Origin of the sequence: Paludibacter sp. (genome assembly GCF_009712605.1) — a bacterium.
In the GTDB taxonomy this organism is placed as follows: Bacteria; Bacteroidota; Bacteroidia; order Bacteroidales; family Paludibacteraceae; genus Microbacter.
The window spans coordinates 1-57671 of sequence record NZ_WASO01000002.1 but is presented as its reverse complement, the minus strand read 5'-3'; the positions used below and the strand labels follow the sequence as shown (position 1 = coordinate 57671).

Annotated in this window: 48 protein-coding genes (1 of these 48 running past the window's edge); 28 read left to right on the top strand and 20 right to left on the bottom strand. The window is 42.8% G+C overall.

The genetic code is table 11. The features are described 5' to 3' along the window. Window positions 1-1506, bottom strand: partial view of a nucleoside kinase gene (locus F8N35_RS03210; protein WP_293049912.1) — the 5' portion only. The gene continues 159 nt to the left of window position 1, outside the view; only the first 1506 of its 1665 coding nucleotides appear in the window; the start codon lies at window positions 1504-1506; the stop codon falls past the left edge of the window. Window positions 1507-1619: 113 nt separating this feature from the next. Then, on the bottom strand, window positions 1620-2843 hold the full coding sequence (locus F8N35_RS03205; protein ID WP_293049911.1) for a glycosyltransferase N-terminal domain-containing protein: 1224 nt from the start codon (window positions 2841-2843) through the stop codon (window positions 1620-1622). 250 nt (window positions 2844-3093) lie between these two features. Between F8N35_RS03205 and F8N35_RS03200 the strand changes: the two genes are divergently transcribed. The 9 genes from F8N35_RS03200 to F8N35_RS03160 all read left to right on the top strand — a co-directional run bounded on the left by F8N35_RS03200 (window position 3094) and on the right by F8N35_RS03160 (window position 11430). After that, a complete protein-coding gene (locus F8N35_RS03200; RefSeq protein ID WP_293049910.1) occupies window positions 3094-3528 on the top strand; it encodes a MarR family transcriptional regulator in 435 nt (144 codons plus the stop codon). Between the two features lie 55 nt (window positions 3529-3583). Then, the gene (locus F8N35_RS03195; protein ID WP_293049909.1) at window positions 3584-5086 is read left to right on the top strand and encodes a TolC family protein; all 1503 of its coding nucleotides are present in this window, start codon (window positions 3584-3586) and stop codon (window positions 5084-5086) included. Window positions 5087-5118: 32 nt separating this feature from the next. Further along, window positions 5119-6120, top strand: coding sequence for an efflux RND transporter periplasmic adaptor subunit (locus tag F8N35_RS03190; protein WP_293049908.1), 1002 nt, complete (start codon window positions 5119-5121; stop codon window positions 6118-6120). 69 nt (window positions 6121-6189) lie between these two features. Continuing rightward, window positions 6190-7368: an ABC transporter permease gene (locus F8N35_RS03185; protein WP_293049907.1), complete on the top strand. Its 1179-nt coding sequence runs from the start codon at window positions 6190-6192 to the stop codon at window positions 7366-7368. A gap of 14 nt (window positions 7369-7382) precedes the next feature. After that, window positions 7383-8690: an ABC transporter permease gene (locus F8N35_RS03180; protein ID WP_293049906.1), complete on the top strand. Its 1308-nt coding sequence runs from the start codon at window positions 7383-7385 to the stop codon at window positions 8688-8690. A gap of 147 nt (window positions 8691-8837) precedes the next feature. Then, complete coding sequence (infC, locus tag F8N35_RS03175) at window positions 8838-9368, top strand: translation initiation factor IF-3 (RefSeq protein WP_293050103.1); 531 nt, start codon at window positions 8838-8840, stop codon at window positions 9366-9368. Between the two features lie 62 nt (window positions 9369-9430). Then, entirely contained in the window at window positions 9431-9628 is a 198-nt protein-coding gene (gene rpmI / locus F8N35_RS03170; RefSeq protein ID WP_068703868.1) for a 50S ribosomal protein L35, read from the top strand. Window positions 9629-9720: 92 nt separating this feature from the next. Continuing rightward, a complete protein-coding gene (rplT, locus tag F8N35_RS03165) occupies window positions 9721-10071 on the top strand; it encodes a 50S ribosomal protein L20 (protein WP_293049905.1) in 351 nt (116 codons plus the stop codon). Window positions 10072-10206: 135 nt separating this feature from the next. Further along, the gene (locus F8N35_RS03160; RefSeq protein WP_293049904.1) at window positions 10207-11430 is read left to right on the top strand and encodes a pitrilysin family protein; all 1224 of its coding nucleotides are present in this window, start codon (window positions 10207-10209) and stop codon (window positions 11428-11430) included. Window positions 11431-11502: 72 nt separating this feature from the next. On the opposite strand, the gene F8N35_RS03155 is transcribed toward F8N35_RS03160, so the two are convergent. Beyond that, the gene (locus F8N35_RS03155; RefSeq protein WP_293050102.1) at window positions 11503-14631 is read right to left on the bottom strand and encodes a carboxypeptidase regulatory-like domain-containing protein; all 3129 of its coding nucleotides are present in this window, start codon (window positions 14629-14631) and stop codon (window positions 11503-11505) included. A 484-nt stretch (window positions 14632-15115) separates the two neighbouring features. On the opposite strand from F8N35_RS03155, the gene lepA reads away from it, so the two are divergent. The 6 genes from lepA (at window position 15116) to alaS (ending at window position 25398) form a co-directional block, all read left to right on the top strand. Continuing rightward, complete coding sequence (lepA, locus tag F8N35_RS03150; RefSeq protein ID WP_293049903.1) at window positions 15116-16903, top strand: translation elongation factor 4; 1788 nt, start codon at window positions 15116-15118, stop codon at window positions 16901-16903. A 106-nt stretch (window positions 16904-17009) separates the two neighbouring features. Beyond that, window positions 17010-19316 carry a transglycosylase domain-containing protein gene (locus F8N35_RS03145; RefSeq protein WP_293050101.1) on the top strand — a complete coding sequence of 769 codons (2307 nt, stop codon included), beginning with the start codon at window positions 17010-17012 and terminating at the stop codon, window positions 19314-19316. 138 nt (window positions 19317-19454) lie between these two features. Beyond that, a complete protein-coding gene (locus tag F8N35_RS03140; RefSeq protein ID WP_293049902.1) occupies window positions 19455-21461 on the top strand; it encodes a tetratricopeptide repeat protein in 2007 nt (668 codons plus the stop codon). A gap of 109 nt (window positions 21462-21570) precedes the next feature. Next, window positions 21571-22119 (top strand): hypoxanthine phosphoribosyltransferase, encoded by a 549-nt coding sequence (gene hpt / locus F8N35_RS03135; RefSeq protein WP_293049901.1) that lies wholly within the window; start codon window positions 21571-21573, stop codon window positions 22117-22119. Window positions 22120-22179: 60 nt separating this feature from the next. Further along, window positions 22180-22758, top strand: a complete 579-nt coding sequence (locus F8N35_RS03130; protein ID WP_293049900.1) for an adenylate kinase — start codon at window positions 22180-22182, stop codon at window positions 22756-22758. A gap of 24 nt (window positions 22759-22782) precedes the next feature. Then, window positions 22783-25398 carry an alanine--tRNA ligase gene (gene alaS, locus F8N35_RS03125; protein ID WP_293049899.1) on the top strand — a complete coding sequence of 872 codons (2616 nt, stop codon included), beginning with the start codon at window positions 22783-22785 and terminating at the stop codon, window positions 25396-25398. 74 nt (window positions 25399-25472) lie between these two features. On the opposite strand, the gene F8N35_RS03120 is transcribed toward alaS, so the two are convergent. The 4 genes from F8N35_RS03120 to F8N35_RS03105 all read right to left on the bottom strand — a co-directional run bounded on the left by F8N35_RS03120 (window position 25473) and on the right by F8N35_RS03105 (window position 27808). Further along, window positions 25473-25973, bottom strand: a complete 501-nt coding sequence (locus F8N35_RS03120) for a hypothetical protein (protein WP_293049898.1) — start codon at window positions 25971-25973, stop codon at window positions 25473-25475. Between the two features lie 36 nt (window positions 25974-26009). Beyond that, window positions 26010-26543 (bottom strand): hypothetical protein, encoded by a 534-nt coding sequence (locus F8N35_RS03115; RefSeq protein ID WP_293049897.1) that lies wholly within the window; start codon window positions 26541-26543, stop codon window positions 26010-26012. Window positions 26544-26884: 341 nt separating this feature from the next. Beyond that, window positions 26885-27361, bottom strand: coding sequence for a Spy/CpxP family protein refolding chaperone (locus F8N35_RS03110; RefSeq protein WP_293049896.1), 477 nt, complete (start codon window positions 27359-27361; stop codon window positions 26885-26887). A gap of 210 nt (window positions 27362-27571) precedes the next feature. Continuing rightward, the gene (locus tag F8N35_RS03105; protein WP_293049895.1) at window positions 27572-27808 is read right to left on the bottom strand and encodes a CDGSH iron-sulfur domain-containing protein; all 237 of its coding nucleotides are present in this window, start codon (window positions 27806-27808) and stop codon (window positions 27572-27574) included. Between the two features lie 288 nt (window positions 27809-28096). Here F8N35_RS03105 and F8N35_RS03100 point away from each other — a divergent pair, with 288 nt between their 5' ends. The 6 genes from F8N35_RS03100 to cysK all read left to right on the top strand — a co-directional run bounded on the left by F8N35_RS03100 (window position 28097) and on the right by cysK (window position 35048). Next, window positions 28097-30007, top strand: a complete 1911-nt coding sequence (locus tag F8N35_RS03100; RefSeq protein ID WP_293049894.1) for a KUP/HAK/KT family potassium transporter — start codon at window positions 28097-28099, stop codon at window positions 30005-30007. 439 nt (window positions 30008-30446) lie between these two features. After that, complete coding sequence (locus F8N35_RS03095) at window positions 30447-31109, top strand: response regulator transcription factor (RefSeq protein ID WP_293049893.1); 663 nt, start codon at window positions 30447-30449, stop codon at window positions 31107-31109. 12 nt (window positions 31110-31121) lie between these two features. Beyond that, complete coding sequence (locus tag F8N35_RS03090; RefSeq protein ID WP_293049892.1) at window positions 31122-32012, top strand: hypothetical protein; 891 nt, start codon at window positions 31122-31124, stop codon at window positions 32010-32012. Beyond that, window positions 32012-32635, top strand: coding sequence for a thiamine diphosphokinase (locus F8N35_RS03085; RefSeq protein WP_293049891.1), 624 nt, complete (start codon window positions 32012-32014; stop codon window positions 32633-32635). Before F8N35_RS03090 ends, F8N35_RS03085 begins: the two co-directional genes overlap by 1 nt. 102 nt (window positions 32636-32737) lie before the next feature. Then, window positions 32738-34039, top strand: a complete 1302-nt coding sequence (locus F8N35_RS03080; RefSeq protein WP_293049890.1) for an O-acetylhomoserine aminocarboxypropyltransferase/cysteine synthase — start codon at window positions 32738-32740, stop codon at window positions 34037-34039. A gap of 58 nt (window positions 34040-34097) precedes the next feature. After that, a complete protein-coding gene (gene cysK / locus F8N35_RS03075) occupies window positions 34098-35048 on the top strand; it encodes a cysteine synthase A (protein ID WP_293049889.1) in 951 nt (316 codons plus the stop codon). A 176-nt stretch (window positions 35049-35224) separates the two neighbouring features. Here cysK and F8N35_RS03070 read toward each other — a convergent pair whose 3' ends face one another. Next, entirely contained in the window at window positions 35225-36031 is an 807-nt protein-coding gene (locus F8N35_RS03070) for a hypothetical protein (RefSeq protein WP_293049888.1), read from the bottom strand. Between the two features lie 270 nt (window positions 36032-36301). After that, the gene (locus tag F8N35_RS03065) at window positions 36302-37162 is read right to left on the bottom strand and encodes an AraC family transcriptional regulator (RefSeq protein WP_293049887.1); all 861 of its coding nucleotides are present in this window, start codon (window positions 37160-37162) and stop codon (window positions 36302-36304) included. A 143-nt stretch (window positions 37163-37305) separates the two neighbouring features. Between F8N35_RS03065 and F8N35_RS03060 the strand changes: the two genes are divergently transcribed. The 4 genes from F8N35_RS03060 to F8N35_RS03045 all read left to right on the top strand — a co-directional run bounded on the left by F8N35_RS03060 (window position 37306) and on the right by F8N35_RS03045 (window position 40431). Then, window positions 37306-38421: a metallophosphoesterase gene (locus F8N35_RS03060; protein WP_293049886.1), complete on the top strand. Its 1116-nt coding sequence runs from the start codon at window positions 37306-37308 to the stop codon at window positions 38419-38421. Window positions 38422-38607: 186 nt separating this feature from the next. Next, window positions 38608-39033, top strand: coding sequence for an endonuclease domain-containing protein (locus F8N35_RS03055; protein ID WP_293049885.1), 426 nt, complete (start codon window positions 38608-38610; stop codon window positions 39031-39033). Window positions 39034-39109: 76 nt separating this feature from the next. Further along, on the top strand, window positions 39110-39910 hold the full coding sequence (locus tag F8N35_RS03050; protein ID WP_293049884.1) for a threonine/serine exporter family protein: 801 nt from the start codon (window positions 39110-39112) through the stop codon (window positions 39908-39910). A 2-nt stretch (window positions 39911-39912) separates the two neighbouring features. Next, a complete protein-coding gene (locus F8N35_RS03045; RefSeq protein WP_293049883.1) occupies window positions 39913-40431 on the top strand; it encodes a threonine/serine exporter family protein in 519 nt (172 codons plus the stop codon). A gap of 75 nt (window positions 40432-40506) precedes the next feature. On the opposite strand, the gene F8N35_RS03040 is transcribed toward F8N35_RS03045, so the two are convergent. Next, complete coding sequence (locus F8N35_RS03040; protein WP_293049882.1) at window positions 40507-41976, bottom strand: right-handed parallel beta-helix repeat-containing protein; 1470 nt, start codon at window positions 41974-41976, stop codon at window positions 40507-40509. A gap of 1137 nt (window positions 41977-43113) precedes the next feature. Here F8N35_RS03040 and F8N35_RS03035 point away from each other — a divergent pair. Continuing rightward, on the top strand, window positions 43114-43794 hold the full coding sequence (locus tag F8N35_RS03035) for a hypothetical protein (protein WP_293049881.1): 681 nt from the start codon (window positions 43114-43116) through the stop codon (window positions 43792-43794). Window positions 43795-43965: 171 nt separating this feature from the next. Beyond that, window positions 43966-44544: a DJ-1/PfpI family protein gene (locus F8N35_RS03030; RefSeq protein WP_293049880.1), complete on the top strand. Its 579-nt coding sequence runs from the start codon at window positions 43966-43968 to the stop codon at window positions 44542-44544. Between the two features lie 73 nt (window positions 44545-44617). On the opposite strand, the gene F8N35_RS03025 is transcribed toward F8N35_RS03030, so the two are convergent. The 10 genes from F8N35_RS03025 to F8N35_RS02980 form a co-directional block, all read right to left on the bottom strand. After that, a complete protein-coding gene (locus F8N35_RS03025) occupies window positions 44618-46276 on the bottom strand; it encodes an amino acid permease (protein WP_293049879.1) in 1659 nt (552 codons plus the stop codon). Window positions 46277-46490: 214 nt separating this feature from the next. After that, a complete protein-coding gene (gene dinB / locus F8N35_RS03020; protein WP_293049878.1) occupies window positions 46491-47561 on the bottom strand; it encodes a DNA polymerase IV in 1071 nt (356 codons plus the stop codon). A gap of 194 nt (window positions 47562-47755) precedes the next feature. After that, window positions 47756-50242: a bifunctional UDP-N-acetylmuramoyl-tripeptide:D-alanyl-D-alanine ligase/alanine racemase gene (locus F8N35_RS03015; RefSeq protein WP_293049877.1), complete on the bottom strand. Its 2487-nt coding sequence runs from the start codon at window positions 50240-50242 to the stop codon at window positions 47756-47758. A 96-nt stretch (window positions 50243-50338) separates the two neighbouring features. Further along, the gene (locus F8N35_RS03010) at window positions 50339-51007 is read right to left on the bottom strand and encodes a YggS family pyridoxal phosphate-dependent enzyme (protein WP_293049876.1); all 669 of its coding nucleotides are present in this window, start codon (window positions 51005-51007) and stop codon (window positions 50339-50341) included. A gap of 91 nt (window positions 51008-51098) precedes the next feature. Next, on the bottom strand, window positions 51099-51560 hold the full coding sequence (locus F8N35_RS03005; RefSeq protein WP_293049875.1) for a DUF4494 domain-containing protein: 462 nt from the start codon (window positions 51558-51560) through the stop codon (window positions 51099-51101). 43 nt (window positions 51561-51603) lie between these two features. Beyond that, window positions 51604-52479 (bottom strand): lysophospholipid acyltransferase family protein, encoded by an 876-nt coding sequence (locus F8N35_RS03000; RefSeq protein WP_293049874.1) that lies wholly within the window; start codon window positions 52477-52479, stop codon window positions 51604-51606. A gap of 7 nt (window positions 52480-52486) precedes the next feature. Further along, a complete protein-coding gene (locus tag F8N35_RS02995; RefSeq protein ID WP_293049873.1) occupies window positions 52487-53548 on the bottom strand; it encodes a lysylphosphatidylglycerol synthase transmembrane domain-containing protein in 1062 nt (353 codons plus the stop codon). 8 nt (window positions 53549-53556) lie between these two features. After that, complete coding sequence (locus tag F8N35_RS02990; RefSeq protein ID WP_293049872.1) at window positions 53557-54492, bottom strand: CDP-alcohol phosphatidyltransferase family protein; 936 nt, start codon at window positions 54490-54492, stop codon at window positions 53557-53559. A 146-nt stretch (window positions 54493-54638) separates the two neighbouring features. Then, on the bottom strand, window positions 54639-55370 hold the full coding sequence (locus F8N35_RS02985) for an SDR family oxidoreductase (protein ID WP_293049871.1): 732 nt from the start codon (window positions 55368-55370) through the stop codon (window positions 54639-54641). After that, on the bottom strand, window positions 55360-55824 hold the full coding sequence (locus tag F8N35_RS02980) for an adenylyltransferase/cytidyltransferase family protein (protein ID WP_293049870.1): 465 nt from the start codon (window positions 55822-55824) through the stop codon (window positions 55360-55362). The genes F8N35_RS02985 and F8N35_RS02980 overlap by 11 nt, the downstream gene beginning before the upstream one ends. 236 nt (window positions 55825-56060) lie before the next feature. On the opposite strand from F8N35_RS02980, the gene F8N35_RS02975 reads away from it, so the two are divergent. Next, window positions 56061-57584: a DUF4301 family protein gene (locus tag F8N35_RS02975; protein ID WP_293049869.1), complete on the top strand. Its 1524-nt coding sequence runs from the start codon at window positions 56061-56063 to the stop codon at window positions 57582-57584. Window positions 57585-57671: the final 87 nt, after the last annotated feature.

Here is a 57671-nt window from a genome sequence, read left to right as displayed (position 1 = left end):
CACATGTTTCTTCAATACTGCAAGCTCGAATATAAGAGCAGAATTAAACATCACATCAGCATTTTCCTGATACGGAAAAATCCATTTATCTTCTCCCTTTCGCACACTTGGCCAACGCGAAATCGTTTCACGGGCACTGTAATTTCGGAACCGGTAATCGCGTACAATCCTACGAATTAAACGGTTATCAGTTGTCGAAATCCAGTTATGATCGTCGAGCGCTATGGTAGTCAGCGCCGAAACGTATATTTTAAATTTGTTCTCATCCGGGATGGCGGTTGTCAGTTCAGGGTTCAGAGCATGAATACCCTCCATTAACAACACATTCTCCGGCTTCAGTTTTATTTTATCGCCTTTATAATATCGCTTACCATCATCAAAATTGTAAGTCGGAATTTCCACCTCCTCACCTTTCAACAAACGACGAAGATGATCGTTGAACAAATCCAGATCAAGGGCAGCCAACGCTTCGTAATCATAATCGCCATTTTCGTCCTTGGGCGTTTGATCGCGACTCACAAAATAGTTGTCGAGCGAAATACTGATTGGGTGGATACCTGCCACTGCCAATTGAACCCCCAAACGTTTACAAAATGTCGTTTTCCCCGATGACGATGGTCCGGCAATAAACACAAAACGGGCAGTATCTTTCCGTTGTGCAATCATGTCGGCAATTTGCGCCACTTTCTTTTCGTGCAACGCCTCCGCCACGTTGATCAATGTATAAGTCAGGTTTTTTTTACCTGCATGATTGAGGTCACCGATATTACGCATACCCATCAACGAATTCCATGCAATAAATTCCTTGAAAACGTTGAACATTACCGGTTGATCCACAAAATCTTCCAGTTTTACGGGATTGTCACGATTGGGCACCCGAAGCAAAAACCCATCCTGATACGATTCTATATCGAATATTGACACTTGTCCGGTTGAAGGCAAAAGAGCGCTGCTGTAATAGTCAATAAAATGCCCCATACGAAAATAACGGGCATAAGGAACGCCAAGAGTTTCAAGCAAGCGTACTTTATCAAACTGTCCGCGCTGACGAAACATTTCGATCACCTCGGGAGTTTGTCGTTCTTCGCGCATAATGGGCAGATCCTCCTCGATAATCTCCCGCATTCTCTCTTTGATAGCCTCCAGATCTACAGCTACCACTTTCCCATCCTGCGTCACATTGCCGTAATATCCTTTTGAAACCGGATGTTCAATATGAAGAATCGCATTGGGATACAGGTTATTTACGGCTTTGGCCATCACCATGGATAATGTGCGTACATATACACGCATGCCTGATGAGGTACTCAAATCGATAAATGAAATATCTTTTGGCTTAAACACCAAAAAATTCAGGCTTTCCACTTTGTTATTCACCAAAGCCGCCACTACCTGAAACGGGAGTTTTACCTGCAACTTACGATAAATTTCAAGGAGGGAACTGCCTGCCTGAAAATCATGGTACGATTTAGTATTTTTACAATAGATGGTAACTATTCTATCCATAATGTCTTATATAAAACTTGAGAATAAACGTTGGAGAAATTCTCTATTCAGGCTATAAAATTAGCGAAAAAACGGTCAGGTTACACTGAACAAAACCGATTTTACTACAATAATTATGCCAGTTTATGCATTATTAAATCTGTCGCTCCCAGATTTCCATCCACAAAAGTGGCCGAGTTCTTACCGCATGAAGATAAATAGTCAGTATTCTGCAGTAATTTATCCATCAGACTTACATATTGTTGCGATTCGGAAATAGAGAAACCACCTCCGGCGTCAATCAGTCCGCAAGCCTCTCTGAATTTATGATAATTTGGACCAAAAACAACAGGCACACCATACACGGCAGCTTCGAGTACATTGTGAATTCCCACGCCAAAACCACCGCCAATATAGGCGATCTGTCCATAACGGTAAATGGACGAAAGCAATCCTATGCAGTCGATGATAAGGCAATCGGCCTGAGCAGCATGCTGTTCGTCTGTTTTGGTATAACGGGCAAAAGGACGTTTCAGCTTGCGACATATATCCTCAATATGAGATTCGCTTGTAACATGTGGAGCTACAATCAAGAATAAATCTTCATGCGAATTAAAGTAATCGAACAAAATATCTTCGTCCAGAGGCCATGAACTACCGGCCACTAAAACCCGCCTTCCTTTAGCGAACGCTTCAACCAAAGGTAATTCTTTTGCCTGTGCTGCTATTTCGGCAACGCGGTCGAAACGGGTATCTCCCGCAACAGTTACATTTGTTACCCCAATAGACTTCAGCAACTCTTCCGACGGCTTATCCTGAACATAAAGATGGGTAAATGCCGATAAAAGGCCACGATACCAACCTCCATACCATTTAAAGAATGCCTGCTGAGGCCGAAAAATGGCTGAAACAAGATATGTGGGGATTCCTCTCCTTTTCAATTCGGTCAGATAATTTGCCCAAAATTCGTATTTAATGAAAACTGCTTTTTCGGGCTTTACAATATCCAGAAAACGACACACATTCCGCGGAGTATCCATTGGAAGATAGAGAACAACATCGGCTCCCGTATAGTTTTTCCGCACCTCATAACCCGATGGCGAGAAAAATGTCAGAATCACTTTTTGTTCGGGAAAACGGCGTTTGAGTTCTTCAATCAGAGGACGTCCCTGCTCAAATTCGCCCAACGACGACGCGTGAAACCACACATATTTCTGCCCGGGAATTATCTTTTCCCGGAGTATTGAAAAACTACCGTTTTGCCCCTTTGCCAGTAACCCGGCTTTTTCATTCCATTTTGCTGCTAATTTAATACCAGCCTGATACAGGGCAATGCCCGAATTATACAATAAAAACATAATGAAAGTTTGTAAATCAAGGCTGCAAAGATAACCTTTTTGCTCCTAAATTGGCCATTAATCTTCCAAGGCCAAAGCATTGATCAAAACACAAATAAAATCATTCATCTATTTAATTATCAAATACCTATCAGTATAAATTATTAAATTCATGTTTTTTAACTATATTTTATTCACAAACAAAATATCACCCGGAAGTTTCGTTGTATATTTGCACAGTTGTTTATGCAACTATAAAAGAACTAACTATATGGTACAAGTACATGAAGACGAGGTTTTTAGCATACTAACCGGAAAAGTATCCAATGCTATTAACCGAACATTTCTACGTTCATTTTCCCAACAAGGCATCGACATCACAACAGAACAATGGTCTGTAATGGCCTGCTTATGGAAAAAAGACAAAGTAAGTCAGCAAACCTTATGCAGTCTCACGTCTAAAGACAAGCCAAGTATGACCCGGCTAATTGACAATTTGGAGAAACGAAGTCTGGTAATGCGGATGGCCGACAAGAATGACCGGCGTAACAATCTCATCCACCTTACGGATGACGGCTTCAAACTCCAGCAAAAGGCAACGGAAATAGTCCAGAGCATTGCAACAAAAACGCTGAATAATATTACTGAAGACGAACTGAATGTCTGCCGTGTTGTTCTCAAAAAAATAATGACCAACCTCCAATAATTTTTTTATACTAATAGTTGCACAAACAACTTCTATTAAATTTCAACTTACGATTATGGCAAGAAAAATCTGTGTTTTAGTTATATCGACCTTATTCGCAACATCGCTGTACAGCCAAAAGACACTGCAACTTGAAGAGTGCAGACAAATGGCAATCGCACATAATAAAAGCATCCAGATAGCACAAGAAAATGTAAAAGTCGCCCAACAATATAAACAAGCGGCCTTTACGCAATTCTTCCCAAATTTCTCGGCAAACGCAGCATACACATGGAACCAGAAAAGTTTGTCGCTTCTGGCAGAAGATGCATACCTGCCTGTTTACTCACTCAATGCCAACGGTACGCCCAATTATGGAGCATCATGGAATAATTCATGGACAGTCGTCAACGGCACTCCTGTTCCTTTGGATGCCAACGGAAAACCATTCAATCCTTCTACCAGTCCGGATAAAATTGAATGGAAAAACAAAGCATTACTTCCCAAAGAAGCCATGGAATTCGATATGAAAAACGTATTTGTCGGAACCATCGGTTTCACGCAACCTATATTTATGGGAGGAAAAATCAAAGCTTTATACGACATTGCGAAATACGGAGAACACCTTGCGAGTGCGCAACAGGAAAACAAAATGACCGAACTCTTACTGGAAGTAGACGAAGACTACTGGCGCGTAGTATCGCTTGAAAGCAAAGTTGCTTTAGCCAAAGAATACAAGGGATTGATCGCCAAAATGGACTCCGACATCCGAACAATGGTAGACGAAGGTGTTGCCACAAAAGCAGATGCTCTCAAAGTGAGAGTTAAGCTCAACGAAGCCGACGTTTCTCTTACCAAGGCAGAAGATGGTCTAAACCTGTCACGCATGGCGCTTAATCAGGTATGTGGAATGCCTTTGGATGAAAAATACCGGCTGGCAGACCAGAGCCTTGACACAAAAACCGTGGAACCTCAACTGATTCCTATAGATCAGGCATTGGCAAACCGCCCTGAAATAAAAGCCCTTACACAGATGCAAAGCATTGCCAAAGCCAATCAAAAAGCGATGTTCTCAAGGTTTCTGCCCAACATTGCATTAACTGGAAATTATCTTGTTTCCAACCCCAACTCATTCAATGGTTTTGAGACCAAATTCGGAGGAATGTTCACCGTCGGAGTGGTTGCCAATATTCCATTGTTTCATTTCGGAGACAAACTGCACACGCTAAACGCTGCAAAATCGCAATACCGAATTGCCACACTGGAATTGGAGGAAGCAAAAGAAAAGATGGAGCTTCAAATCAAACAAAGCTCGTACAAAACAGCTGAAAGCCTCAAAAAGCAAACCACCACTCAACACAACATTGATCAGGCAGAAGAAAACCTGCGTTATGCGACCGAAGGATTTGAGGCCGGAGTGATCACTTCGACCGATTTGTTAGCCGCTCAAACAGCATGGTTATCTGCAAAATCGGAAAACATCGACGCCATCATTGACGTAAAACTTTGCAACTTATACCTCGAAAAGTCATTAGGAACACTTAAAGCTCCCGCAGCAAACAATACAATAAAAAAATAACCAAACTCATAAATATCTAAATTTGCACTGACATGAAAAAAGAAAACATCAACAATAAAGATTTGAGAATAGGACTTATCAGCCTTTTGGGGGCTCTTGTTATTCTGTTCATAATCGGATTATTCGTTTTCAGGCCAGAACCTATTACTATTCAGGGAGAAGCCGATGCTACCGAAGTTAGAGTTTCAGGAAAAGTTCCGGGAAGAATCAAACTATTCCTGACCGAAGAAGGAGCAAAAATTAAGGCTGGCGACACAGTTGTTGTCATTGACAGTCCGGAACTAAATGCAAAACTGGAACAAGCCACAGCAGCCGAAGATGCAGCTCTGGCGCAGGACAGAAAAGCCAAAAAAGGCGCCCGTAAAGAACAAATAGCCGGTGCGTATGAAATGTGGCAAAAAGCAATCGTGGGTGTTGATATTGCAAAAAAGTCCTACGACCGTGTTCAGCGCCTGTTCGACAAAGGTGTGGTAACAGCTCAAAAACACGATGAAGCAGAAGCACAGTACAAAGCCGCAGTTGCTCAGTCGAATGCTGCAAAAACACAGTACGACATGGCTATAAACGGAACCGAAAGCGAAGACAAAGCCGCTGCGCTTGCAATGGTCAACAGAGCTAAAGGTGCAGTACAGGAAGTAAGGGCATATCTTCACGAAACCTGCCTTGTATCTCCGATTGACGGTGAAATTACCGAAATATATCCCAAACGCGGAGAGCTGGTAGGTACCGGAGCTCCTATCATGAGCATTGTTGACCTGAACGACATCTGGTTCACATTCAACATTCGTGAAGATTTGCTTTCCACTATAAAAATGGGGTCAACATTCAACGTAAAAGTTCCCGCATTGGGAGATAAAACCGTTCAGGTGAAAGTGACATACATCAAGGCGCTGGCTTCTTACGCCACCTGGAAAGCAACCAAAACAACGGGACAATTTGACATAAAGACATTCGAAGTGCGTGCCCGGCCGACCAGCAAAGTGGAAGGACTTCGTCCGGGAATGAGTGCCCTTTTGGAAGAAACTCTGAAATAACATCCGTTTCAGGTTCAAACACCTCCATTATCTTTATCCGATTTTCTCAACACTAAATTTAGAACTTACATGCCCGATAAAAAAGCATCAATCATCGGCGCCACACTTAGACGAGAGTTGGCAAGAATGAAAAGCCGTCCCATGTACTTTATCCTCACGCTTGGGATCATGAGTTTTTGCTATATCTTTTTCATTTCCTTCTTCAGTGAAGGACAATTAATGAAAATGCCTGTTGGCATCATCGATCACGATAATTCAAAAATTTCACGACAGTTCTGCCGTAATCTTGATGCAACACAGCAAGCCAGAATTGTAATGAAACTAAGCAACTTTAAGGATGCTCGGGTCGAAATGCAAAAAGGGAATATCTACGCTTTCGTGGAGATTGAAAAGGGATTCTCCGAAAAATTGCAGTCAAACAAAAGACCTCCCATCACATTTTACATCAACGATGCTTTTCTCACTGCCGGATCTTTATTATTGAAAGATATTTCGGCGATGAGCCTCCTGACATCCGGCGGAGTTCAGCAGAAAGTACTAAGAGCCAAAGGTGTGGACGAAAGTCTTATTCCCGGCATCGTTCAGCCAATCTCCATCGATTCGCATATGATTGGTAATCCATGGTCGAACTACAGCGATTATTTCCTGAACGTTTTCTTTCCGGGAGTACTGGAGTTTGTAATCCTAATGACAACGGTATTCGTAATAGGCATCGAATTCAAAGAGCGTACTTCACGCAACTGGCTACGAACAGCCAACAACTCTTTTTCGAGAGCACTGATCGGGAAACTGCTGCCCTACACGGCCATTTTCATCTGTCTGGGATTTCTGTCCAACATTATCCTGTTCGGATACTTGCATTTTCCGCTCAACTCCAGCCTGTTTTGGATGCTGCTGGCAACAGTATTTTATGTAATCGCGTGCCAGGCAGTTGGTCTGTTAATCATCGGAACTCTCCCTGTACTACGGGATTCCGTATCAATCGTTATGATTTACGGTATGTTTGGTTTTACATTCACGGGATTCACATTCCCCATTGAGCAAATGGCATATCCTGTACGCATTTTTAGCTATATCTACCCGATCAGGCACTATTTCAACATTTACGTCAATCAGGCTTTGCATGGAGTAGATATTAGGTATTCGTTCGGATCGTATGTTATTTTACTTGCATTTATACTGTTACCGGCAATCATTTTCTTCCGACTGAAGAAGGCTGCCATTTATCAGAATTACCCTATCAAATAAAAGGACTCAATCAAATGAAGATAACTCGATTTCCCAGAATCAAACGATTAAAATCCAACATCAAAGACACGTTCGACATTTTCGTCAATGAGATGAAAATGATTTCGCACGACAGAGGTGTTGTGGTCATTTTCATTCTGGCCGTATTAGCATATCCCCTGCTTTATTCTCTTGTCTACAAGAACGAGACTCTGGCAAATCTTCCCGTGGCTGTTGTCGATAATTCCCGCAGCCATGAATCAACCGAATTAATAAGACACCTTAATGCCACTCCCGAAGTAGATGTATTCAGCACATATTCTTCTCTTTACGACGCCCAGAAAGCATTTAACCAACGACTTGTAAACGGAGTTATCTACATTCCCGAAGATTTCGGCAAGAACATTAACACGGGACAAAAAGCCAACATTTCCGTGTATTGTGATATGAGCAGCTTTCTCTACTACCGGACTGTATTGCAAGCCACTAACCATGTCGTTCTTGATATGGGAAAAGACATTCAGGTAAAACGTCTGGGAGAACAAGGCATCACCGGAGAATCGGCTAAAATCATTACAGAACCGGTGCCCTACAATGATGTTGTATTGTACAATGAAACAGCCGGATATGCAAGCTTTTTAGTCCCTGCTGTACTCATACTAATTCTGTACCAGACACTTTTCTTCGGCATCACCATTTTGGCCGGTACTGCCCGCGAAGAAAACCGGTTTCACGCCCTCGTAAGCTCCTCAGTTCACAAAGGGAAAACGCTCAGGGTAGTTCTGGGCAAAAGTGCAGCGTATTTTATCATCTATCTTGCCTGGAGCATTTACGTACTAAAAGTGATCCCTCAACTTTTCTCCCTGCCGCATCTCGGCGATTCTATAGATATAATCGGATTGGTAGTTCCTTTTTTACTTGCCTCAATATTCTTTGCCATGACCATCTCCGTATTCCTACCCAACCGGGAAACAGGAATGCTGGTCTTCGGAATATTTTCGCTTATTCTGCTGTTTTTGGGTGGAGTTTCGTGGCCGTACTATAACATGAATGGTTTCTGGAAAGCTTTCGGATGGATATTCCCAAGCACTCACGGCATTCAGGGTTATATAAAAATAAACACACTGGGAGCTGACATACAAACCATTTCAAAAGAATATCACACACTTTGGTTACAAGCATTAATCTATCTTCTGTTGTGTGTTTGGGCATATCACTGGCAAATAAAGAAAAGTCTGGCAAACGCCAGAGTACGTCAAATGGTTTCTCACAAAAGAGAAATAGCCAGAAATGAGTCAGACGAACAAACAAACACTACCAAAAACTCCAATGCTCAATCATAAGTTTGTTCTCAAAACAAGATATTTCTTTCAAATAGAATATTATAACTTGTTTTGAAACGAAAAAACCACTATATTTGCACGCTCAAAAAAAGATAATCAATTCACTATTAAAACTAAAGGAGGACCCAAACCATAGCAGCGCCAAGGATAACAAGAGTCGAAAAGAAAGAACTGCACCGGATTAACGAACGCATCCGTGAAAGAGAAGTTCGGTTAGTAGGCGAAAATGTCGAACAGGGTGTTTATTCTATTGAAGTAGCTTTACGTAAAGCCGATGATTTGGGGTTAGATTTGGTCGAAATATCCCCGAATGCAGTTCCTCCTGTATGCAGGATTACAGATTATCAAAAGTTTCTTTATCAGCAAAAGAAACGCGAAAAAGAGATGAAACTGAAAGCCTCGAAAGTGGTTTTGAAGGAAATTCGTTTCGGACCGCAAACAGACGATCACGATTACAATTTCAAACTAAAACACGCTCAGGAATTTCTGAAAGAAGGATGCAAAGTTAAAGCTTACGTATTCTTCAAAGGTCGTTCCATCCTCTTCAAAGAGCAAGGAGAAGTGCTTCTGCTTCGTTTCGCCAACGACCTCGAAGAGTTGGCAAAAGTAGATTCACTACCTACACTTGAGGGCAAACGAATGATTATTATGTTTTCGCCGAAAAAGACTGCGAAATAAAGACAAATATCTTCGAGCACCTCTAAAAACGTCCCAATTATTCAATTAAAATAAAACAGAACATGCCAAAAATGAAAACTAATTCCGGTGCTAAAAAAAGGTTTACCCTTACCGGAACAGGAAAAATCAAGAGAAAACATGCTTACAAAAGTCACATTCTGACTAAAAAGACCAACAAACAAAAACGTAACCTTACCCATGCAGGTTTGGTTGATTCAACAGACTTGAATAACGTTAAATTCATGTTGTGTCTTAAATAAGCACACTCTCTTTAATTCCATTTTAGTAACCGAATGTTTAGCCTCAAGTTCGCTTCATGAAAGCGGCGCTACCATTCACAAAACATTTTATTATGCCAAGATCAGTAAATCATGTCGCCTCAAGGGCAAGACGTAAAAAAGTATTGAAACTTACCCGTGGTTACTTCGGTGCTCGCCGCAACGTTTGGACCGTAGCAAAAAATACATGGGAAAAAGGGTTACAGTATGCTTACCGTGACCGTAAAAACAAAAAACGCAACTTCCGCGCATTATGGATTCAGCGTATCAACGCAGCTGCCCGCATCGAAGGACTTTCTTATTCTAAGTTGATGGGAGCTCTCCACAAAGCCGGCATCGAAATGAACCGTAAAGTATTAGCTGATTTAGCTATGAACCACCCGGAAGCTTTCAAAGCTATCGTTACCAAAGCTAAAAACGCTTAATTAAGAACTTATATAATTGGGAAAAGCCGCCTATACGGGCGGCTTTTATTTTTGAATACCAACACACAAATACACATCTTCCCCACTCTACCTGGAAGAATCTTCGGTTGGCATATTTTCAAAACGTACATTCGCATGCAATATCTGACACATACACTTCCTAACGGACTCAGAATAGTTCACAAGCCCGACCCTTCACCTGTATCTTACTGCGGACTGGCCATCAATGTCGGCACCCGCGACGAACTCCCGCATGAACATGGGATGGCACACTTTGTAGAACATCTCATTTTCAAAGGCACTGCACACCGCAAATCATGGCATATCATCACCTCGATGGAAGAAGTTGGCGGTGAACTGAATGCGTACACTACCAAGGAAGAAACATTTCTCTACTCCGTATTTCTGGAACGTCACTTTGAAAAAGCAATCGGACTGGTTTCCGACATGGCTGCCAATTCCATTTTCCCGGAAAAAGAAACAATTAAAGAAACGGATATTGTTTTAGATGAGATAGAATCATACAATGACTCTCCATCTGATCTGATATTCGACGAAATAGAAGAAATACTCTTCGCTGATTATGCCATCGGACGAAACATATTAGGTAGTGTCGATTCTCTGAAGAATTTCACCCACAAAGACATTGTAGAATTCCACCGTCGCAACTACACCGCCGACAGAATGGTTTTCTTTTCGTTGGGCAATACCGATTTCAAGAAGATCGTTCGCTTAGCAGAAAAGCACCTCAGTGGAATTCCTGCCGGAACAACGCCACTCGTTCGTCAATTACCGGAGCTTTACAAGCCTCAATCAAATAAAGCAAACCGTGACACCCACCAGGTTCATTACATACTCGGCAACCGGGCATATACGCTTCATCACCCCGACAGAATAGCCTTGTATCTTTTAAATAATATTCTGGGAGGTCCCGGCATGAACAGCATGTTGAATCTTTCATTGCGCGAAAGAAGCGGGCTGGTTTATAACGTAGAATCCAACTACACGCCCTATACCGATACAGGAGCCCTGACCATCTATTTCGGCTCAGATCCGAAGAATATGAACCACTGTGCCCGTCTTATCGAAAAAGAACTAACGAAGCTCCGTGAAACACCCCTGACTTCAAATTTCGTTGAGAAAGCAAAGAAACAGCTCCTCGGCCAAATGACCATTGCAGCAGAAAGCAAGGAAAGTCTGGCACTAAGCTTAGGCCGCAGCATTCTTCACTTCAACCGGTTCGACTCCCTTGAAGAGTCTGCCGAAAAGATTCAATCAGTCACTCCGGGAAAGCTACAACAAATAGCTCAGGAAGTATTAGCTCCCGAACTTCTAAGCAAGCTGGTTTATACCGAGTAAGCTCTTCTGCTATCCAACAACAAAAAAGGCGTCCAATGGACGCCTTTTTTGTTGTTAATCGAAAAATTGTTCTTAGAAGATCAATTTTACTCCGACCTGAGCATGCCAACGAGAATAAATATCGTTCAAAGCAACAGTATTGTTGGTATTGCTGGTATTATAATAGAATGATGCAGCACTTCCACTGGCAGCGGTCTTGACTGCTAATGGAGTCACATTATATGCCGAAGAATAATTCACACCCCATTTCTTGTTTAGCATATTAGAAAAGTTGATAATATCAAATGTAAATTGCAGTTTTGTCCCTTTTTCCTTCAACAAGAACACATTTTCAGCAAAATGCAAGTCAAAATGATTTTCCCATGGAGCTTGGCAAGAGTTGCGTTCTGCATATTGTCCTCTGTGATTCTTGGCATATGAATTTCCTTGAATCCAGTTTTCAAAATTTGCACGGCTATCAGCAGCACTCATAATGACAACTCCTGTTTTTGAATTAACATTATCGATAAAGTTCATTTGTTGTACCTCTGCGACTGTTGGAATATAAAGCAATGTATTCCCTTTATATCCATCGCCATTGTAATCTGCACTCTCATTCATTGTCAAGCTATAGCGCATTCCATTTGATCCCGTATATGTCACTGATAAATCAGTACTCAATAATCCATTGATATATTTAGGAGTAGTATAACCTACTGATGCTACGATACGATTCGGGATATCGAAAGATGAGTACGACAAAGCAGGATTATTTGAATCGTAAGCATAATTATATTTCCAGTTTGAAAAAGCCACAGAAGAAGTTCCATCATAAACCGATTTTGAATGTCCAAAGGTATAAGAAGCCATTGCATTCAACCCAAAGTCAAATTTTTTCTCCAACATGGCCGACAATGAATAGGTATAACCCTTATTGGTGTTTTCCAAATCGATAATAGATGCGTAGCTTTTATTCACAGTATAATAGGGAGCTGCAGAAGCTTCAACACCAGTAACAGCGTAAATTTTTCCATTCTGAGTTAATGCCAAATTTTTGAAATAAGCATCATTTAATGTTTTAGAGAACAAACCCTCCAAAGTCATTTTGATATCATAAGGCAATTTTTGCTCTAAAGCGAGGTTCGTACGGAATACCTGCGGGAATTTGAATTTTTTGCTTACCGTGCAAATATCAGGGGATACCTGAGCTCCGCTCGCAGCAGCTCCACTTGGGTTGTTATAATATTGAGAAAATGATGGAGCCCATGTTGTTACACCATTTTTAGTAACAGAATTTATAGTCGTCCCTTTTTGTTCAACGCCATCATTTGTAAATACATTCGACAGCCATACAAACGGCACTCTACCTGTAAACAGACCAGTACCGCCGCGTAATAAAGTGCTATGATCATTGTTAAGATACCAACGGAAACCCAAACGGGGCGACAACATTGCTTTAGCTGATGGAACAGTACCTACTGAGGCATCAAGATTGTTGGCTTGAGCAAAAGCATTGAAAGTTGAGTTTGTCGATGGATTATCAAAAACTTTAGGAATATCAACACGAAGTCCGTATTCTAAAGTCAAATTTCTCGTTGCAGTCCATTTATCCTGAGCATAAAATCCGAACTGACCACCATTAAACTTAGGCACAAATCCTAACGGATCCGTGTACTTATAATAAAATGTGGAAGCATGATCAGCCAAATAATTCGTCATAGACGAGTAATACCACTCTCCATTATTGTACTGCACAAATAAATTCTCAAAATGGAATATTTCGTTATGCGTACCAAATGTGAATGTATGAGCTCCTTTTGACCATGACAGATTGTCTTCAACAGTATACACATTTGTGTTCAGACTGTTTGCTCCAGATGAATACTCAGTCCCTAAATTTATAGATACATTATCATTGCTTGCATCGCTACCCATGTAAATGGTTGGTCCCTGATAAGGAACTTCCCGCTTATCACGTACTGAAGTCAATGATCCACGGAATTCATTTGAAAGAGAATTACTGAGACGTGAGTTCAATTCTGCCACAAATGAGTTTGTGTTGTCTTTCATTACGTAACTACTATTAGCAAATGTGTAAGAACTACTGCTATTGCTGTAGCTGTCCTTTGACGAATTACTGTGTTGATAGCGGAAAGCAAACTTATTATTCTTATCAATGTTCCAGTCTATACGCGCCAAGAGGCCCAGAGATTTCTGTGCAACATCACGAGATCCATAGCTATCATTTAAGCCGGTAACCGAGGTATAACGATCCAAGATAGTTTTCGCTGTTGCGGCTGAAATACCTGGTGTAGCATAACCAGGATAATAAGTAGAAGGATATGATTGATCGTAATTTTCAATATTGGCAAAAAAGAACAATTTGTCTTTAATAATCGGGCCACCCAATGATGCTCCCAATGTTGTAGCATGTTGCTTAATAAGCTTTTGATCCGCATAATTATTGGGAGCACTATAGCGTCCGTATAGATTTTGATTGAAGTAGTAACTATAAGCCGAACCATGGAATTCATTAGTTCCCTGTTTGGTAATAGCATTGATTCCACCGCCTGTAAATCCGCTTTGACGTACATCATATGGAGCTACCACAACCTGAATTTCTTGTATTGCATCAAGAGATATCGGATTGCTGCCAGTTTGGCCACCATTCGTTCCTGACGAAGACAATCCAAATACGTCATTACTTACAGTACCATCAATTTGGAAACTATTGTAACGATTATTGGTTCCTGCAAAAGATATACCGCCAATTTTATTTGTTTGAACCATCGGCATATTTTTCACAATATCATATATACTTCTATCTACAGTTGGAACATTTTGGATCTTCTCTGCCGAAAAATTTTGTCCAGCCCCAGTTCTCAATCGATTTGCCCCTGATGCTGTAACAACAACCTCGTTAAGAGTTTGCGAAGATTCTTTTAATTGGGCGTTCACGACAAAAGCATCTCCCAATTCAAGGTAAATATCATTATAGATCACCTTGTTATATCCCACATAAGAAATGATAATTTTGTATGGACCACCCACACGCATACCCTGAATGGAATATCTCCCTTTTTCATTTGTAATTGCACCATACGACGTACCAGAAGGTTGGTGAATAGCCTGAACCGTAGCTCCGATTATAGCCTCTTTATCATCACCAACACGACCGTTAATACTCGCTGTTGTAACCTGCGCCATAGCCGATAAAGCCATGATGCACCCCAACGCCATTAGCACTAATCGTTTACCTGTTTTTTTCATAAAAATAAAATTAAATTGGACGTTTAAATAATTTCCAGTATAAAGGCTGATTTTGTCTAGTATTATTTTTTAAGGAAAGGATTTGTAATAAACACAATTTGCCGAAAATGCAAAAATGTTCATTAGCAAGAAGATAACAAATTGAACGCTACAAAAATATTTATAATTATTCAATTTACACACATTTTTCTATAGAAGTTTTCAACAACAGCTAACAACTAAATGTTAATTCTTTACATATAGTAGCTTTATTCGGACTGCAAAAGTACGTCAGTAAATCTAAAAAATCATTACAATTTGATGAAGAATAACCCTACTTTCAGCCGGATTAATGCCTGTTTTAAAATTGCCAAACCAGCTATTGCTCACGACAGATATTATTTTTACTTTTGCTTCTAAATCCACTTCACACTCGAAGAAAGACAAACCCTTTTGAATGAAGCATATACGAAATTTTTGCATTATTGCCCACATCGATCATGGCAAAAGTACTCTGGCTGATCGTCTGCTGGAAGTTACCAATACCATTTCTCAAAAAGATTTGCAGGCTCAGGTGCTCGACAACATGGACCTGGAGCGTGAACGAGGTATAACCATTAAAAGCCATGCCATTCAGATGGAATATCTGCATAATGGCGAAAACTATATTCTCAATCTGATTGACACTCCGGGTCACGTAGACTTCTCTTACGAAGTTTCCCGTTCCATAGCTGCCTGCGAAGGCGCTCTGTTGATTGTAGATGCCACACAGGGCATTCAGGCACAAACCATTTCTAACCTTTACATGGCTATTGAACATGACCTGGAAATTATTCCGGTGATGAACAAAATGGATATGGACAGCGCCATGCCCGAAGAAGTGGAAGACCAGATTGTTGAATTGCTGGGATGCAAACGGGAAGAAGTTATTCGCGCTAGCGGCAAAACAGGACTTGGTGTTGATGAAATTCTGGAAGCCATCATTACAAGGATAAAACCGCCGGTCGGAGATCCTGAAGCTCCTCTTCAATGCCTTATTTTTGACTCGGTTTTCAATTCGTTCCGCGGAATTATTGCTTACTATAAAATCATCAACGGAACTATAAACAAAGGCGATCTCGTTAAATTTGTTGCTACCCAGAAAGAATACGAAGCGGATGAAATTGGCGTACTCAAACTGGACATGTCGCCACGCACTTCATTGAGTGCCGGTGATGTTGGATATATCATTTCGGGCATCAAGACCTCTAAAGAAGTAAAAGTAGGTGATACTATTACCCATGTGAAACGTCCCTGCGAAAAAGCCATTGCCGGTTTTGAAGAAGTAAAACCAATGGTATTTGCCGGAGTTTATCCGATTGAAACCGAAGATTTTGAAGATCTTCGTTCGTCCATTGAAAAACTTCAGCTTAACGACGCTTCGCTAACCTTCGAACCGGAATCTTCCATCGCGCTCGGATTCGGATTTCGCTGCGGCTTCCTGGGACTGCTCCACATGGAGATTATACAGGAACGACTTGACCGCGAGTTCGATATGAACGTTATTACGACGGTTCCGAACGTAAGTTACCGCGTGTTCACCAAGAAAGGCGATATGATTGAGGTACACAATCCTTCCGGGTTACCCGACATTACTCTTATCGATCATATCGAAGAACCTTATATCAGAGCTTCTGTTATTACTCAGACCAATTTTCTTGGTGCAATCATGACCCTTTGCCTTGGCAAACGGGGAATTCTGATCAAACAGGATTACATTTCATCCAACAGAGTAGAACTGATTTACGATATTCCACTGGGAGAAATTGTGTTTGACTTTTACGACAAACTGAAAAGTATCTCTAAAGGTTATGCATCATTCGACTACCATATGCACGATTTTCGCGAGTCAAAACTGGCGAAACTGGATATATTGCTGAATGGAGAGCCTGTGGATGCCTTATCTTCTCTTACGCATGTTGATAATGCGTATACCTTGGGGCGCCGGATGTGCGAAAAACTGAAAGAGCTTATCCCGCGTCAGCAATTTGACATTGCCATTCAGGCTGCCATCGGAGCTAAAATCATTGCCCGCGAAACCATTAAAGCCGTTCGTAAGGATGTAACGGCCAAGTGTTATGGTGGTGATATTTCCCGTAAGCGTAAATTGCTCGAAAAGCAGAAGAAGGGGAAGAAAAAGATGAAACAAATCGGTTCGGTAGAAGTACCACAGAAAGCATTCTTAGCGGTGCTCAAACTGGATTAAAAATAGATAGAATTTGAAGGTTGAAAGGTTATTAAACCGAAAGCTTTGAACTTGAAAAATAATAGATAATATGACCAAGAAAGAAATAACGCCACAAGCCCGAAAAATGCTGAAATGGTTTTGGCTAAGTTTTACAGGTTTTTTATTGGCTGTTGTACTGCTGTTTATTGCCATATCTTTCGGATGGATTGGCTATTTGCCTCCAATCAGCGAATTGCAAAACCCCCGCAACCGTTACGCTTCTGAGATTTATTCGTCCGACATGAAGCTGTTGGGAAGTTTCTCCTTGAGCTCGGGCAACAGAATGAGCGAAATCTACCAGAATCTTTCGCCAAACCTGATTAATGCATTGGTAGCTACCGAAGATTCAAGGTTTTACGATCACTCCGGCATCGACGGTTGGGCTTTGGCTCGGTCTCTGGTTCTTCGCGGTATTTTTCAAATCAAGAGTGCCGGTGGTGCCAGTACACTGACACAACAATTAGCCAAACAGCTGTATTCTCCTCATGCACCCAATTTCATAACCCGTTTATTGCAAAAGCCCAACGAATGGGTGATTGCTGTCAAGCTGGAGCGACTGTACACAAAAGAGGAGATCATCAACATGTACCTGAACCAGTTCGACTTCCTCAACAATGCCGTTGGAATACGTACTGCAGCTCAGGTTTACTTTAGCACGACACCGGATAAACTGACTATTGAACAGGCTGCAACTCTTATTGGAATGTGTAAAAACCCGGCTTATTATAATCCTCTACGTTTCAATGAAAGAACGCGCGGACGACGCAACACTGTATTCCAACAAATGGAAAAAGCCAACATGCTGTCTCACGCTCAGGTAGATTCGTTAAGCAAATTACCGCTTACACTTAAATACCAGCGCGTGGACCATAAGATTGGTGCTGCCCCCTATTTCCGCGAATACCTGAGAAGAATTCTGACTGCCGACAAACCCGAAAAAGCAGATTACGCATCATGGCAGAAACAGCAATATGTGGATGACTCTATTGCCTGGGCTACCAATCCTCTATACGGATTCTGCAATAAAAATCACAAGTCGGATGGTTCTCCATACAATCTTTATACTGACGGGCTGAAGATTTACACGACCATAGATTCAAGGATGCAAAAATATGCTGAAGAAGCTGTACATGAACAAATAACATCACTTCAGGACAAATTCTTCAAAGAAAAGAAAGGCAGAAGTTACGCTCCATTCTCCCGCACTTTACGCGAACAGGATATTGACGATATAATGAACCGGTCAATGAAATTATCCGACCGGTATCGCAATATGAAGCGTGCAGGTGCAAGCCCGGCCGATATCAAAAAAGCTTTCAATACGAAAGTTTCTATGCAGGTATTCTCGTACAGAGGTCAGATAGACACGGTAATGTCTCCAATGGACTCTATCCGTTATCTGAAATATTTCTTGCGATGTGGTTTTATGTGTATGGATCCGAACAATGGCCACGTAAAAGCATATGTAGGAGGTCCTGATTTCAACATGTTCCAGTATGATATGGCCACCATGGGACGCCGTCAGGTAGGTTCTACCATCAAACCATTCCTCTATTCGTTAGCTATGGAAGAAGGTTTCTGGCCGTGCAGCCAAATACTGTGTGCTCCGATCACCTTAAATCTGGGCAACGGCGAAAGCTGGACGCCAAGAAACGGCAGCCAGAGCCGAGTTGGCGAAATGGTTTCCTTGAAATGGGGACTTTCACAGTCTAACAACTACATCACTGCCCGTCTGATGAGCAATTTCACACCAATGGCAATGGTAAAAATGATGCGCTCGTTTGGTATACGGGGATATATTCCGCCGGTATGGTCGCTCTGCGTCGGTCCTGCTGAAGTTTCTTTACAGGAAATGGTGGATGCTTACACGGCATTCCCTAACAAAGGAGTTCGCGTTGACCCGATGTATGTGACCCGCATAGAAGACAACAACGGGGCTGTTGTTGCTTCTTTTGAACCAAGAATGAATGAAATCCTGAGCGAGCAAACCTCATATAAAATGTTGACATTGCTTCGTGGTGTTGTTGATAATGGAACTGCGGGACGATTAAGATACAATTATCGTTTCAGCGGACAGCTGGGAGGTAAAACCGGGACAACCCAAAACAACTCGGATGGTTGGTTTATAGGATTCTCGCCCAGCCTTGTAGCCGGTGCCTGGGTAGGTGGAGAAGACCGGGCCGTCCACTTCGATTATACAAGCGACGGACAGGGTGCCAGCATGGCATTACCGATTTGGGCAATATTTATGCGGAAAGTTTATGGAGACCCGACGCTGGGATATTCAGAAACGGAAACCTTCAAAGTTCCACCAACATATAATCCGGATGAAGGATGCGGAGGACAAGCACCTCCTGAAGAACCTTCTTCTACAGCTGTGGAACAATTCTAGCAGAAAATGCACAGCAGATATAAGTCAATCATGCTGAAGTGAGAATTCTCACTTTGGCGTGATTGCACTCTTTTTATAGGTATAAAGTCAATTCCAAAACCACACCTTGGAGAATTAAAGAACATTTAGAAAACCTGTATGAAAAAAAAGATTGTTTCACTCCTCTTTATCCTGTTTTCAGTAGGAACCTCCTGGTCTCAACTCAATACTGACAGGGTCATGGCTATCGCTCAAAATGCCCTCTACTTTGAAGACTATGTGTTAGCCATCCAATATTTCAACCAAATCATCAGCGTAAAACCTTATTTGCCGGATCCGTATTTGTACAGAGGTATTGCCAAGATTCAATTAGGAGATTTTGCGGGAGCTGAAGCCGACTGCTCTTCGGCACTGGCTCTGAACCCTTTTATTCCGGGAGCATATTATGCCAGAGGATTTTCGCGCATTAAGCTAAAAGAACTCGAAGGCGCAGAATCGGACCTCAACAAGTACTTGGATTATAATCCGGTGAACGACGATTTGTTGCGATTGCGTATTTGGGTCTACGATTTGCAAAAGAAATATGATCTTGCGCTCAAGGACATAGACCAACTGATGAAAAAGAATAAAGACAGCGACCTACTAATGGACAAAGGCCAGATTCTGATGGAGAAAAACGACACCATCGGAGCAATGACGTACTTCACAGATGCAATCAAAGCCGACAGTACCAAATGTAACGGATGGAGTGCTTTGGCTACTTTGAAGATGATGCAACACGACAATGCCGGAGCCTTGCATGATTTTGATAAAGCCATCGCCCTGAAATCGAAATATGCAGGAGACTATATCAACCGAGGATTGCTGAACTACTGGAACAAAAATTATCGCGGGGCATTTGCCGACTATGATAAAGCTATCGAACTCGATGACAAAAGCATTATTGCCCATCTCAACCGGGGGATGTTGCGTTCGGAAGTTGGTGACCTGAACAACGCCGTTTCGGACTTTAACAAGGTAATTGCGGCTGAACCTGAAAATTACGAAGCGCTTTACCAACGCGCTCTTCTGAATACCGAAATTGGAGATTATCGTCAGGCAACACAGGATTTCAACAAAATCATTGCCCGCTATCCGGGATTTTCTCCCGCCTTTTGGGGACGAGCCAAGGTAAAACAACTCCAGCATGATGCAAAAGGTGCTTATCTGGATCAAATGACGGCACAGGAAATTGAGAAGAAAAAGCCCAGAAATCAGGTTAAAAAAGAAGAAGAACCTAATACTCAGGCTCAGATGGCAAAAAGCACCAAGAGCAATGAAACAAAGGCTTCCATCTTCAACGATGTACTTGCACGGGGAGGAAATCCTTCGGACGAAGCTCCTAAAAAAGGTGGCTTAAGGGGTGCAATTCAGAACGTAAACATAGAAATTTCGAACGAACCCAACTTTGTTTTAAGCTATTACAGCAAAGAAAACGAACTGAAACGTCTGGGGTATTATTTCTCTGTTATAGATGATTACAACAAGCAGCACAAGGTGAATGCCAAGTTGAAAATCACGAATGACGAAATTTCGCTCACTCAGGAGATGATTCAAATGCATTTTCAGGCAATTGACAACCTGACTGCCGAAATCAATAGAAAACCAAATGCTGACGCTTATTTTGTTCGTGGTATAAACTATGCCCTGGTCAAGGATTACACGAATGCAGTGCAGGATTTCTCCAGGGTCATTGAGTTACGTCCTGACTTTACAATGGCCTATTTCTGTCGTGCCAACATATTGTACAAATTATTAGACTTTAAGCTAAACAATCCCGAAAACAAAGATGCCAAGTCAGAGTTTAAAGATGAAAAACTCTATAAACATGACTTTGAAACCGTTGCGAAGGATTACAAAAAAGTGATAGAACTGGCTCCGGAATTTGCCTTTGCCCGCTTCAACCTTGGTAATTTGTACTGTCAGGAAAAAGACTTTGAATCGGCCATTGATGTTTATACGGAAGCACTAAAATCTCAACCTGATTTTGCGGAAGCATTTTTCAACAGAGGTCTTGCTTATCTGTTTCTCAACGATGCAAAAAAAGCGAACATCGACCTGAGTAAAGCCGGCGAATTAGGTATATATCAGGCTTATAACATCATCAAGAGACTTAACGACAATTAATTCCTTATTTATACCGTGTTTCGGTCTCTTTTTTGTAATTTTGCGACTTAATTTTTTCACGGAATGAAAAAATTATTTCAATTGTGACATATTACAAAAGTAACTCTGTATGAAGACTATAAAAATAAAAGATAAAGTATTTTCGGTATCAATCCCGGAAGAAAAAATTCAGGAAGCTGTTAAGAATGTTGCTGAACGTATCAACTGGGATTTGGCTGGCAAAGACCCGTTATTTCTTGTTGTACTTAACGGTGCATTTATGTTTGCTGCCGATTTGATGAAAAATGTCAACATTCCGAGCGAAATCACGTTTATCAAATTGTCGTCATATCAGGGAACTTCGACGACCGGTGTTGTGAAAGAAATTTTCGGCCTGAACGAAAGCGTTGAAGGCCGCACAGTAGTGATTGTTGAAGATATTGTCGACACAGGCTTTACGATGCAAAAAATCATCAACTCGTTGAAAGAAAAAAAGGCAGCCGATATCAAAGTTGCTACTTTCTTCCTGAAACCGAATTCGTTACAATGCGATATTGAACTAAATTATGTAGCAATGGAAATACCCAACGATTTTATTGTGGGGTATGGCCTCGATTATGACGGCTATGGCCGTAACCTTAAAGAAATCTATACATTAATACCTGAAAAAGCACATTAAAAGCTAACCAATTTTAATGAACTGTCTCCACGAGGGTGAAGGCGCAAAAGGATTTACATCATGCTTAACATTATCATTTTTGGAGCTCCGGGCTCAGGTAAAGGAACCCAAAGCGAACGTATCACAGAAAAGTATAACCTGCTTCACATTTCGACCGGCGATATGCTTCGTGCCGAAATAGCAGCAAAAACCGAGCTTGGAGAACTGGCTCACAGCTACATTTCCAAAGGTCAGTTGTTGCCAGATCAGGTAATTATTGATATGCTTGCCAAGAAACTTACCGACACTGCTGCCGGACACAAAGGTGTTATTTTTGATGGATTTCCCCGCACGGTTGCTCAGGCCGAAGCGCTCGACGTTCTGCTAAAAAAGAACAATCAGGATGTTTCTGTCATGCTCGAACTCGACGTTGAAAAAGACGAACTTATTACCCGCCTTTTGAAACGCGGACAGGAAACCGGTCGCTCGGACGACAACCTCGAAGTAATTCAAAACCGTCTCGAAGTTTATCACAGCCAAACTACCCCTGTAATGGACTATTACAAGGAAGCCGGCAAATACACTCACATTAAAGGTACCGGCACAATTGATGAAATTTTCGGACGCATTGCAACTACCCTCGACAAGGTAGCTAACTAAGAAACCGTTTACAAATTCAATACAATGAAGACTTCCAAAGAAATTCGCCAATCGTTTCTCGATTTCTTTCAATCCAAGCAACACCACATCGTGCCTTCGGCGCCGATGGTTATCAAGGATGACCCCACGCTGATGTTCACCAATGCCGGGATGAACCAATTCAAGAATATCATTCTGGGGAATGACCCGATTAAGTACCCTCGCATTGCCGACTCGCAAAAATGTTTGCGCGTGAGCGGAAAACACAACGACCTGGAAGAGGTAGGACACGATACTTACCACCACACCATGTTCGAAATGTTGGGCAACTGGTCGTTTGGCGACTATTTCAAGAAGGAAGCTATCGAATGGGCGTGGGAATACCTCACAGAAGTGCTCTGTCTGGACAAAAACCGCCTCTACGTTACCGTGTTTGAAGGATCGCCCGACGAAGGTCTGGAGCGTGATAACGAAGCTGCCGGATACTGGGAACAGCACATCGCTGCCGACCGCATTATTAACGGCAACCGCCACGACAACTTCTGGGAAATGGGCGATACTGGTCCTTGCGGTCCCTGCTCCGAAATTCATATTGACATCCGTCCCGACAGCGAACGTGCCAAGGTGAATGGACTGACGTTAGTCAACCAAAGCCATCCGCAGGTAATCGAAATCTGGAACCTGGTATTCATGCAATACAACCGCAAAGCCGACGGTTCTCTGGAGTCGTTGCCTGCAAAAGTTATCGACACCGGTATGGGTTTCGAACGTCTTTGTATGGCTATGCAGGGTAAACTTTCGAACTACGACACCGATGTATTCCAACCAATTATCACCGAAATCGGTAAATTGTGCGGCATCAATTATGGTGCTAACGACAAAACAGATATCGCCATGCGCGTTATCGCCGACCATATCCGTACCATTTCATTTTCAATTACCGACGGGCAATTGCCGTCGAATGCAAAAGCCGGTTACGTTATCCGACGCATTCTGCGCCGCGCCGTTCGTTACGGATATACTTTCCTTGACCAGAAACAGGCATTCCTTTATAAACTGTTGCCCGCATTGATCGACAGCATGGGCATTGCTTACCCTGAATTGCAGGCACAACAATCGCTGATTTCGAAAGTGATCAAAGAAGAAGAAGAGTCGTTCCTGCGTACACTCGAAACCGGTATCCGTTTGCTCGACAAGGTCATTGACGATACGAAAGCTGAAGGTAAAACCGAAATCAGCGGGGTAAATGCGTTTACGCTTTACGATACGTTCGGGTTCCCTCTCGATTTGACGGAACTTATTCTGCGGGAAAACGGTATGACGGTCAACATCGACGAGTTCAATACCGAAATGCAGAAACAAAAGGAACGTGCCCGCAACGCAGCTGCTGTTGAAACCGGTGACTGGGTAAGCGTTCGCGACGGAGAAACTGCTTTCGTAGGTTACGACCTGCTTGAAACAGAAGCTCACATTCTTCGTTACCGTCTTGTAAAACAAAAGAATAAATCTTTCTATCAAATTGTTCTCGACCAAACTCCTTTCTATGCCGAAATGGGTGGTCAGGTTGGTGACAGCGGCATCATGGCCGATGGCAACGAAACGATAGAAATTTTCGATACCAAACGCGAAAACAACCTGCCCGTTCACCTGACAGCAAAATTGCCTTCCGATGTTACAGCTACGTTCAGCGTAAAAGTAAACGGCGAAAAACGTCAGGCAACGGAAAACAACCACTCGGCAACTCACTTGCTGCACGAAGCTTTGCGCGAAGTGCTGGGAACACACGTAGAACAGAAAGGTTCATTCGTTTCTCCCGACACACTGCGTTTCGACTTCTCTCACTTCCAGAAAGTGACCGACGAAGAAATCCGCAAGGTAGAAGAGCTGGTCAATGCCAAGATTCGCGAAAACCGTCCGCTCGACGAACACCGTAATATGCCGATTGCCGAAGCCCGTGCTTTGGGAGCCATGGCGCTGTTCGGCGAAAAATACGGTGATCATGTCCGCGTAGTAAAATTTGGTTCATCTGTTGAACTTTGTGGTGGAACACACGTACAGGCCACCGGCGAAATCGGATTTTTCAAAGTTGCTGCCGAAAGTTCAGTAGCTGCCGGAATCCGCCGTATCGAAGCTGTTACCGGAGCCGGAGCAGAAACATTTGTTCAGAATCAACAAGACCTATTGAAAGGCATCCACCTGTTGTTCAACAATGCGCCAAACATGATACAGTCGGTTCAGAAAGCGCTGGACGAAAATTCCGCTCTGAAAAAGCAGATAGAAAGCTTCATGCAGGAAAAAATGTTGCAGTTACGCGACATTCTTATCCAACGTGCTGAAGAAATCAATGGCGTGAAGGTAATCCGTCATCAGGGCGATGAAAACCCGGAACTGGTACGTGGGCTTGCTTCACAATTCAAAGGTAAATTCAGCGATGTAAAATTCCTGTTTGTTGCCGGAACAGTATTCGAAGGCAAACCTTCACTCACAATTTTCCTCAGCCAACCAATGGTTGATGCCGGATACAATGCCTCTAACATGGTACGCGAAGCTGCCAAATTCATCAACGGTGGTGGTGGTGGACAACCTTTCCTGGCAACTGCCGGAGGTAAGAAAACAGAAGGACTCGATCAGGCTGTAGCTAAAGTTATTGAGCTGATTTAATCGCCCATCAAACCATAAAAAGCCCCTTGAACAGATTATCCGTTCAAGGGGCTTTTCGTTTGTAAAGAAACAAATTACAACTTCACTGTCAAACCAATTTTTCCATCGGAGAAAGCATTGCCTCCGCCGAATTCGAGATTAAGAGCAACCGTTCGGGAAATAAAATAACGTCCCCCGATCTGCGCTCCAAGTCCAAGACCCGAGGTATGCGAACCGTGGTACATATCGGGGGAGTTCCAGACATAAAACCCGAGGTTAAGTCCGGCATAAAAATCCCAGTTACGGGGAATTCTCAAAAGATTATTGAAATGGTAATTCGCATTACCCGAAATTCCTACTATTGAGTGATCGTAATAATAGTTATCCCAATCCTCACGGTAAGAGCGATAAGAAAGTTCTCCTCCCAGAGTCACATCCCGACTGACAGCATGGTCGAAGCCGAAATAAACCGGAACTCCCCAATCGGAAAAACCTACGCCAAAATTCAACTGCGTGCGCCCCATAGCCAACGAATTCTGGCTGAATGCGATTACCGAAACAAATGCAAAGACAGTAAGTAAAAGATATTTTTTCATCTCTATAGTATTATTTGTTGATTAAAATTCCGAATATCAATCTCTGTCATGACCATGACCATGCCCTCTGTGTCCGGGTTCATTGTCGTGATCGTAGCCGCGATCGGCATCTCTGTCATATTCGCGGGACTTACCATTCTTCTCCCAACCCCGATGCAATCCATTATCACCCCTGAAATCGCGTCGGTTATCCTGACGCATGTTTCTGTAGTCGCGGTAATGCTCTACGTAATACCCATGACGCAGGTATGGTCTGGGCTCATTTACCACAACTTTATACGTTGAGTAAAGATCAAAGTGGCTGTAGCGCCCCGGCAATCTTTTAGCGAACTTCCATCCATTGCCATGAGGGTAAATAAACACGTGTTCGGGAACCGAATAATAGATTCCTAATTCTGGCAGGAAATAGTACTCTGCATAATCGTAAGAAGCCGGTCCCCAGGATGGTTGCACACCAATATTGACGTTCAGCCTGACCTGAGCCTGTGCCGTAACAAAGGACATGAGGCCGACAGCACAAAAAACAAACAACACTCTATTCCATTTTAATGCTAAACATGTTCGTTTCATAGTTCAAATAATTAGTGGTTATTTTTTCGATAGCAAAATTGTAAATTGATGATTTGTATAGGTTACATGATTATAACAATCAACAATTGTGCCAACATAGCCAAACAACTATTAATCAACATCAAAAACCTTCATTCAGGTGTGGAACAATGTAGAAAAGCGAGGAAAAAGAGAGTGGATATTATGATCTAACCAAAAGTTGAATGGAACCAGAGTCCGGTAAGATTTTAGCAAAAAAAATCCTTTCATCCACCCTTTCATAAAGAAAGAGCAGACAAAAGGAATGATGATAGTCCAAAACAGATCCTGAACCATCAGAAGTTCAGAAAAAAAATAACGGATTATTTTTGTGATTGAGAGTCCTTATCAGTTGGCTGTACATCAGACGGTGCCTGATGCTTATTCATGCCGTGTCGCATTGCAGGACGGCCCATTTTATGAGCATCACGCATTCCCATTTTATATCCTTCCATGCGGCCTTTCATACGTTGCATCTTAGCCTGATATTTCTGAAATTGTTCAGGAGTTAAAATTTTCTGCATGTCAGCTTGATGACCTTTCATTTTAGACATAAAATCTTTGCGGAGATCCTGAACACTTTTCTGCATTTGCTGGCGTTCTTTAAGCATTGACAATTCCAGATCTTTCATTTTGGAAACCTGTGCATCAGTCAGGTTCAGTTCCTGTTTCATCCGCTCTACATGTTTCGCAATTCTGTCCTGTGGATTAACAGGCTTCTGTTCTTGTTGAGCAGATACAACTCCCACACTAATAGCTGAGAACAATAGGGCTAAGCCCAAAATTTTGTTTGTCTTCATAAGTCAAAAAATTAAACGTTAATACTAACTCTATTTTGAGAGTGTTTGTGAGTTTGACTTACCAACTATCGACAAGTTTAATACAGTAAGGAATAATTAACTCACAGTCAAAAGAGAAGAAAACAAAACAAACGATAAGTTAATCCGACAATATGTACAAAAAAAGGAAGACAATAATTTGTCTTCCTTAGTGCGATGATTGCCACTCGCTCAAAGTTTAGCATGAGTACCGTCGCAAAACGGTTTGTTTTGGGAATGCTTACACCCGCATAAAAAATATTTTCCGTCCTTTTCGGGAATAAAAGCTACCGGTGTAAATTCGGTACCGTGGTGCGATCCATCACAAAAAGGTTGATTTTTACTCTTACCACAGGCACACCAGTGATACTCTTTTCCTGCTTCAAGTTCTACGGCAAAAGGGCCTTTCTTTGCTACTTCTGGTTCCATATTTTTTGAATTTTAGTAATGAATATAAAGAAGAATATGTAATAAATATTTCATCAACAAATGTAGTCTATTGAAGATAAATCCGATTGCATAATTAAGAAAAAATGTAGCACAAATCTGACAGGATTGTATTTTTAACTATGATTTTACATTAAAATAATAGTTAGGAGTTAAATTCGGTTTCGATTTTTCACCTTTACTTACAAAAACAGACAATTTTGAGCTGTTTATTTTCATACGTACAGAGAATAACGTACATTTGCAGCCATTTTCCACACATCCTATTATATGAGTGACGTTAAACACAAAGTGCCTTTTGGCGTTATCGGGCTGATAGTTGCTATCGGCATCGTTTACGGTGACATCGGGACTTCTCCTTTGTATGTAATGCAAGCCATTGTAGGCGATACCCATAATGCCTCAGCGGATTACATTATTGGTGCAATATCTTGTATTATATGGACGCTGACACTTCAGACAACTGTAAAATATGTACTCATCACCCTGCGTGCCAACAACAAAGGTGAAGGAGGTATTTTATCATTGTTTGCTTTGATACGAAAAAAATACCGTTGGGCTTATGTCATTGCCGCCATTGGAGCTGCCACACTGCTAGCCGATGGCGTTATAACACCGTCCATTACAGTTATTACAGCAGTAGAAGGTATGCATGGCATTCTACCGTCCATGCCAATAATTCCTACCACCATCGGCATCCTGCTGGTTCTGTTTTTCATACAACCCTTTGGAACTGCCTGGCTGGGAAAATCGTTCGGTAGTATCATGCTTATTTGGTTTACCATGCTGGGAGTAATGGGAATAACCCACATCTTTGCATTTCCAGCTATCATACAAGCCTTTAATCCATGGCATGCGATACATTTTCTCATGACAGTGCCCAGCGCATTTGTAATTTTGGGAGCCGTATTTCTTTGTACAACAGGAGCCGAAGCACTCTATTCCGATTTAGGGCATTGCGGATACAACAACATCCGGGTATCATGGATATTTGTAAAAACCACCCTGATTCTCAACTACCTCGGCCAAGGAGCCTGGATCATTACTACTCCGGCTAAAATCGTTCCTGGTGTTAATCCATTTTTTGCCATGATGCCGGACTGGTTTTCACTCTTCGGGGTTATTATGGCTACGTTGGCAGCAATCATTGCCAGTCAGGCATTGATCAGCGGCTCGTTCACCATCATCAGCGAAGCCATTTCGATGGACATTTGGCCAAACATTTACATCAAATACCCCTCGGAAGTCAAAGGACAAATGTATATTCCGGCCGTTAACCACATGCTGATGGTTCTTTGCATTTTGATGGTCATCACCTTTCAGTCGTCTACCAACATGGAAGCAGCTTACGGACTATCGATTACCATTACCATGTTGATGACCACTCTACTGCTGTTTATCTACTTCAAAGCCACCAACAAACCACTTTGGATGAGTGTTCCTCTCTCGCTGTTCTTCCTGACCGTAGAAACCTCGTTCCTCATCGCCAATCTGCACAAATTTGCACACGGCGGCTTTGCCACTCTCATCATTGCAGGTATTCTGTTTGCTCTGATGTACATTTGGTACAACGGACGAAGGATTAAAAACCGTTGCGTGAGTTACGAGCCAATACGAAGCTATATTCCTGTAATAGAAGATATCAGCAAAGACGAAGGGATACCCAAATTTGCAACCCATTTGGTATATGTTACACGAGCCAAATATCCGAACGAAATGGAGAGCAAGATCCTCTACTCTATCATCAACAAACAACCCAAACGTGCCGATACCTATTGGTTTGTTTATTTATTTCGCAGTGACGATCCGTATGAATTCAACTACACAGTGAAGACATTTTCTTCACAAAAAATCTTCCGTATCGACATCACTTCAGGATTTAAGCTGGGCGTGCACATGGATGCATATATTCATAAAATTGCCAAAGAGATGGAAGAAAAAGGGCTGGTAGATTTGGGCAGTCGCTACAGTTCGCTCTCGCACCACAATATAGAAGGCGACTTCCGGTTCGTGGTGGTAGAACGCATCTTGCGTATGCATGCACAAATGCCGCCTTTCAAACGTTCTATTCTGGTGCTGTATCATCTGATGAAACGCATGTCGACCTCCGACACACAGATATTGGATCTCGACCCAACGAACGTTACTGTAGAAAATGTTCCAATGGCACAGATACAATAACGAAAATTGAAAATTATCCAAGAGGTTGCATTCTGACAAAATGCAACCTCTTTTTCGTTTTTATGAGCAACCACGACTTAAAAAACAACATACAAATGAATCAGTTACACTATAAAGCATCTTGCTGCCAGAGATCACGTTATCCTTTCAAAATTTTTGCATAAACTAACAACCGGCAACCCACGAAAAACCCATGGCAGATAAAACATAAAAAGTACCTTTCAGTCTCATCGGGGTAATTATTGCGAAGGCGATTCTCACTCTTTATTGTCTGATCAAGAAACTTTCTACCTCCGACATGTAAATTTTAGACCTCAACCCGTCGAATGTAACCGTAGAAATGGTACCTTTGTTCGACATTTCTCCAGCCTATGCAAAAGCAAAAAGTTAGGTGGAGCAAAAGAACCCTTTCCAAAAATTGTTTCAACACCTTGCCGCTATGCAAAACGACAAAAAACGGATACTTCTCGGCGACAATCAGGATTTAACCAAGCTAGGCATTCTCCATGCGCTGGTAGGGATGAAGTGGGTAGATGAAATCATTGAAATTTCTTCTAAAAAAGAGCTAACGACAAATCTTTTGCAAGAAAACAATGCTATTGTTTTCTTAGACTATACTCTCTTCGATTTTTCCGACGCTTCGGAACTGATAAACCTTTCCGATCGTTTCAGGAATGCACATTGGATAATGGTTTCAGACGATCTGAGTGTCGATTTTCTGAAGCGGGTGATCTACAGCAGCGAAAATTTCAGTGTCATTTTCAAAGATTGCTCCTATCACGAACTGATTGCAACGTTGGAACAAGCCTCCCGCGGAGAACGTTTCATATGCAGCAAAGCATTCAACATACTCACCAGCAAAACAATACAAGAGCCATCGAGTGAAGAGCATAAATTAACTGCTACCGAACGGGAAGTACTCCAGATGATCGCTTCGGGCAAAACCACCAAAGAAATTGCAGCCGAACGCAATCTGAGTTTCCACACCATCAATGCTCACCGCAAAAATATTTTCCGGAAACTCGAGGTAAACAACATACACGAAGCCACCAAATATGCGATTCGAGCCGGAATTATTGATGTTTCCGACTATTACATCTAAAAATTACTTCTTATGAAAATCAGACTTTTTCTTTCCATACTATCACTAATTTCTTTGTTTATCAATACTCATTTTATATACGCCGAGGATGCCAAGACCGACACTACTACAGCACATTCTTTTCAGGCATCGGTCACAACCGGAAACAATCAGATAAATATGGGGAAGAAACAGGAAGCAAATATTCTTTATATCAAGCCTGCTCTGCACTACAGTTATAAGGAAGGCCTCTTCGCCGACTTCTCCTGTGCATATTTCCCGACATTCAACAAATCATCTATCGATAATTTTGCCGTTGGCATCGGCTATAATTTCAATTTGGGAAGCAACCTTTCTTCCAGTCTGGGATACACATTTACCAAGTATTATTCCAACAAGGAAGTAAGCGCAAGTTCTCCTAACGAGCTATCCACATCATTCGGCTGGGACAATCCCGTGATCGCTCCTTCGCTAAATCTGTCGTATAGCTTCGGTTCTATTCGTGATATTTATACCGGGTTGGAGCTATCCCATTCACTTGATTTCGATCATATATTTTGTTCCTCCGACAAACTCTCAATTCCGCTAAGTGTAACCACAAGTTTCGGCACTACCAATTTCTACAAAGAGTATGTGAAGCAAAATAAGATTACCAAAAAAGTCACGAAAGTCAACGCCAAGGCAAACGGAAAGGCAAAAAACAACACCGGCTCGACAACTACTACCACCGAAGTGGTTGATTATACGACTATCAACACGAAATATACGCTAACCGGACTTGCTTTCGGCACATCCGTATCGTACACAATCGCGAACCTTTCATTGACCCCTTCGGTATCGTATCAGATTCCATTCAACCAACCCAGTGATTTGAAAAGCAGCCGGTCTATCATTGTTTCATTTCAAATAGCCTATTCATTCTGATGGTTCAAAAATCATTTACCATATTGGCCGACGGATGTTTTCCCTCTCATGAGATCCCTTTGTCGCATCTGCGAAATGCGCAGTGCGTGGTATGCTGCGACGGAGCGGCAGTAAAACTGACTGAATTCGGCCGTGAACCCGATTATATTGTAGGAGATCTCGATAGTCTGTCCGGGACATTCAAGGAAAAATATGCCGACAGGCTCTACCCTTCGGCCGATCAGGAGACCAATGACCAGACCAAAGCTGTGCAATTTTGCAAAGAGCAAGGGGCTACGGCTATTACCATTATCGGAGCTACCGGATTACGGGAAGACCATACTCTCGGCAACATATCTCTGCTGGCCGACTATGCCGAAACATTTCCCGATATTGATATGATGACCGATTACGGCGTTTTCACCGTCATGACCCGAAGTGGCTCCCTGCCCAGTTACAAGGGGCAACAAATATCTATCTTTGCACTCGACAGTCAGGCACCGCTCTCGGTGGGCAACCTGAAATATCCGATTCCAAACAAGCCGCTATCGTCGTGGTGGCAAGGCACACTGAACGAAGCACTGGGAGATTCTTTTTTTCTAACCTTCGACGAAGGGCGCTGGATTGTGTTTCGATGCTACTGAACCTACCACACATGTGGTATAAAATTACCATTCTTGGGGGATTTTCCGGCATGGACAAACCCTTTACCTTTGCAGTATAAATTTATACTAAAACAAAAAGAAATGGCTACACAAGACTTACGATTCGAAACGCTGCAGGTACACGCAGGACAAGAGGCTGACCCAACCACAAAATCGAGGGCAGTGCCTATTTATCAAACCAGTTCGTATGTTTTTGACGACGCGAAAGAAGGCGCCGATCTGTTCGGACTACGTAAATTCGGAAACATTTACACCCGTTTGATGAATCCTACCACCGACGTGTTTGAAAAACGTGTTGCGGCTCTCGAAGGCGGAGTAAGTGCATTGGCCACTTCATCCGGGCAATCGGCTCAGTTCATTGCCCTCAACAATATTGTTGAAGCAGGAGATAACTTTGTTTCAACACCACACCTCTACGGAGGAACTTATAACCAATTCAAGAATCAGTTCAAACGTCTGGGTGTTGACGTCCGCTTTACTGTTTACGATCAACCCGAAGAATTTGAAGCTTTGATCGACGAAAAGACAAAAGCCATCTATCTGGAAACAATCGGCAATCCCGACCTCAATGTACCCGATTTTGAAGCCATTGCCGCCGTTGCCGACAAACATGGCATCCCACTGATTGTGGACAACACGTTTGGCGCCGGTGGTGCTATCTTCAAACCGCTCGAACACGGAGCTACCATTGTAGTAGAATCGGCAACCAAATGGATTGGCGGTCACGGGACATCGCTCGGCGGAGTAATTGTAGATAGCGGCAAATTCAACTGGGGCAATGGAAAATTCCCTGCATTTACCGAACCATCACCAAGTTATCACGGATTGGTATTCTGGGATGTATTTGGTTTCAACGGACCTTTCGGAAATATTGCTTTCAACATCCGCGCCCGGGTTGAAGGCCTTCGCGACTGGGGAAATGCCATCAGTCCATTCAATTCATTCCTGTTAATCCAGGGATTGGAAACACTTTCTTTGCGGGTAGAACGTCATGTAAGCAACGCTTTGGCATTGGCCGAATGGCTCGAACAGCATCCGAAAGTGGAATACGTAAACTATCCCGGGCTGAAAAGCAGCAAATACCACCAACTTGCTACCAAATATTTCAAAAACGGCTTTGGCGGCGTTCTCACTTTCAAGGTAAAAGGAGATCCTGCTAATGCAGACAAACTGATTGACAACGTACAACTACTGAGTCACCTTGCCAACGTAGGCGATGCCAAATCGTTGATTATACACCCGGCAGCTACCACTCACGAACAACTTTCGCCCGAAGAACAAAAGGCATCGGGTGTGGAACCTGGCCTGTTGCGCATTTCGGTGGGTATCGAACATATCGAAGATATCAAGGGCGATCTGGCTCAGGCATTGGATAAAATTTAATTCAAACATGGTAGAGACGCATTGCAATGCGTCTCTACAACACAAAAATATCATTATCATGGCAAAAATTGTAACCCAACTGACAGACTTAGTCGGTAATACGCCACTATTGGCGCCAGCTAATTTCGCGAAGAACCATGGCCTCAAAGCCAAAGTCGTTTTCAAGCTCGAATATTTCAACCCGCTTGGGTGCGTAAAAGAACGTATTGCAAAATCGATGATTGAAGATGCGGAAGCAAAGGGAACTCTAAAGCCGGGAGCCACCATTATTGAACCGACAAGCGGAAATACCGGCATCGGTCTGGCTTTTGTATCGGCTGTGAAAGGATACAAACTGATTCTGACCATGCCCGAAACGATGAGCATCGAACGCCGCAACCTGTTGAAAGCCCTGGGAGCAGAGATAGTACTGACCCCGGGTACAGAAGGGATGAAAGGGGCTATCCGTATAGCCGAAGAGGTAAAAGAGAAAACACCCGGCTCAATTATTTTGCAACAGTTTGAGAACCCTGCCAACCCTGCCATTCACAAGAGCACAACCGGGCCGGAAATTTGGCGCGACACTGATGGTGAAGTCGACATTTTTGTTGCAGGAGTGGGCACCGGAGGTACCGTAAGCGGTGTTGGCGAAGCGCTGAAAGCATTCAAACCTTCGGTAAAGATTGTCGCTGTGGAACCGAAATCGTCGCCTGTTCTGTCGGGAGGCGCTCCCGGTCCCCACAAAATACAGGGTATTGGAGCCGGTTTTCAACCCAAGACCTATAATCCTGCGGTAGTAGACGAAATTATCCCAGTTGGCGACAACGATGCAATCAAGACAAGCCGCGAACTGGCACAGACAGAAGGCTTATTGGTTGGTATTTCTTCCGGAGCTGCCGCTTATGCCGCTTTGGAACTTGCAAAGCGTCCTGAAAACGAAGGTAAAACCATTGTAGCACTGCTCCCCGATACCGGCGAACGCTACTTATCGACCGTACTTTATGCTTTCGACGAGTATCCTATACCGTGATACTCAACCGTAATTTGTTTTGCCAATTCTGAAATATATTGATTCAGCTAACTGAATCAAACAAAACCGGAATCTATTGAGAAATAGCTACCGGTAACAAAGTGAGTGATTGTGAAAAAAGTCGTCCTTGCCATTAACAGCAACGGACGACTCTTTTTTTATACGAACCGAGATTTTTATCTTCTGTGATGCGGAGGAGGCGGTGGTCCGGGTTCGGTTGCAGCTTCCAGATAAACTGCTCCTGCCACAACAGCGACCGTACCGACGCCGCCCATTATATGACCGAAAGTTGTTGTTCTGTTGACATAAAACATCTTGTCTGAAGCCAATACAGAAGATGGCCCCATAGATGTCTGCATAATTTCGGACACCCAAAATGGCTGATCGATGTAAATCGAATTATTGAAGCTATCGTTGGTTGACAAAGTCAGGAAACACCTGAAAGTAAAAGGTGTATTCTCCGGAGTAAAATTATATTTATCTACTTTTGAGCCATCCTCATCGCCAAATGGCACTCTTTTTTTCAATTCCTGTGGTAAGGGCTTTATAAAGTTGCTCATAATGGCCAACGGTCGTACAGAGACATATGAATCGGGAGGTATAAAGCTAATTTGTTCTCTTTTATCAATCATGCCGACCGTTTGAGCACTATTTATGGCAATGTTACCCATACGCATTGTTCCGCCAACGGTGGTAGAACTAACACTCATCTGATCATTCCAGAGGCTAAGACGCGATCCATCCCCATAAACTACAGCCGATTTCTTCCAGTCGACATATAAAGGCTGAGCCATTTTATTATACACCTGAATAGTCAACGGACAGTTATATCCGGAAAAGACATAACGAATTCTTACCGTATCGTTCTCCCAGACAAAAGACTGTTGATCTGGTCGATACACATTACTATCGAGAGTAATGTACTGATATTGAGTGCACGCACCCAATAATACAACACAAAATAACAAGAAATAGTTCCGCATAGTAAATCTCTTTATTGATTGAATTATTACATATGATAAAAATACTCTGACAAAAGGGAAAAACAAAAGGAATCCTGTGTATTTTAATCTAATATTTGTCAAATAGCTTTAATATACAGATGAAATAAAAGGAATAAATGCTGCAAAAAGAGAGCAATTATTTTAGAAAAATCAGCACGTGCACTTATTCTGGATATCTCAGCTTATAAACAAAAGAGCACAACCCATAAAGGATTGTGCTCTGTAAAAATGCTTTAGTGCTTAAATTTGTTATTGAACAGGAATATAAATTTCCGTTTTTGATTTTTCAGGAGCTTCCGGATCAGGATGGTTGAGATATTTTTCATAACAGGCTACATCACGTAACTGCATTCCGCTCTCGGGCAACCAATACCCGAAAATCGTATCATATACAGAACCAAGATTTGCATATGCCCCCTGGTAGTGAAAGACGGCAAATTTACCACCCTGTAGGATTTTTACCCCGATTTCACCTTCCGCTTTAGCCTGTTTATGGATAACCAGACAAATATCCGTTCTCAATTTGTCTGGTTCGGTAACTTTAGGGTCGTCATGGTATATGCACACATGCTGAATGCCTGCAGTAAAGAGTTTCTGCGATTTGACATAACCCCAGAGTTTGGTCCAGGCTCCGGCAAAATCGAGCGAAGAGTAATCGCCAGTATGCCGTATATAAATAAGACTCTGATCCTCGAGATCAAGAATTTTCGGAGCTTTCAGGTTTAGCGCCGGATTGATAAGTGCTGGTTTCATAATAATAAAATTTTTGTCGTTCCTAAATTCGATCGGCGATATGCCGTAATATTGATTGAAGATTTTAGACAGTGACGAAGGCATCTCATACCCCACTTTGAAAGCAACATCCTGCACCGGGATATCGGTATATCGCAAGAGTCTTGCCGCTGTTTCTACCCGCATCCGGGTAATGTAAGCTCCAATCGGTTCACCCAAAAATGCCTTGGTGATGCGGTGAAAATGAAACTGAGACAGGTTCGACAAATCAGCAAGTTTACTCAAGTCAAGTTTTTCATCCAGATGATTGTTGATATATTCCGTCACGATATTGATGCGTCGGAGATACTCCTCTCGTGTGGTAAGTTTGTTTTGCATAATCGTTTGTTGTTGGACATTGCAAAGATACGCCTTCTATAAACGACCCGTCTTGTCCGATCTTGCTTATTTGAAAATTACTTTTTCTACTGACAAATTCTTCTTACATTCGTCGCATATTATCACAAAAAACTATTACACTCATGAAATACGGATTTTTCATCATCATGTTTGCCTTCTTTTTGGCCATGTTCGGCTATGTGATCGGGCGTGGATGGCAAGCATTACCTACTCAGGGCTACTGGCGGCAGCTTTATGCCGGATTGAGCATTCTACTCTTTGCCTCCTTTTTTGTGGCTCTTTTTCTGGGACAAACGATGCCGTTGGGTATGGCTTCAGCCATCTCGTTTGCGGGCGACACCTATTTTCTGGTAATGATTTACCTGTTACTCTCCTTTCTGGCTGCCGATCTGGTGCGTGCCGTTAATTCGTTTGTTCATTTTGCTCCACCGGGTATGATGACTTTCCGGTTTTGGTGGCTGATGGCCAGTTTCGGAGTGATCGCCATTGCTCTGATTGCAGGCAACTACAAATTCAACCATCCGGAAGTGGTAACACTCAATCTTGAGACCAATAAACCGAAACAAGGGAAAGAACTGCGCATCGTGGCTGTTAGCGATCTGCACGTAGGTTTTTCTATTCGCAAAAAACAACTGCAACGTTACGTACAGATGATTAACGATCAGCATCCGGACATCGTGTTGATTGCGGGTGATTTCTTCGACCGGGCGGTGGAACCAGTTGTAAAGCAAAAGATGCAGGAAGAATTACGAAACATTCACGCACCGAAAGGCATTTATGCCATCAACGGGAACCATGAGTTCTATTCGGGCAATTTGAAAGCAGTCGATGATTTTTACCAAAGCGCGGGCGTTCGCTTGCTGACGGACAATGTGGCATTAATCGACAGCGCGTTCTACCTCATCGGACGCGACGACCGTACCAATACGCACCGCAAAGCATTAAAATACCTGACGGAAGGTCTTAACCCTGCTCTTCCTACCATTCTGCTCGATCACCAACCCCACCATCTGGAAGAGGCGGAGCAAAACGACATCGATCTCCAAATCTCGGGGCATACGCACGAAGGACAATTTTTCCCTGGCAACCTGATCGTAAAACGGGAATTTGAGCAGGCTCACGGTTATTTGCGAAAAGGTAAAACGCAATATTACGTCTCGTCAGGACTGGGCATCTGGGGACCGCAATACCGCATTGGCACCCAATCTGAACTGGTAGTGATAAATTTGAAGTATTAGCTATTGCTTTCAATTATAGAATAATCTTGTAATGCTTTAATCCGACCCCTCCCGACCTCCCCAAACTAGGGAGGAGTTCGGCCGGTAAAACTTATAACGCACTACCTTATTATTGCAGATGTACACCCTCCCAATTGGGAGGGATGGGGAGGGTCGACACAAACACAATACCACAAAATCAAACTCATGCCAGATAAACAAAAGAATGATAGCCCAGCATCAGAACGTCCTGCGTGGAAAACCGCAGATCCATTTGTTTACAGTCAGATAAAAGATGTACGACAAAAAATGAGAAATGTTATGACAGAAGCAGAAAAAGCTGTCTGGGCTCACATCAAATCGAAAAAATTAGGAGTCAAATTCCGCCGTCAACATGTCATTGGTCCTTATATTGTTGATTTTGTCGCCCTCGAATACAATTTAGTAATAGAAATTGATGGTGGTATTCATAAGAAACAGACACTACAAGACAAAGAACGCTCCTTTAATCTGAATCAAAAAGGATACAAAGTAATCCGATTTACAAATGAGGAAGTACTAAATGATATTATGTCTGTTATAGGACAAATTCAAGACCAGACCCGTCCAGATCAAAGGATGATCATTTCGTAAAGAAAACAATAGAAAGCTTTTTTCTTGCAAAACCCACTCTTCAGGAACTATCTTTGCGAAGTAAACAATGTAATGAATGACCGAAAACACACCTTCTTCCACTCACGAATACGTTCACGCCACGGAGTTTGCCGATTTGGCGCTCGACATTGCCACGACGATGCTGGCTTCAGGAGCCCACTGCGGACGCATCACCCGTAATCTGGATCGCCTGGCAAAACGATGGGAACTGAACGTACAAATGCAGCTTACCTTTATCGGTGTAGCCATGACCGTCACCAGCGAACACGACCCATACCACACCGTTACCCGTTACCGCTCTACTCCGCCCCACTCCGTACACCTTGAACTGCTCACCGAGTTCAGCCGCCTGACGTGGAAAGCGGCCGACGGTGACCTCAACTTCGAACAGGTAAAAAAAGAGACCGAACGCATCAAAAAGATCAAACATTATAGCTACTGGTCGGTAGCGCTGGCAGTAGGGTTCTCCTGTGCCTGCCTGTGTGTGCTGGCCGGAGGAGGCCTCATCGACGCTATTGTTGCCTGTATGGGCGCTTTTATCGGATCAATCGTCAGGGTATTTATCATGCACCACAAGTTTAACCCGATGATTTCGTTTGTCATTGCCTCTTTCGTCACCACCATGGTGTCAGGCGCCAACATGGTGTTTCACTGGGGTTCGGCTCCGGAGGCAGCACTTGCCACTGCCGTACTCTATCTGGTACCGGGCGTACCTCTCATCAATTCGCTTATCGACCTGATAGAAGGACACCTCTCGTCGGCATGGAACCGGGCACTCTTCGGGGCATCCATTTTGCTTTGCATTGCCGTCGGAATGACGCTGAGCATCTCTTTGTTGGGTCTTAATAACTTTTAGCCATGACCTCAGAACTTCTACTTCGCATATTACTCGATTTCGTACTGGCTTTTGTGGTCGGTTTCTGCTGGGGTATCCTCTTTGGTTCTCCCAAACGCATTCTCTGGATGGCAGGTTTGCTCGGTGCACTCGGACATAGCCTCCGCTTTGTTTTGTTGGAAAGTGGCGTGGTGCTCATCACCGCCACCATGATCAGCGCCGTCACCATTGGCATTCTGGGTATCTACTGCGCCCACAAGGTACACCATCCGCCGGTGGTTTTCACCATGCCGGCTTTCATCACCATGATTCCGGGACTGTATGCCTACCGCACCATGCTGGGCTGCATCAAGCTCACCGACCCGGCTATCGTGCAGAAAACACCCGACATTATGGTACAGATCGGGCACAACCTGATGCTTACGCTGTCACTGCTGGCAATTTTAGCGATTGGCATTTCCATTGCCGCATTGCTATTCAGAACAAAAAGCGTGAAAGAAATTAACTTCGGCAAAAAGCAGAAGGTAAAGAAAGCCGAGTAACAAACAATAAGGCACAAAAAAACACAAGGCGTAAGTACAAACTTAAACCTTGTGTTTTTTTTACCGAACGAACAATCAGCGAATGATAACTTTTCCGACACCCAGAACTTTCGTTCCGCTTTGTAATCGACAGATATAAATACCTTGTGGCTTGCCACTTAAATCGACATCAGCTTTACTGTTATTCAACAATTGCTGATGAACAGGCACTCCTGCTGCATTGATAATTAGCAAGCTCACACTCTGATCGGTACCTGTCTCTATCGTAAATCTTCCATCGGAAGGATTCGGGAATATTTTAAGTTGTGCTGTAGCATCCACAATCTCGTCTCCCGTTGCAACTGAAGTTCCTAAGGCACCAACGACATAAGTCGAGCTTTGTACTCTGGCAGTCCCATCGTAATAACTTGTCACGGTGGGCGATAAATTCACTCCCGCATTGATCGCCGGCGAAGTCGATTTGAGGTAAAAATTAGAAATAGACGCATCGACAAAAAGAGGATCAGTTGTTGTCAGGTTATTGGTGAGGGTTGTACTACTACCCATATTTTCTATAGCTCCGGCATTGTTTTGCCAACAAATATTGTTCTCAATTTTTGCTCCGGTGCTCCCTGACTGAATTTTCACTCCGGCATATCCTCCTGAGCCTGCATTGTTTGAATAAATCGTGTTATTGTACACACAGGTATTTACCGCCACATCGATCTGAACACCCCCGTTATTATTCCAAATCAGGTTGTTATAGGCCATATTGCCTTTTCCACAGGAAAGAATAATACCACAACCACGACCTCCGGCATATGCGTTATCATGAATGCTGTTGTTCCGAACAATGTTACTATCCACGGCTATTCCCGTATCGCTATATACATGCACACCCCAACCTGCATTATGGTGAATATCACACCCGTCGACCAGATTGTTGGCGCCGGTTATGTACAATCCATGATGAAAGTCTGTTGTTCCGTTGTTGTGAACCTGTAAATTGATAAATTGATTGCCCACGCTGTTGTGGTCGACAAAAACGCCCTGATTAGGAGCGTTAAAAATTTCACTATTCTTAAACATGATATGATTTGCCGTGTACGATGGATCGGATCCTGTATATGTGATTTTTACCACATTATCAGCAATATTAATTCCATCGAGATGCAGATTATCAAAAATCAGATACTTCGCTCCACCTGCAGTCCCCATTAAGCGGATCACTTCATCGACTCCCGTATTAGGCCGAATAGTCACCGTTTCACCCGGATATCCGGCAACCGTAACCGGTTTGCTCCAGGAAATGCCGCTGGGAATGGCAATCATGTTTTGATTCAATGTTTCAGCATACACACCGCTACGTATGTAAAGAGTATCACCTGCCGAAAGACAGGTTAGTCCCGATGCAATTGTCAGTTTTGGGGTGGTTATATTTTGCGCCTGAGTGGCTGTTCGTGAGTCACTCCCGTTTTTTGCAACATAATAGACTTTCGCAAAGCTTGTATTTTCAATGGCACATATCAATAAAAAGCTAATTGTCAATAAAATAGTTCTTCTCATACTTGATACACAAAATTCATTTTCTACTTAATATGGAGACGTTACATTTGTAAATGGTTTCTAATCTCGCTCTTTTCTTTTTTTACTGAGGGTAATACATCTCTGTACCATCAATTCTATTGACAGCACACGGTGTAAAATGCTCTGTATACAGGATATGCAAGCCCCTTTCCTGCAATCAACAATCGACATTTTCACGCGAGGGGAAACGTGATGGGATACTTATACTTCCGGCTTGTAAGATTTACTGAATAACAAACAAAACAACTTTATAGAATGTAACTAATAGCATTTATAGGAAAGACGAAGCAATCATTGATGCTTAAAACAACATGATTACAGGATATTCCAAATGCTGGTAAAGAAAGATGAAAACCATCTCTCCATGACAATAAAACTTTACGGAGACTTACTAACTATGCTTATAAACAATTGACGGAGAGTCGAAGCTGTGAACAAACAGGATTCTACCAAAGACCTGCTAAACACATACCAAATGCTTCCTCAAGGCAGAAAAATATACTAAGTCTGTTCCTAAATACTTATAAACGGAATGTCATTGCCCGATTCTCATTGATCCCAATGGCAATACTCTTCCAGTTATTGATTTTGATGCAAAGTTAGAAAATTTGCGCAATACAAACTACTTATATAGCTGATTTAAAGTCATTTATAAATATATAACACAAAAATGTTACTAATTCAGAAGAGGTGTTTTTATCAGACAGCCATCCCTAACAAAAGGATATTCGAAGCTCTGTAGAGAATAGATATAAAAGGCGCATCAGCATTAGGTTTCTGCAACACACAGCTATTTTACGGGAATAAAATTTCTACGGCTTGACTGGTTCACACTTGCTAAATATAAGTCTTTTTGAGTTTTAAACGAACAAACATCATCAGTTTGCAACATTTAAAACATATATTTGCAAGGAAAATAAATGTCACGTTATTAGAACAAAACGCAATTTCGCAAATGTTGAATAGAATTGCCGAAGTTTAATTATGTTCCCAACTGCGACACTAATATTCTAGATCGATAAATACTGATTAGGCTTTGAAAGGTGATAAGGAGTATTGTGAACACGTGATGCAAAAGAAATTGACACATTACACATTATTAATTATTTTATAACTATGAATTTTTTAATGAAATATGCACAATGGATAAGCATTATAGGTGGATTAATTGCTCTACTAGGAGGTTTCCTTTCTTATAAAAAAGCAGAACTTGAAGGTAAAACAACCAATTCTAAAATAGATTCGACAAAAGAAACGTCTGAAAATAATCTTGCATTATCTCTAAAAATAAAAGAATTAACAGAGATCAACAAACAGTTAATCAACTCCAATCTTGAAATAACAAATAATAACAGTGTATTAGCTTCTCACAATTATGATTTGACTAAACAAATAACTCAAATAACTAATAAGACGGTAAATTATATTACAGGAGCAAATAGTTACTGTTTTATCAGTCTTACATTTCAAGATAAAAACGATGATGAAACTGCAGTGCTTTCACTTTACAATACTGGACCTAATCCTCTATCTGACATAAACGTTCATATTATACGAGACAATAATTTCGACCAGTTCAGCGACCTACATATGGATATGTTACAGCCCAATAAATTAACTACGACAGATTTAAAGATTAAATTAGATATTCACAGAAAGCATCATATCCTTTATTTCATATCAACTAATGGATGTAACTTAAGACAAGAATCATATTATGAATTCAAAAATAATTATTGGGATACGCAAACTTCTGTATATGATAAAAAAACAGATGAATTAATTATCCAACGATAAGTTTTCTTTAGAATCTCATATAATTTCATTATCAACTTTTAATCACACACCAATACAACAGCCTCCGAAACTGTAATACGGACAAATTCCATGATCCGTTAAAAACGGAATAAACACCCGCATTAATTACACCGTCAACAATAATGTTTCACCCTCTAAAATGTTTTGAACATGAAGAAAAAAATTTTGTTTCTCACCGGCGATTTTGCCGAAGATTATGAAACGATGGTACCGTTTCAGATGTTGGAAATGGTAGGTTACGAAGTGCATGTGGTATGTCCAGGCAAGAAAAAGGGCGACACGGTAAAAACCGCCATTCACGATTTTGAAGGCGATCAGACTTATTCCGAAAAACCGGGCCACAATTTCACACTAACCTATACGTTCGACGAAGTAACGGTGAGCGATTATCTTGGTTTGGTGATTGCCGGTGGCCGCGCGCCCGAGTATCTCCGCCTCAACGACAAGGTTATCGACATCGTGCGCTATTTCTTCAATCACAACAAGCCGGTAGCTGCCGTCTGCCACGGCATTCAGATCCTCACCGCAGCCGATGTGGTAAAGGGACGCAAACTGACCGCCTACCCTGCCGTGGGTCCCGAAGTGACGCTGGCCGGAGGCGAATTCCACCCCATTGCAGCCGACAAAGCCTTTGTGGACGGCAATCTGGTCACCTCACCTGCATGGCCCGGCCACGCCGCCTTTATACGCGAATTTCTGATATTGCTGGGTGCCACCATCGAAATATAATTATAAACAGAAAGACCCGAATCTCCACTAATAGTAGTAGGAAATTCGGGCCTTTTGTTGTGTAAATCAGACTCTATTTATTCAATGCGCTGTTCTTTCTTCCGTAAAGCAGATAGACCAATAATCCGAGACCCATCCAACCGAAAAAGACGATCCAACTATTGATGGGAATTTCAATCATCAGGTAAAGGCAGCACAACACCCCCAGAATGGGAATTAATGAGAAGTGTTTTACAAATGAAAGTACGGCCACTACAACGGCTATCGCAGAAAACAGCAAGAAGAGAATTTCCTCCAGATTTTCTGCCTCTACATGAAGCAGGGCAGTGGCAAGGCGCTGCCGAAAAAGCAGTAAAAACAGCCCCACCAAAGCAGGGATAATCCATCGTCCGTTGATATAGGGCAACTGGAAGCCCGATTCTTTCTCAATTCTTGGCAACAGCAATACACCACCGCATACCAGGACAAAGGCAAAGAGCGTACCGATACTGGTCAGATCTGTCATCAGCAAATCGTCAATAAATAATGATGGGATACCCACCAACAAGCCGGTTACAATGGTGGCAAATCCGGGAGTAAGCCGTTTTTTATTGATCTTCCCGAAACGTTTGGGCAACAAACCATCACGACTCATACTCATCCAGATACGCGGTTGTCCGATCTGAAACACCAGCAATACACTGGTGGATGCTATCACTGCACTGACAGAAATAATAAAGCCGACTTTGTGCATATTGATCGCGTTGAACACATAGGCCAAAGGATCCGCTACACCTTTGAAATCGGAATATGGAACCAGTCCTGTAATGACCAACGTCGTTACCACATAGATTACCGTGCAAATCAACAACGAATAGATCATACCGCGGGGCAAATCGCGCTTGGGATTGGCGCACTCCTCAGCTGTGGTAGAGATGGCATCGAAGCCGATATAGGCAAAGAAAACCGAGGAGACACCTTTGAGCACGCCAGTCACACCGTTAGGCAAAAAAGGCGACCAATTGGTCATCTTATCGTCGGAGAAAATCACCCAGAAACCCACCACAGCAATAAAAGCCAGCACCACTAACTTGAGGCCGACCATAAAGTTGGCACTTTTCTTACTTTCGCTGATACCGATGTAAGCCAGCAGCGTAACAAAGCCCACAATCAGAAAGGCCGGTAAATTCATCACAATATGAAATCCGGCAATAACCGGTGCCTGCGCATAAGCAGTCTGACTGACATCCTTGCCGGCAGCTAACAGTTCGGAGTAATTGGCTTTTGCTGTTTGCCAACCAATAGTGAGCCAGTACGGAAGATGAATATGCACCGCCTCCAGCAAATTATTGAAATAGGCGCTCCAACTGATGGCTACCACAATGTTACCGATAGAGTATTCCAGAATCAGCGCCCAACCGATAATCCAGGCTATCAACTCTCCAAAAGTTACGTAAGAATAGGTATAAGCGCTTCCGGCCACCGGTACCCGACTGGCAAACTCGGCATAACACAGTGCCGTAAATCCACAGGTAACAGCTGTGATTAGAAAAAGGAAAATCACGCCCGGACCGCCGTTGTAAGCTGCCGTTCCGATGGTAGAAAAAACACCGGCTCCGATCACCGCCGCCACGCCCATAAAAGTCAGGTCGCGCACCCGTAGTACCTTTTTCAGGACACCATGGGTACGCACCTCTTCCACTTCGGCCTGCAACGAAGCCATATCTTTTTTCCGAAATAAACTGTTATTCATTATTAAAACGAAATTTTATCTATTGAACTCGTCTTGACTTTTTGGAGACAATGTTTTGTTCTCAATTTTCATCTTCCGACCCCTCCTAGCCTCCCCTAAATGGGGAGGAATTCGTCCTTAAAACGAGAAAATCTTGCGCATTGCACAAAGTTACAGCCCCCATTTGGGGGTTGGGGGTCAAAAAATAAAAAGTCAAGATGACTTCTATTAGTACTTAAAACAGATCCAGTTGCAACTGAATCGACTTACGGCCTGCCGTTTCTCCCGCATTACTGATTCCCAGTCCCAGCAGGCGCACTTTCTGCCCACCCAGATCGGTATTTCGAAGGATGGTTTTGGCTGCCGACCACAATTGCTGAAAGTCTTTCACCACTTCGGGCAACGTGCGGCTTCGGGTAATAATCTTAAAGTCAGCAAATTTTATTTTCACGGTCACTGTTCGCCCGAAGAACTGCTCTTTCTCCATTCGTTTTATCACCTCCAACGCCACCTGGTACAGCTCCAGTTGCAAGTGTAATACAGAATCCTTATCCTGATCGAACGTACTTTCTGCACTTACCGATTTAGTGATACGGTCAGGTTCCACCTCCCGGTAATCGAGTCCACGGGCATTGAGATAATACTGATGACCGGCCTTCCCAAAAAGATCGACTAACACTGCCTCAGAACATTTTTTCAGGTCGGCACCGGTGCGAATGCCGTGCTTGTGCATTTTTTCAGCCGTCACTTTTCCTACTCCGAAAAACTGTTCCACCCGTAAGGTTTCCACAAATTTTTCGGCAGCCTGGGGCCGTACCACAAAAAGACCGTCGGGCTTACGGTAATCAGAAGCAATTTTGGCCAGAAATTTATTGAACGAAACTCCGGCTGAAGTTGTCAAGCCGGTCTCTTCTTTGATTCGTTGCTTGATCTCACGGGCTATAATCGTTGCCGACGGATTTCCTTTCTTATTTTCCGTCACATCCAGAAAAGCCTCATCAAGCGATAAAGGCTCCACCAGATCGGTATAATCAAGAAAAATCTGCCGTATCTGGTCGGAGACTGCATGATAAACATCAAAATGCGGAGGGACAAAAATCAGGTGCGGACATCTTTTTAGCGCCGTGGTAGATGCCATTGCCGAACGCACGCCATACCGGCGGGCTTCATAACTGGCAGCAGCCACCACGCCACGCGCTTCGGGATAGCCAACGGCAACCGGTTTGCCCCGGTAATCAGGATTATCCCTCTGTTCGATAGAAGCATAAAAGGCATCCATGTCGATATGTATGATTTTCCGTACCATGCAAATCAATGAAGAACAAAGATAACCATTCCATCATAAATAATAACAAATCCCGCAGTCGCCAATAAACGATTGCGGGATTACTATTTGGACTCCAACTACTTGCACTCAGAATACACGGAAGAATCAGAGGATCGCAGAGATGAAACCAATCGATTTCCGTATAATCTGTGTTTTCCGTGTGCTAAATTGTTTTATTCCTGAAAATAGACACGTTTAACACGACGCGAGACATTGGTCAGCAATTCATACGAAATAGTGCCTATCGAATCGGCCAGTTCGCTGATGTTGCGTCCCTTGCCGAAAATTTCAGCCGTATCGCCTTCGTGCACATCCATACCGGTGACATCGATCATGGCTACATCCATACATATATTACCCACAACCGGAGCCAGTTTGCCGTTAATCAAAACCTTTCCCACTCCGTTTCCGAACCTGCGATCGAATCCGTCGGCATACCCCAGCGGCAGCACCGCAATCTCACTGTCGTGCTCCACCACTCCACGGCGACTGTAACCTACCGTTTCGCCGGCTTTCACCTTACGCACCTGAAGCACCGTTGTTTTTAGCGTACAAACGGTCTCCATCTCGGGCGAATTTACCGCACTAATGCTGTAAAGGCCGATTCCCAGACGTACCATATCAAACTGATATTCGGGGAAACGTTCGATGCCCGGCGAATTGAGAATATGGCGCAAGAATGAATAGCCGATTCCATTTTGCAAGGTGTCGGCACAATATTTGAAAAGATCGATTTGCTGATGGGTAAAATCATCGAAAGCAGGACTGTCAGCACCGGCAAGATGCGAGAAAATCGACTGTACCTGCACCGTTTCCTGGTCTTTCAAAATGCCCACAAGCTCGTCCATATCCGGTTTTTCAAAACCAAGACGATGCATTCCGCTATCTATTTTGACATGAATAGGATAGTGACTCTCGCCATAACGAACCGCTGCTTTGATAAAGGCATTGAGCAGGCTGAAACTGTAAATTTCGGGTTCCAGTTGGTATTCAAACAGCAGATTGAAGCTGTTGGGCTCTGGATTCATCACCATGATAGGCAAGGTGATGCCTTCGCGACGCAGTTCCGCGCCTTCGTCGGCTACGGCTACCGCCAGATAATCGCACCGATGATGTTGCAGGGTTTTGGCTACCTCCACCGAACCGCTGCCGTAAGCAAAAGCTTTCACCATGCAGACGATCTTTGTTTCGTGACGGAGTTTGGAACGGAAATAGTTGAAATTATGCACCAAAGCACTCAGGTTCACCTCCAGTGTGGTTTGGTGGGTAATATTTTCAAGTTGTTCGGATATTTGTTCGAAATGGAAGTTACGCGAACCTTTCAGCAAAACCACCTCGTTTTTCAGGGCTTTCCAGCGTCCTGACCCCAAAAACGATTCAGTACTATTAAAGCTCTCCTTTTGAGGAATATTGAATTTATCGAGTTGTTTCGAGATTTCGGTTCCAATACCGATCAGACGGTTAATACCGCTCTCCTGTACAAGGTTAGCAATATTGGAATAGAGTTTTTCGGCAACTTCACCGCTCTGCAAAATATCCGACAGCACCAGAGTCATGTTCATCTGCTTGTCAGCTGCCTGACGGCGGGCAAAATCGAGCGCAATGTTCAGCGAGTTGATATCGGCATTGTAACTATCGTTGATTACCAGACAATCGTTGCGACCTTCTTTCACTTCCAGGCGCATAGCTACCGGTTCGAGCAACTTCATGCGGGATGCAATAAGCTGCATATTCAACGATTTGTTTTCGATTACCGTTTCGAGCAAAATCCATGTCGACAGGCAGTGCAGGCTGTTTTCCACCGAAGCGTCGTCAGTAAACGGAATGCTGTAAACGATGGTTTCGTTGCCAAACTTACAGGTTATGGTACTCACTTTGCCGATTTTATCGATACCCAACACCTGCAAATCGCAAAGTTGATCGTATCCCCAAATAAACCGGCGGCATCGCAGGCCTGATTCTAAAATACACTTTTCAACAACAGCATGATCCTTGCACGAAATCAGCCATTGAGCATCGGTAAACAACAGCAATTTTTCGCGGCATTTTTCAATCAGCGAGGAGAAGTTTTCCTGGTGCGCCTGACCGATATTTGTCATCACACCTACCGTTGGACGAATAATATGTTCAAGCCGTTCAATCTCTCCTTTTTTGGAAATACCGGCCTCGAAAATGCCAAGGTTATTTTGTTCGTTGATTTGCCAAACCGACAGCGGAACGCCGATCTGAGAGTTGTAGCTTCGCGGTGAGCGAACCGTATTGTAATCGTTGTGAAGTAATTGCGAAAGCCACTCTTTGACAATGGTTTTACCGTTACTTCCGGTGATGCCGATTACAGGCAGCGAAAAGTGGTTGCGATGAAAGGCTGCCAACTGTTGCAGAGCCTGCAACGTATCGTTGACAATCAGGAAACTGGCATCCTGCATCGAATCGAAATCGGACTGAAAGTCACTTACCACAAAATGGCGCACACCGTGGTTATAGAGGTCGCGCACATAACGATGACCGTCGTTACTGGCGGAACGTAAAGCAAAAAAGAGTGTGTCGTCCGGAAAAATGAGCGAACGACTGTCCGTCAACAGGCGGCTGATATTGCCCTCGGTACGCAACAGCGACTTTCCCCCGAGCAATTGGGCAATATGAAAGATTGAATAAGTCATTGGAATTTACAATTTAATCATTGACAATTTACGATTGAACGGGAGAGCCAGTTTTCAGACCAAAGTTAACTGGTTCATTGGCAATTGTCACATTGTTCAATATTGTCTTGCTCCGAAAATAGAGCTACCGACGCGAACCATGGTGCTTCCCTCCTCAATGGCAATGCGATAATCATCGGACATTCCCATCGATAAGGTATCGAACCATGGCTTATCGGCAAAATAAGAAGTTTTAAGTTGATCGAAAAGAGTTTTGAGTGAGCGGAACTCAGCACGAACCTGAGTTTCATTGTCGGTAAAAGTTGCCATCCCCATAAGTCCGCAAATACGTACCGAATTCAGGGTATCGAGAATACCTGAATTCAGAGCATCTGGCACTTCTTCCGGAGAAAAGCCGAATTTGGTCTCTTCGCAGGCAATGTGCACCTGCAAAAGGCAATCGACAGTGCGGCCGGCCTTTGCAGCCTGTTTATTGATTTCTTCGAGCAAACGGAGAGAGTCTACACCGTGTATCAGCGCAACAAAAGGAACAAGAAACTTAACTTTATTAGTTTGAAGATGACCAATGAAGTGCCAAACAATATCTTTTGGAAGGGTGTCATATTTCTGACATACTTCCTGAACCTTGCTCTCTCCAAAAACTTTTTCACCGGCTGCATAGGCTTCTAAAACGGAGTCGTTTGGATGAAATTTTGAGACGCATACCAACTTCACATGAGAAGGCAGTGTTGCTCTGATGGCGTTCAAATTATCGGCAATCGACATGATATAAACAATTCAAAATTCAAAGTTTAGCTATCGCTGATTTTCAATTCAAGTTCAATGTCACAACCTGAAGGATACAGGTTTTAGCAATTTAATCGGAAGTTTCTCCGTTTTCTTCGCGTGGTCCGCCGGCATAAGGATAAACGTCCATAATGGCAGTTTCTGCAATTGTAGCTATTTCCCAATCGGATAATGTATTGCCTAATTTTTCAATAAGAAGCATTAATCCGTCTTTCAGATTAGCTGCCTGCACCATCATGGTTACGGCTGTTTTCTTTTCAACCCCTTTTTCCTCGTCAAGAGAGATAAAGTTAACTTTTGCACGGTACCATTTATCGCCACTCGGGTTATCGAACAGTTCGGCAATACGGGCTCTTTTGATATTGCTCACTGTAAATTCTCCGCTCACGAAAGGTTTTATTTCTTCTATGATACGGGCTTCGGCTTCTGTAAACGAAAGCGCATCCACCAGATAAGGTTCATTTACCTTTTTGGGGAGTCCGTCTTCCCCTGTTTTTTCATAACGAACTTTGCATTCAAACCAGGTATGCATTGTATTATTTATTTATTATGAGCATGTTAATTTTCGAACTAAACTAAATCGTTTTGTCCTGTATATCCAATTTTGTTTTAGGAGTAAAAGTTGTCGGAAGCGGCATATCGTATACTTTGTTACGGAGAAAATCTCCCAAAGCTTTGGCTTCCTTAAATTGTTTTATTTCTTCAGCCGTTATAAGTTCGCCTATTCCGATGCGCGGTCGTTGTCCTTTTTTATTGAATAGCTCATATGGCATTCTCAAACTACGGATTCTCCAGTCTACCAGACCCAGAAAATAGAAGAAAATTGAGTTCTTATCATAAAACCGAATGGGAAGAACCGGTACTTTTGCAACCTGAATCAATTTCAGAATACCATCCTGCCATTGACGATCGCGCACCCGAAGCGTTTTGCAACTAAACATTGAAACAGCCCCTGCAGGAAAACACCCTACCGGATGCCCGTCTCTCAGGTGATGCAATGTTTCTCTCATGCCATTGATTGCAGCAGCAGAGGGCGTTGTGTTGTGTCCGATACGAGGCTGAACCGAGATAAAGTTTTCATCCATTGCTTCGATCAATGTCAGTATCTGATTCACCATCACTTTGTAATCCGATCGGATACCTGCCATCAAATGAATGAGCATAATACCGTCCAATCCGCCATAGGGGTGATTAGAGACCGTAATAAAAGGACCTTCAGGCAGGTGCCGGAGGCGTTCTGCATTACCCACCCGGTAATCGACACCAAAATCTTTCAAGAGACCTTCTGCAAAAGCGGCTCCTGTATGATCACAGGATCGCCCGTAAGCCCAATTGATCCGGTCTATTGCAAGAAGATGCAGTACAACTTTCCCCAGCCAACGTCCTAACTGGCCTCTGAAAAACAGAGATTTCTTCGCTAAAAATTCAACATCGATCACTGTCCGCTTCATACGCAAGCTATGGCACCATCTTTTGTGGAGTTTCTACATATTCTGATGGTTCGGTTTTAACCGCCAGATAATTGGTTCTCATCTTTACCTTCATTAATAATATTCCCACGCCCATCCAGAACAATTCTCTTACACGGGTTACCAGACTCACGTAAATACCAAGGCCGGCTGGCAATGAAAGAGCTCTGAGCGCCAATGCAAAACCACCTTCACGGGTTCCAATTTGCATCGGAGAAAAGAACAATATATTAGTAAAGAGGCTCATAAACGAGTAAACCACCACCGACTCCACGAGACTTACATCCACATTGACCGGCTTCAAAATTACATATACCTCAAGGCAATTCATTATGCGGGCAATTACCTCCAGACTAAGTGCCGTAAAAAATGCTTTCCGGCGGGCTCCATAAAGATAAGATATCTGTGTGTCGATTTTTGAAAGCTGATTCTGGTATTTATCCTTAAATGGGGATACCCATTTTTTCAACAAGGGTAAACGGGCAAAAAAATTGAATGCTTTTACAGCCATTCCTCTCCGGTAACCTCGCCAAAGGAGCGTCAGCACAATAACGAATGCCACGAATGTAGCTATCAACACAATACTAAGCGACAACTTCATGGGTAAAAAGAGTGCTGCCACGACAATCGACAATGCCCAGAAAATACAATGAGCCGAAATGTGGGTCATTGTGTACAGCAACACCGACGAGGTTGCTTTTTCCACGCCCAGCATTGGCTTGAATTCCATGATTTTATAGGGATCTCCGCCGACAAATCCTAGCGGAGTAGCAGCTTTGAGGGCAAATCCACTTAAAGTAATTTTAAAAACATGAAGAAAAGGTACAATGCGATGCTCGGGCACATCATCACGAATGATGGTATTAAATGCCGTTGTATTAACCAGATAGATCGGCAGCCACATACCAATAATGGCAATAAACCACCACCCGGTCTTTTGCACGTGTGCCACGATGGTATCCCACCCGATGCACCACGCTATCACGACCAAAGCGACAAGGCCCAAAGCGAAGAACAGATTACGTCCGAGGTTTGTACTTATCTTTCCCATTCAAAATGTTAGAGTTGATTTAAGCTACGGCACATTTTCTCATGGCGATTGATTGCGAAGCCCAACAAAGGATTGAGGATAACAATTTCGCATACAAAATAAAACCATTCAACATCAAGCAGTAAAGTTACAAGCATAACAATACTTCTTGCATTGAAAGTAAAACAATCCAGCAAAGGCATCATTTTCAGACTTTCGGAACGAAATTCCGCAATTTTCTCTTCGGGAAATCCGTTGGGATATGTTTCGTGTAAACGTTTAATGTAGCGATGTAATTCAGGTGTTCTGCGCTCCTGATTCAACGTGTAGATATGATACAATTTGAGAAAGAACTTTTCAACAGGTTCCTTCTTCCAATTGAGCGACTGAAAATGTTGTTTCACAGAATCGGCATCCTCAAACTCACTATTTTTTCCACCTTTCAGAAAATGGAGATGCAATGTTTTGTAGTAATCTATCATTGCTGCCTGATTGAAGTGAGAATAAGCCGATACAAGAGCAATCAGAAAAACCCACCATCCCCATACAAAACCGTAATGAGATAAGATCTTGTCATGTCCGTGTATGAGTCGCAGGCAAATGGTGGTATAGAATGTAAGGAACCAGATATCTCCGCAGAAACCATCTAAGATTCGTCCTATTTTAGATTTAATGCCGGTAATACGCGCTAATTGTCCGTCGACACAGTCCAGAATATTTGCAAATACCAACAGGCCAAAGCCAAGGAGATTAATTGCAAGGCTATCATCCGGGTAAAAAAGAATGCAGCCCATCATTCCAACAAAAATGGAGATAATGGTAATAATATTCGGAGTAACGGGGGTGGATTTGAGAAGTAAAGCTATCTGAAAACCGATAGGACGATAAAAAACTCTGTCGAGCCAATTTTCCGTATCCCACGATTTTAGTGAATCTTTGAAGGTAACCGATGATTTTGTGTCCATTGCGTACTTTATTTGTAACGATACTTTCCTGCAATCTAACAAGTAAATATCAGCTGCAAATTTAGAAAAAAAAAGCATATGCAGGTTTAATATGCCCGCATAAGTTTTAAGACATATTAAGCCAGTCGATTAGCACACAAAGCCGGCTACTTATAACTGTATCCGCCATCGCAAACAACGACCTCTCCGTTCATGTATTGGTTATTGATAAGCAGCCAATACACATCAGTTAATTCCTCCGGGGTACAGAATCGCCCCATCGCCAGTTTGCGGTTAATATTGTCACGAATTTCGGCCGGTTTTGTTTTTTGCCATTCGGTATCAACAAATCCGGGAGCCACAGCATTAACCCGTATACGTTTACCTGCAAAAAATTTCACCAAATTCTTCACCAGTGCATGAACCGAAGCCTTGGTCACGCCGTAAGCCAAAGAAACAGAGTGTGGATGAATGGCCATCAACGAACCGGTAAACACAACGCAACCACCTTCCTCAAAAGAAGAGTAAAGTTTTTGCATCAAAAAAACAGGGAAATGGACGTTTGCATTAAAAACCTTCAACCAGTTTTCGGGTTCAATTTGCAGAAAATCGCTTCTATCGGTCATTCCTGCGTTAAATACGACACAACTAAGCGAGATTTGTTGTTCCGCTAAGAAATGGCTTATTATATCAATCGAACTGAGATCCGAAATATCGGCTTTCAACAACATTACTTTTGATGGAAAACGTTGTTCGAACTCATTCCAAACCAGAGAAGCTGTTGTTTCATCGGATGAATAGGTCATCACAACCGACATACCTTCTTTCAGCAGTCGTTCGCAAACTGCCTTTCCTATTCCCCTGGTTGCCCCGGTTATCAGTGCTGTCTTACTCTTCATCCTGCTTTACAAAAGTTGGCTTGGCTTTACGTTCAGCATGCAACTGCTGATCGTATGATTCATAAATAGTTTTCTTCAGCGATGAAGACGAAACTCCGTCGCCATAAGGAAAGTAGAACACATCTACTCCCAGCTCCTTCAGGTAATCATATTTACCGAACCAGTCATCACCCACAACGAAAGCGTCAATGTTCAGTTTCTTCACAATCTCGGTATGATCGAGCGTATGCTGCGGAATTACAAGATCCGGAGCCTTGAGTGCTTCAATAATCAACATCCGTTCGTTGAAAGGAATGATCGGAGCAGCCTTATACGACTTCACTAATTCGTCGGTACTTACGCCAACAATCAAAATATCTCCCAACCCTCTGGCATAATTAATCATTTTCAGGTGATTGGAGTGGAACATATCAAAAGTTCCGGATGTATAAACGATGGTTTTTTTATTGAACATGATAAAATCTTAGTAAAAACAGAATATAATTGTGATAAAAAAAAGCTAACTTGCAACGTTTTTAGGGTTGGATCGCTCTTTTTCCTGAATATGCAAAGGTATTTATTTATTTGAGTCTACCGGACTTTTTTACACATTTTTTCTTTGCTTTCACAGGGAAAAAATCCTTTCTCTTTCCAACCTGACAGTAAATTTACATCAAATTAGTCTTCTAAAACTTTTAAACGTTCACGTCCATGAATACATTTCTCGACTCAGATCTGGAATTACTCAAAACCAAAGGAATTGCTGTAGAAACCTGTACTGAACAATTGAACCGTTTCGCTGCCGGATTTCCTTTCCTGCAAATAGAAAAAGCAGCCGCCATCAACGACGGAATTTTAAAGATTGAGACTTCTCATATCGATCACTATATCCAGTTCTGGACTGATTTTCTTGCCGAAAAGAAGAAAATTGTAAAGTTCGTACCGGCTTCGGGAGCTGCAAGTCGCATGTTCAAAAACCTGTTTGAATTTATCGACGGTGAATCTGACACTCCAGTATCTGATTTTGAAAAGAAATTTTTCTCCGACATTGAATATTTCGCTTTTTATGAAGCACTGAACACAATATGTTTTCATAACGAAGGCCGTACCATACCTCAACTTATCGAAGCCGGAGAATACAAATCCATCGTGCGCAACCTGCTTGAAGAAAAAGGGCTGAATTATCAAAACCTACCGAAAGGATTATTGCTTTTCCATCGCTATCCCGACGAAGTCCGCACTCCGGTACAGGAACATCTGGCCGAAGGCGCTGCCTATGCGGCCAACAACGAAGGTGAGGTCAACATTCATTTCACAGTTTCCACCGAGCACCGCAAACTGTTCGAACAGCATGTAAAAGAAAAGCTGGCTATTTTGGCTACAAAAAACAACCTTCGTTATCATGTATCATTTTCGGAACAAAAACCTTCGACTGATACACTGGCTGCCGACGCTGATAACCAACCTTTCCGCGAAGACGGCAAACTGCTTTTCCGTCCGGGTGGACACGGCGCACTGATCGAAAACCTGAACGATATCAATGCTGACGTGGTTTTCATTAAGAATATTGACAATGTCACTACGGACAAACTTAAAAAACCGACCATTACCTACAAACGCCTATTGGCCGGCATACTTGTGCAAACCCAGAAACAGATTTTCGGTTTCCTCCACGAACTGGACAACAAAGATATTTCGGATGCCAAGCTGGAAGTGATCAAACAATTCTGCACTTCACGCCTTTCCATCCATAATCCGGCCATTGCAGGTTACAGTCGCGAAGAGCTGATTCAATATTTGCACAACAAGTTGAACCGTCCGTTGCGGGTGTGCGGCATGGTAAAAAACGAAGGCGAACCCGGCGGCGGCCCCTACATTGCAGTTAACGCAGATGGAACGGCTTCCCCTCAAATCCTCGAAAGCTCTCAAATCGACACCTCCGATCCCGAAAAGGTAGAGCTAATGAAAAAAGCGACACACTTCAATCCGGTAGATCTGGTTTGTGCCATTAAAGATTACAAAGAAAAGAAATTCGATCTGCCGAAATATGTGGATAAAAACACCGGCTTTATCTCTTCCAAATCCAAGAGCGGAAAAGAGTTGAAAGCTCTTGAACTGCCTGGTCTGTGGAACGGAGCCATGAGCGACTGGAACACCATTTTCGTAGATACCCCGGTAGAGACATTTAGCCCGGTAAAAACCGTAAATGATTTATTGAGACCGGAACACCAGTAAAAATCACCCCCGATATTAAACCCCGAAGGCTTTGAAGTGACCCCAAAAAGTTAGACAGATTAATACTTATATTCCTTGTAAAAGAGC

What these genes read in the sequence shown, in the direction of transcription:
- F8N35_RS03205 (WP_293049911.1), bottom strand. Translation starts at nt 2,843, where the DNA reads ATGTTTTTATTGTATAATTCGGGCATTGCCCTGTATCAGGCTGGTATT.
- F8N35_RS03200 (WP_293049910.1), top strand. Translation starts at nt 3,094, where the DNA reads ATGGTACAAGTACATGAAGACGAGGTTTTTAGCATACTAACCGGAAAA.
- F8N35_RS03195 (WP_293049909.1), top strand. Translation starts at nt 3,584, where the DNA reads ATGGCAAGAAAAATCTGTGTTTTAGTTATATCGACCTTATTCGCAACA.
- F8N35_RS03190 (WP_293049908.1), top strand. Translation starts at nt 5,119, where the DNA reads ATGAAAAAAGAAAACATCAACAATAAAGATTTGAGAATAGGACTTATC.
- F8N35_RS03185 (WP_293049907.1), top strand. Translation starts at nt 6,190, where the DNA reads ATGCCCGATAAAAAAGCATCAATCATCGGCGCCACACTTAGACGAGAG.
- F8N35_RS03180 (WP_293049906.1), top strand. Translation starts at nt 7,383, where the DNA reads ATGAAGATAACTCGATTTCCCAGAATCAAACGATTAAAATCCAACATC.
- rpmI (WP_068703868.1), top strand. Translation starts at nt 9,431, where the DNA reads ATGCCAAAAATGAAAACTAATTCCGGTGCTAAAAAAAGGTTTACCCTT.
- rplT (WP_293049905.1), top strand. Translation starts at nt 9,721, where the DNA reads ATGCCAAGATCAGTAAATCATGTCGCCTCAAGGGCAAGACGTAAAAAA.
- F8N35_RS03160 (WP_293049904.1), top strand. Translation starts at nt 10,207, where the DNA reads ATGCAATATCTGACACATACACTTCCTAACGGACTCAGAATAGTTCAC.
- F8N35_RS03155 (WP_293050102.1), bottom strand. Translation starts at nt 14,631, where the DNA reads ATGGCTTTATCGGCTATGGCGCAGGTTACAACAGCGAGTATTAACGGT.
- lepA (WP_293049903.1), top strand. Translation starts at nt 15,116, where the DNA reads ATGAAGCATATACGAAATTTTTGCATTATTGCCCACATCGATCATGGC.
- F8N35_RS03145 (WP_293050101.1), top strand. Translation starts at nt 17,010, where the DNA reads ATGCTGAAATGGTTTTGGCTAAGTTTTACAGGTTTTTTATTGGCTGTT.
- F8N35_RS03140 (WP_293049902.1), top strand. Translation starts at nt 19,455, where the DNA reads ATGAAAAAAAAGATTGTTTCACTCCTCTTTATCCTGTTTTCAGTAGGA.
- hpt (WP_293049901.1), top strand. Translation starts at nt 21,571, where the DNA reads ATGAAGACTATAAAAATAAAAGATAAAGTATTTTCGGTATCAATCCCG.
- F8N35_RS03130 (WP_293049900.1), top strand. Translation starts at nt 22,180, where the DNA reads ATGCTTAACATTATCATTTTTGGAGCTCCGGGCTCAGGTAAAGGAACC.
- alaS (WP_293049899.1), top strand. Translation starts at nt 22,783, where the DNA reads ATGAAGACTTCCAAAGAAATTCGCCAATCGTTTCTCGATTTCTTTCAA.
- F8N35_RS03120 (WP_293049898.1), bottom strand. Translation starts at nt 25,973, where the DNA reads ATGAAAAAATATCTTTTACTTACTGTCTTTGCATTTGTTTCGGTAATC.
- F8N35_RS03115 (WP_293049897.1), bottom strand. Translation starts at nt 26,543, where the DNA reads ATGAAACGAACATGTTTAGCATTAAAATGGAATAGAGTGTTGTTTGTT.
- F8N35_RS03110 (WP_293049896.1), bottom strand. Translation starts at nt 27,361, where the DNA reads ATGAAGACAAACAAAATTTTGGGCTTAGCCCTATTGTTCTCAGCTATT.
- F8N35_RS03105 (WP_293049895.1), bottom strand. Translation starts at nt 27,808, where the DNA reads ATGGAACCAGAAGTAGCAAAGAAAGGCCCTTTTGCCGTAGAACTTGAA.
- F8N35_RS03100 (WP_293049894.1), top strand. Translation starts at nt 28,097, where the DNA reads ATGAGTGACGTTAAACACAAAGTGCCTTTTGGCGTTATCGGGCTGATA.
- F8N35_RS03095 (WP_293049893.1), top strand. Translation starts at nt 30,447, where the DNA reads ATGCAAAACGACAAAAAACGGATACTTCTCGGCGACAATCAGGATTTA.
- F8N35_RS03090 (WP_293049892.1), top strand. Translation starts at nt 31,122, where the DNA reads ATGAAAATCAGACTTTTTCTTTCCATACTATCACTAATTTCTTTGTTT.
- F8N35_RS03085 (WP_293049891.1), top strand. Translation starts at nt 32,012, where the DNA reads ATGGTTCAAAAATCATTTACCATATTGGCCGACGGATGTTTTCCCTCT.
- F8N35_RS03080 (WP_293049890.1), top strand. Translation starts at nt 32,738, where the DNA reads ATGGCTACACAAGACTTACGATTCGAAACGCTGCAGGTACACGCAGGA.
- cysK (WP_293049889.1), top strand. Translation starts at nt 34,098, where the DNA reads ATGGCAAAAATTGTAACCCAACTGACAGACTTAGTCGGTAATACGCCA.
- F8N35_RS03070 (WP_293049888.1), bottom strand. Translation starts at nt 36,031, where the DNA reads ATGCGGAACTATTTCTTGTTATTTTGTGTTGTATTATTGGGTGCGTGC.
- F8N35_RS03065 (WP_293049887.1), bottom strand. Translation starts at nt 37,162, where the DNA reads ATGCAAAACAAACTTACCACACGAGAGGAGTATCTCCGACGCATCAAT.
- F8N35_RS03060 (WP_293049886.1), top strand. Translation starts at nt 37,306, where the DNA reads ATGAAATACGGATTTTTCATCATCATGTTTGCCTTCTTTTTGGCCATG.
- F8N35_RS03055 (WP_293049885.1), top strand. Translation starts at nt 38,608, where the DNA reads ATGCCAGATAAACAAAAGAATGATAGCCCAGCATCAGAACGTCCTGCG.
- F8N35_RS03050 (WP_293049884.1), top strand. Translation starts at nt 39,110, where the DNA reads ATGACCGAAAACACACCTTCTTCCACTCACGAATACGTTCACGCCACG.
- F8N35_RS03045 (WP_293049883.1), top strand. Translation starts at nt 39,913, where the DNA reads ATGACCTCAGAACTTCTACTTCGCATATTACTCGATTTCGTACTGGCT.
- F8N35_RS03040 (WP_293049882.1), bottom strand. Translation starts at nt 41,976, where the DNA reads ATGAGAAGAACTATTTTATTGACAATTAGCTTTTTATTGATATGTGCC.
- F8N35_RS03035 (WP_293049881.1), top strand. Translation starts at nt 43,114, where the DNA reads ATGAATTTTTTAATGAAATATGCACAATGGATAAGCATTATAGGTGGA.
- F8N35_RS03030 (WP_293049880.1), top strand. Translation starts at nt 43,966, where the DNA reads ATGAAGAAAAAAATTTTGTTTCTCACCGGCGATTTTGCCGAAGATTAT.
- F8N35_RS03025 (WP_293049879.1), bottom strand. Translation starts at nt 46,276, where the DNA reads ATGAATAACAGTTTATTTCGGAAAAAAGATATGGCTTCGTTGCAGGCC.
- dinB (WP_293049878.1), bottom strand. Translation starts at nt 47,561, where the DNA reads ATGGTACGGAAAATCATACATATCGACATGGATGCCTTTTATGCTTCT.
- F8N35_RS03015 (WP_293049877.1), bottom strand. Translation starts at nt 50,242, where the DNA reads ATGACTTATTCAATCTTTCATATTGCCCAATTGCTCGGGGGAAAGTCG.
- F8N35_RS03010 (WP_293049876.1), bottom strand. Translation starts at nt 51,007, where the DNA reads ATGTCGATTGCCGATAATTTGAACGCCATCAGAGCAACACTGCCTTCT.
- F8N35_RS03005 (WP_293049875.1), bottom strand. Translation starts at nt 51,560, where the DNA reads ATGCATACCTGGTTTGAATGCAAAGTTCGTTATGAAAAAACAGGGGAA.
- F8N35_RS03000 (WP_293049874.1), bottom strand. Translation starts at nt 52,479, where the DNA reads ATGAAGCGGACAGTGATCGATGTTGAATTTTTAGCGAAGAAATCTCTG.
- F8N35_RS02995 (WP_293049873.1), bottom strand. Translation starts at nt 53,548, where the DNA reads ATGGGAAAGATAAGTACAAACCTCGGACGTAATCTGTTCTTCGCTTTG.
- F8N35_RS02990 (WP_293049872.1), bottom strand. Translation starts at nt 54,492, where the DNA reads ATGGACACAAAATCATCGGTTACCTTCAAAGATTCACTAAAATCGTGG.
- F8N35_RS02985 (WP_293049871.1), bottom strand. Translation starts at nt 55,370, where the DNA reads ATGAAGAGTAAGACAGCACTGATAACCGGGGCAACCAGGGGAATAGGA.
- F8N35_RS02980 (WP_293049870.1), bottom strand. Translation starts at nt 55,824, where the DNA reads ATGTTCAATAAAAAAACCATCGTTTATACATCCGGAACTTTTGATATG.
- F8N35_RS02975 (WP_293049869.1), top strand. Translation starts at nt 56,061, where the DNA reads ATGAATACATTTCTCGACTCAGATCTGGAATTACTCAAAACCAAAGGA.